Consider the following 57,671-nt stretch of genomic DNA (forward strand, 5'->3'; position numbering starts at 1 on the left):
CATATACACCTTACCTAAAAGTGCATTGGCGGCAATACTGGTTGCCCGGCCAATATCTGTTCCGGTATAACTGGCCGGCAAAACAGCGGCGGCTTCCGTTAAGTCCTTTTCTATTTGGGCATAAACGGCAGTAGCGGTTTCCCGGTTATAAGTATAGGCTTGCGCTTCAGAAGTAATTTCATTTAATACCAATGGTACGCCACCAAACATCCGAACGAGGTTGAAATACATTAATGCCCTTAAAAATTTGGCCTGACCAATGTAACCATTGCGGTTTGCAGTGCTCATTGGCGGTGTATTAACATGATCGAGTACAATATTTGCGTAGGCAATAGTGGCATAAAACCTTCCCCAAGCGCTTTGCAAATTAGTAGAAGCCGGTGTCCAGGTTAGTTTATCCTGCTCACCATACAGCACTTCACTTTCTCCATAAGTCTGACTGTTATCAGAAGGAAGTTCGCCAAAGCCATATTGTTCGTTATAAATCGGGCGAAGACTACTGTAAGCGCCTGTTAACGCAGAGCGGATATCAATCTCTGTATTATAAAATGTATTTACCGGAATAATGCCTTTTGGTGTTAACTCGACAAAAGATTTTTTACAAGAGGTAGTCGCTACGCTTAAAATTAACATAGAGATACCGCATATAATGATGTTTTTAGTTTTCATGATTTTTCAGTATTAAGGCAATTAAAATCCAAAGTTGATCCCAAAAATGATCGTACGGGCGGTTGGGTATGTTCCCTGATCTACGCCTGGTGTGGTAGGATCTCCACCCATAATATTTGCTTCGGGGTTGTAACCTGAATATTTCGTAATCAGGAATGGATTCTGTGCGGTTACATAGAATCTGGCCGATTGAAGCGAAATTTTCTTCAGCAGATTTTCGCTCAGGCGATACCCCAAAGTGATGTTTCTAACCCGCAGGTAAGAACCATTTTCAACCGCTAAACTAGACAGGGCCGGGCCGGGTAATGAACCCGTAGAAATCGGACTCGGATAAACCACATCCCGGTTTGGAAAAGCCGGATCAAAATAATTATTAAAATATTTGCTTACCGAATTCTGATTATGGTTACCCGTAATGGTTTGCCTGTTATTTCCATTAATAATATTTACCCCTTGTACCCCTTGCATTAAAATACTCAAATCAAAGTTTTTGTATTGAAAGGAATTGGTTAAACCATAAGTAAAATCAGGTAAGCCGTGCCCCAGCGCCGTCATATCGTTTACATCAATTTTACCATCACCATTCTGATCTTTAATCATTGAATCGCCAATGTTGTTCCCTGAGGTAACTCTTGGGTTATTCGCCAGATCTGCAGCATTTCTAAATACGCCTACAATTTCGTAACCATACATAATTCCCAATGGCTGCCCCACTTGTACCTGATACACATTATTCCAACCATTAATTGCCCTTACCGCTGGTAAAGCGCTCGGACCACCAAGATCTAAAACTTTCGTTTTATAGGTAGAGAAGTTTGCATTTGCATTCCACGTTACCGCACCTAGTTTGAAGTTGGTATTGGCCGTAAATTCGAACCCTTTGTTCTGTAGTTTACCTAAATTTGCCTGGTAGGTAGTGGTATACCCCACATCCAATGGCAAAGCTTTGTTCAGCAACATGCCGTTAGAATTTCTAATGAAATAATCGAAAGTCAACACGATTTTGTTTTGCAATAAACCAATATCAGTACCGATACTGGTCTGATCATTTTTCTCCCAGGTTAAATCCGGATTAGCAAAACCTGTTTGCTGGGTTCCAAAAATGCGGTTACTACCAGAAGCATAATTTCTATTTAGGGCAATGGCATTTATATAAGTAAAGCTTCCAATATTGGCATTACCTGTGCGGCCATAACCACCTCTTAGCTTAAACTCGTTGATTCCGATTTTTGCAAGCGTCTCTTTTAACAAAGGCTCTTCAGCCAAACGCCAGCCCAGTGAGAAAGATGGAAACACTGCATATTTATTATTTAAACCGAAACGGGATGAACCATCCTGACGAACCGCTGCCGTAAACAAGTATTTCTTATCATAATCATAAGTAAACCTACCCGCATAAGAAACAAAAGTATTGGCATCAAAAAGTTCAGTACCCACTGTATTTGGCGAGGCCAACGGACTTTGTACCGAAGTGGTGATAAATGTTCCCGGCAAACCTGCGGTATAATTAATTTGCGATTCGTATTTCTGTGCAGAAAACAAACCTAATACATTGAAATGGTGTTTCCCGATTTGTTTATCGTAGGTAGCCGTATTCTCCCAAACCCAGTCGAAACTATTGCGCACATTATCCGAAGCAAAAATACCAGCCAGTTGCGGACTTGCATAAGAAGCCGTTGGCGCAGAACTGTAAGCCATAGAACCTGGTACATAACCATGAATCTGCTCATTCTCTAAAGTAGCGCCGATATAGGTTTTCAACTTCAGGCCTGGAATTGGTGCATATTCTAAAAAGGCATTACTTAACGTTCTGAATGCTCTTGAACGGTTAATGGATTGACTTAAAATGCCTACCGGATTATAGAAATTCGATGCAGAAAACACCGAGGTTGGCGACAGATTATAGTTTAACTCCCGATCATAAGGCTGTGCAAAATCGCCATTGGAGCGATACACAGGCACAATCGGTTGAAATGTTAAAGCTTGGTTTAATGGACTTGGTAAGTTTAAATCTGCAAGCAAGCCGGGTACGCCGATAATGTAATCGCTCGGGTTAGCACCTGCACCACTCGCCTGTCCGGACGAAGGTTGTCTGAATTGCTCTGAATAAGATGGAGAAATCGAGAAGCCAAATTTTACATTTTTAACGATATCTGCATCCAGGTTAATCCGCGTATTATAACGGGTATATTCTGTACCGATTAGGACCCCTTTTTGTTTAAAAATTCCCGCTGAAGCACTGAAACGAACTTTCTCACTACCGCCAGAAGCATTAAATTCAAAACTGCTGATGGGAGCCGTTCTAAAAATTTCCTTCTGCCAGTCTACATCCGGCAGGTTGGAAATATCGCCATCCAAAATGCTTGGATATTGCAGGTTTTTAATCCGGCTTAATGCCTTTACCTGCTGTACATATTGATCTTTACTTAAAACATCAATGTATTTATTTACGGTTTGAATACCCGTGTAAGCTGAAACTGAAAATACGGTTTTACCTGCCTTTCCACGTTTGGTGGTTACCAGCACTACTCCATTGGCAGCTCTCGATCCATAAATCGCCGCAGAAGCCGCATCTTTCAACACTTCAATAGATTCGATATCACTTGGATTAATCAAGTTGAAATTGGAAGCGGTTTCCAGTGGATAACCATCTACTACATATAAAGGATCGTTTGATGAACTCAGTGAACTTACGCCACGAATCCTGATGGTTGGTGCTGCGCCAGGCTTACCACCCTGATCTGATTGTACCTGAACACCAGCGGCTAAACCGGCTAAGGCTTCACCAGGAGTGGATACGGGCTGGTTGCCAATGTTTTTTCCTTCTACCTTAGTAATAGAAGAAGTTACCGTTGTACGCGATTGTGTTCCATACCCCACAACCACTACGTCACCAAGTGACTGTGGTGTATCAGCCAGCACAATGTTAATTACCGTTCTATCGCCCACGCTCACTTCCTGACTCACCATCCCAATAAAAGAAAAAACCAACACCGATTTCTGATCTGGTGCCTTAATCGAGTAGTTACCGTTTACATCCGAAACTACACCCGTTTTCGTTCCTTTTATCAATACACTCACCCCAGGCAAACCAATGCCCTTATTATCGGTGATTTTTCCGGAAACTGAAATTACCTGAGCCACTGGTTGAATAACCTGAGCTCTTCTTTTAATTACAATGGTAGTATGATCGCCAAAAAGCAATTCTACAGGTTGCGTAGCAAAACAGGCTTCTAAAACCTTTTGAAGCGGTGTGTTTTTCAACTTGATCGTAACTGGCGAAAGACTGTTGATAATGTTGGCATCGCAAATAAAATTATAGCCTGTTTGTTTGGTTAACTGGCTTAAAACTTCGCGCACAGGCGCATCTTTTACATTGATGCTCACCTGCTGGGCAAAAGTGCCGGCACTCACTTGTAAAACAGCTATCATTATTAACATGATGGTAAGCCTCATAACTCGAAGAATTTTTTGCGTATAGCAAGGGATATCCCCGCACAGAAGTGCAGTAAAAATTTTATACATTTGGTTAGGATTAATTAGTTGTTTGATTGATTAATAATATCCGGATTAGCTGATTGCTAATCAATTCCGGGAGTGGTCTCAACACTTCCGGTTTTTAGATCTTTTGTTTGTAGTGTAGTTATTTTGCTATAACGGTAATCCTCCTTTCTGCCATCACAAAGCGAACCTTATCAGTAAGCGAAATATTTTTAAGTAAACTTTTCAACCCTTTAGAGCGGGAATAATTTCCCTCAAAATTGAGTGTTGTCATGTCTCCTTCATAAGTAACATCTACGTCATACCACCTGGAAATCTTCTTCATAATTGAAGTTATATTTTCATTGTTAAAAATGAACATATCATTCTTCCAGGCCATTACTTCATCCAAATCCGCCTGAACAATTCTGGGTTTAGTCTTCAGGTTATTAACCGCCATCTCCCCCGGTTTAATCAGCGTTTGAAACTTGCTGGTATTCACTTTCACAGCACCTTCTAATAAGGTGGTCGTAATATTTTGATCTTCTTCAAAAGCACTGATATTAAAATGTGTACCCAGAACTTCTACTTCCTGCTTACCGGCAACATTTACTTTAAAAGGTTTTTGCTTGTTGCTGGCTACTTCAAAATAAGCCTCACCTGTTAACATTACCTTACGGTCTGGCCCCTCAAAGGTGTTTGGAAAGCTTAATGAAGAGGAAGAGTTTAACCAAACCCGCGTTCCATCTGGCAACGTAATGTTATATTTCCCACCTCTCGGAATGGTAATTTTGTTTAAAAGTTCATTATTTGCCGGACTATCTTTTCCCAAGGCAGAAACCACCAGGCCGTTTCCTGATTTTGAAATACTGGTACTGTTTCCTGTATTAATGAGGCCATTTTTCGAACCATCAAGTTTAATGCTTTCTCCTGTAGACAATGTTAATACAGCATTGGCAGAACCAGCAATAATATCCTTTACTTCATTTAATGGTTTTACTTTTGCAGTTAAAACAGGTTTTTGTTTATAGGATGAAAATTGATGAACAGCAAGATAAATAGTAACTAAAAGTACAGCTGCAATAGGCGCAATGATTTTCCAGTTCAGCCAGACGACATTAAACTTTTTTCCGTGCTGCGCCTGCATACTTTGAGTAAGTCTACTGCTTAATGTTTCACGAAGTCTTCGAACCTCATCACCAGACAGGTTTAAATCAAATAAACCATTTTCTTTTTGATAAGCATCGAGCATATTTTCTTCTTCAGGAGAACATAAGCCTTTCAGGTACTTTTCGCAAAAGTTTAAATATTGGGTTTCTGTCATTTCCCGGGTGATTGAATATTTGGTTAGGATAGCTTGTTATAGATATAGATACAATTACGATCGGGCACACACATAAAAAAAATAAAAAAAAGCAAATAATGCATGATGCGATTCTGATGTATTTTTTATTTCAGTTTTTAAACCCTAGCTTTATTATAAATAAGCATATGCCAAACAGCGATTATAGCGATCTGGAATTACTAAACCGCATTCTTTACAATGATGAAAAGGCCTTCAATCTCCTTTTCGAACGTCATTGGTTGCGGGTGTATGCCGTCTCGTTCCGTTACGTTAAAGACGAGGAACTTGCGCTGGAAATAGCACACGATATTTTTCTGAATATCTGGAATAAGCGCCATAGCATAAAAATTTCTTCCTTTAAAAGTTATGTGATCACATCAGCCAGTTACCATGGCATTAGAAAAAACCAGCAGAAGAAAGCCATTCCTTTAAAATATGTAGAAAGCTATGAAGCCGAAGGCGATGGCTTGATGACGGATCATCCATCAGTTGCCAACGCTGGTGATGAAAAAATGCTGATTGCAGAACTGGATCAAAAAGTAAGGGTTTCGCTCGAAGAATTACCACTCCGCTGCCGCGAAATCTACCTCCTAAGTCGGCAGGAACATTTAAGTATTACTGAAATTTCAGAAAAACTTAGCATTTCCAAAAGAACCGTCGAAAATCAATTAACCATTGCACTGAAGCATTTAAGAACCATGTTGAAATACACGGGCGTGTTGCTTTTTTAGTCGGGAGTCCTTAGTCCATAGTCGCTAGTCTATTTACGCCCTGGACTCATGACTACAGACTTCCGACTGGAGACTCTAATAAGTTCTTCGTAAAAACCATGTAAAGTCCATAGCCGCTAGTTTATTTACGCCCTGGACTCATGACTACAGACTCCCGACTGGAGACTTCAAACTCAAACCCAAAGCTTCCCGTAAATCATTCTGATCATCACCTTCGAGTTGTACAATCTCACTCAGTAAATTAAAAACACCTTCTTTATCATCAGTTCTTAGCGAGAGATCCAGTAGACGAACGAGCATTTTCTTTTGATCAATACTAAGGCTGCTGAATAATTTTGGTTCTACTTCATATAAAACTTTAATCAACCCGGTTAGCTTTGGTTTAGCCATATCGCGTTCTCGCTCGGTTACATACCTCGGGAAGATGCCATCTTGCTCCAAAGTATTAATCAAGCCATCGGCATATTCTTTTAAGAAAGGCTTGCGCTTATTCTTCAGGTATTCGTTAAGTTCCTTCATCAGGAAGCGGTAGGCTGGTGCAGATTTAGCAGCGCCAAACAAAGCCACCTGACCTTCATTCTCAAAACTCTTAAAATCAAAGTCCCTGAAAAAATCGCTATCGATGTAAACACTGTGGAAATAATCATCACTTTTCTTATTCAGTGTAGTATAATCCTTGTAAATTTCTTCGCCCCCTGCCAGGAAATAATATTTAGATAACTCTTTGTGCAGCCCCTCTTTCCAGTGCACATATTTGATTTTAAACTTAAATCCGGCATCAGCATAAAGCAGTTCAAATTCTTCTAAGCTTTTAATGTTTTCAGAAAAATTTAGTGCTTTTCCATTAACAAAAACCTGCATTTTTTTATGTTTGTTCAGTTCGATAAACCAACAAAATTCATTGATCAAAAAAGGGATCACGCCTTGCTCAAAATCTATTTCACTGATGCGAAGATTGGTGAAGGTAACGGTAGTTCCGGTCTGGTTTTCTGCAGCAGGTTCTTCAACTGCTTCATAACTATTTAATCCGCCTGTATTAATTTGTATTATTCCGCGATGAAAACCCTTTTCATCCCGATAGGTGGTATTCCAGTTGGCATTGTGCGCGAAGGTGAAAAATGTAAGTCTCCCTACCCCATTCCGGCCGTGCATTTTAGAAGTATGTTTTGGAGCTACAATTTGAATAGCCTTCTCCGACTCGAAAAATGGATCAAATTTCTGCTGTAACCGCTGGAAATTAATGCCATAACCATTATCTGCAATCTTCAAATTCTCCAAACGCCCGAGTTCGTTGGCGATATAATCGATGTTGATCGTATCTGCATTAGCATCAAAACCATTCCAGATATATTCGGCTATGGCTTGCTTCTCGTTATAATTTTTAAGTACCCTTTGAATTCCTTTTGAGGTAATGTTAACTTTCTCAGACATCCTTTACTAAATTAATTAGCAAATATAACTAAACATCTGTGAATTTATAGCCTTGTGGAAAACCAATTCAATTCGCCAATTTTCATCATCTAAGGCTTGCTTAAATATTAATGAATGTCTTTTATTTTTAGGTAACCCTATTTTAACAATAATTTAGATGGATAAATACAAATGCCGATATATTTATTCTTTGAACAATCAAATTTTATAAATTATGAACAAAATTTTCGCCAATTAGGACTGCACTGTTATGCTTTTTATATTTTAATACCGAGTTTTACCAAAAATTTTCATCAATGAACATAGAGAACATTTACGGTGACAAAAAATGGACCGACTTTGGCGGGGAATCTCCATTGATTGCTGTGTTTAAATCTTTTCATGACCTGAGTCCGGAGATTAAGGATGTTATTAACGAGCAAACATTTCCGGTTAATTTTGCAAAAAATAAACATGTTGCCTCTCCACTTAAAAGGAACAAGTATATCTATTTGATTTTGAAGGGTGCGGTTCATGGTTATATCAAAGTGGGGAATAATAAGGTTACCACCTGGATTGCTGCAGAAAATGAACTTGCTGGCACCATCAGGAATCTTTGGGAGGATGTTCCCACAGACGAATATGTAGAAACCATAGAAAACGTACTGGCTATTGCAGTTCCGCATAGCATGACTAACTATTTATATGAAAATTTCCTGATTGCCAATTACGTGGGTAGAAAGATGACCGAACTTTACATTAAGGGTGCTTCAGAAAGAGCATTGCTCGCCAGGTTGCCAACCGCACAAAAACGCTATCAACGGCTTTTGCTCACTTATCCACACCTGATGAACAGGGTGCCATTAAAATACATTGCCTCTTTTATTGGAATGCGTTTAGAAACACTGAGCCGGTTAAGAAGCAAAACAGCAACTATTGAATAACCATTTACTTACCTCTAAAACAAACCAAATGAATATTATTCTAGCCTCTACTTCTACTCTTTTTGGTGGAACTTACCTGGCTTATCTCCAAAAAGAAATCACTAACCTTTTTAAAGGGGTGGAGGAAATCATATTTATTCCATTTGCCCGGCCTGGCGGGATCTCTCATGAAGAATATACCGAAAAGGTAAGACAGTTTTTTGCAGGTCTTCAAATTAAGGTTCGGGGCTTGCATGAATTTGATGATCAGGTAGCTGCGATACAGAATGCTAAGGGTTATTTTACCGGAGGCGGCAACACATTTTTGCTCGTTAAAACATTGCATGAAATTGGTTTGATGGAAGTACTTAAACAGGAAATTGTAAACGGAAAAGCTTATCTTGGTTGTAGTGCGGGCAGCAATATTGGCGGGCTGAACATGAAGACCACTAACGACATGCCGATTGTTTATCCGGCTTCATTCAACTGCATGGGTTTGGTTCCATTCAACATCAACCCCCACTATCTAGATCCGAATCCGGATTTGAAACATAATGGCGAAACCCGGGAAACCAGAATTATGGAGTTTCTCACGCAAAACGACACCAAAGTAATCGGATTAAGGGAAGGAAACTGGATTAGACGAATCGGCGACCGCATTACAATAGAAGGTTCGGAAAAAACCAGGATTTTCGAAAAGGATAAAAAACCCTATGAAGTTGAACCGGGAACAGTTTTGCAATGATTCAGATAAAGGATGGATTTCAAAAGATTTACATCAATTAATGAACTGATAATAAATAAGATAAACTTTTGCTTTTATTAGTGATTTTCTGTAAATTGACATAACCAAATATAGAAAACATGAAACTGCTCAAGAAAATTGAAAACTGGGGAGATCAGCATCACCCTCAATGGATTGATTATTTCAGAATTTTGCTAGGCATCATCCTCATCTGGAAGGGAGTTGATTTTTACATCAACATGGAAGCCTTTAATCATTTAATGCGGGGCGCCATGCTGGGTACCGCATTCAGCATCAGTTTAGCGGCACACTTAATTATATTAGTACACATTATCGGTGGCCTAGCCATTGCCATTGGTACCAATACCCGCTTTTTCTGTCTGCTAAATCTGCCCATCTTAATCGGGGCAGTATTTTTTATTAATATTTCTGGCGGCATCTTTAAGCCTTACTCCGAATTCTGGTTTTCATCACTGGTTTTAATCGGACTCATCTGCTTCATTGTGGAAGGAAATGGCGTGCTTGCCGTAGATAAAGTGCAGGCTGTACCGCAATAACCTGCTTTTTATTATAGCAGATAGAACAAAACAAGACTAAAATGCCACCAATTTCTGCAGGTTTAGATAGCTTTTTAAAAAAAAATGAAGGGCTAACTTAATGGTTCACAAGCGCTAATATTTTTTATTAAATATTAAAGTAAAAATCATTTGCAGATTACGATCAACTTTGTACTTTTGCAGCGGAGAGTTGGCAGAGTGGTCGATTGCGGCAGTCTTGAAAACTGTTGACTTGTTAAAGGGTCCGCGGGTTCGAATCCCCCACTCTCCGCATAAATAATTTAAAGCCCAACATTGTTGGGCTTTTTGTTTATTCGACTTTTTCCGGCACTTTTCTGTATCATAAATCCCCCTCGTTAAAAAACAGTACCAAGCGAAATTTTATTAAGAGAGAAAGTAAAGTATTAGTACTGCAGGAAATAATGCCAGCTTGTCAACTATAGTGCTGGCGGCGGCAAAAACTGATTTGCGCATCCCCGTTTTTCAGAAGAAGAAATAGCAAACAAATTATTAGCATTAGGTAACTGTGGCATTTACCTTGTAGTCTAAAAATGTTAATGCCACTAAGCAAGACATTAAATTCTTGTCAAGACGAAAAATTTAAATGAATTTACGTATTTTGATGCCAATTAAAAGAACGGTACAAAAAACTATCATCCTGAAAAATAAATCCAACACGTGGCAAACAACCAGCCTGGGTTTATTTAATCAAAGCTTATTGCGTAGTATTGTCTTATCTATTTTGCTTTATGTCGCACTCAAATTCATTATCAAATACTTTTATAAGGCTTTATCAGTTGCACCATTCAGCTAAACAGCCTGTTAAACAAACATCCAATGCTTTTTTTGAAAAGGAGAAAGTTTTTTTAAGCCTTTTCGGCCTTGGCCTATTTGAAACCTATGATTTTCTTTACCAAAAATGTCAGGATGCAGATGATTTTAAAAACTGGATCAAAGCGCTTAAGGGTGAAGATTTTTTTTTAAATGCAGAAAAACAATTTAATCTGTTAGATAAAAATCGAGATCCCGAGCCTTATCGGCCTGGCATTTTATCTGATGAACAGCAGTTGATTTGGGAAAAACAAGGCTATCTTCAGATTGAAAACCTGATAGATGCCGCGGACTGCGATGCGGTAGTAGATTTGATCTGTGATACTCTGGCAATCGATCTTGAAAATGAGGAAACCTGGTACCATCAACATGAAAAACTTCAAGGTTTAATGTTACAACTATATCAGGATGAGACCATAGCACGCATTAGAAATAACAGCCTGATAAAAGACGTTTTCATAGATTTATACCGAAATAAGCAGATTCTGCCAAACTGTGAGAAAGTAAGTTACAACCCACCGATCAATGCTCATTTTTCCTTCAAAGGAAGTCTGCTCCATTGGGATTTTGATGTTGCCAAAGGACCACAATATTACATTCAGGGATTGGTATACCTGAACGATGTACCCAGTGATCGTGGTGCCTTTACCGTAATTCCCGCTTTCCATCACCAGATCGAAGAATTTCGATCGGCATTTGAAACAACCGAAGCCGCATTACAAGCATTGCGTGGGAAAGGCTTAGAAAAGCCCGTGCCGGGAAAAAAGGGTGATCTTATTGTATGGTTGGAGGCTTTACCCCATGCCGCAAGCCCCAACCATTCCTGCCTACCCCGCTTTGTACAATACATTAATTTTAGTCCGGTTTTTCGAATGGCTGAACAGTGGTGATTTCGGTTTTATTACTAAAATCCTAATGCTGATTGCAAAGGACTTGTTTGCAGTTCTTAACATTTGTTTTTGTTAAGGCCATTTCCGAGATGCATAGTACGAGATAAAGATTTTATCCAAAAAACAAATTGAACATCCGTATGAGATTGGTATTGATAACATTTACTAATGAATCTTGGAAAAACATTTCCAATTTTATTTCTACTTAAAACATTCAACATTATTAATAAATGGCAAGAGTACTTTTAGTCCGATGCCTATTGGAGTCCTATCGCAGTCCTAAGGCAGGATAGTTGCATTTTAAGGGATGTGAATAGCTAGTTATTTGAACAAGGTCATCTCCTACTCCATCGGTTTCATTTATTCTTCAGAAGGATATAGACTATATGGGTAAAAAAAATGTTACCTAAGAAACTGTCGCATTCCGTGAATGAAGATCAACTTGCGAAGTTTAAACGGTCTTTTGTTGCAAGAAATACTTCGCATGTTTTATGATATTGTTATCAAAACCTGCGAAATTTTCAGCATACAGGCTTTTGATTTTTTTTAAGATGATAGTTTATCATTTTTAGACAGCTTCTAAATGTCGAAAAGAATAATTAGAAGGCATATAAAGGGACACTAAAAAGAGATTGAATTTCAGCTAAATCCTCCATCAGGTTATCAATTAATAATGAAATTCCTTATTTTTATTAAAACATTACGCTCGATGAAAACAATCAATAAATTTTGCGCACTGCTACTCAAATGTAGAATATTTAATCTAAACAGCTTTGCACAAACCAGCTGCAACCTGGCCTACTTCGTCAATTCGCTAAAACATCTTGGTGCTACAATCTCTTTTAAGGTATTTCTAAATAACGTGTATTTTGGTAAACTACCGGACATCAAAAACTTAACTTGCTATTTGCAGCAAATTACATCTGCATCTGATAGAATACTGCTAAAGAAACGGTGCAGACATAGATACCCTTCTAAATGCTAAAAAATAAATGTAATCATCCCTTACTTAATCCCTAACCCATGAAAAAAATCTTCCTAATGATCACGATGGCAATGTTCTCTTTTGCCATTTATGCACAAACTAAATCCGATATTGTACTGAAAACAAATGGAGATGAGCTAAAAGGCAAAGTCACCAAAATTTCTGCTGACGACATTACCTTCACTTATGAAGGCGAAACCTTGGAATATGTTTTAAAGAAATCAGAAATTTTAAAGATTACCCACGCCAGTGGAAGAGTAGAAGTCTTTGCAAAGGCTCTGCCAGCAGAAGACAGGCAAAAGGATGCAGTAGCCATGGCAGCCACCCCGGTAGATCACCACAATAAAATTGCCATCCTTCCCTTTACTTTCCTGATGGATAATCAGCCAGGTGCAGAACAGGTTGGACTAAAGGCACAGCAAGATGCTTTCAGTTTCTTATCTAACCATTCAGCAGGTTATACCATCCTGGATCCGAGAACTACAAATGCTACCCTGATCCAGGCAGGCGTTACCCGCGAGAAAATGATGGGCTTTACTATGAAAAACCTAAGTGATATCTTGGGCGTGGAATACATCATAGACGGTTCAGTTATTCAGGCAAAAGGTTACCAAACCAGTTCTATAAACACTAATGCAGATACAAAAGTAAAACGCGATGACGCTGAAAAGGTAAAAGGGGTATCAAGTACCAGTGCTACCTACAACAATGCGGTTCAGCGTTACGATGTAAGTGTGAGTCTGCACATTTACATGGACAATAATGCAAGTATTTACAACGAGAGCCATAAAGCTTTCTTATCAAACACAGATGGATCTTATACTGGCCCATTGGAATACCTGTTAAAAAGGTGCCCTCTATATCGTAAATAGCTGTATAAAACATCCCCTTCTCTTCCATTAAGAGCAAAAATCTAACAACGAAGTCAGATCTCATCTCTTTGGCAGAAATACGCTGCTGGATTGATTGCATAAAAACGACACGTCGATTTAAAGAATAAGAATAGCAAAACATTAATACTGCTTACCCTTAACAGTTTTCACCGCCCCAATAAACTCCCTAAAAAACAGCATGAATACCCGGCAACTTTTCTTCCTGATATTTTTATTCTGCTTAATGCCAGGTAAAGAAGCCTTAAGTCAGGCAGCAGACACTTCAAATCCTGATACAGGCAAAATAAAAACAGATTTTGTTTCTAAAATGCAATTATTCGCAAAAGCATCTGCTAAAAAAAGCCAGGATGAATTTGCAAGTGATAAAGCAGCAATTGCACAGAACAAAATTTTTGAGGAAGTTAAAAGGACCATGCAGAAATCAAAAATCTTTCTGAAAACGGGATTAGATACAATAGCAATAAAGACCCAGCTGGCAACCATAGAAAAAAATTTCCTTATCGCAGGGGATGGAGTGATTACCCATAAGGGAACAGCACAAACCTTTAGAAATTTAACCACTACGGCTAAAATCCTGACAGAACTACTCAATAAAATTAATGTAAGAAAATCAAAATTGGAGCGGGATCAAAGTCAGCTGAACCAATATCGGTATGAACTCGATTCTTTACTGAGTCGCCCGGAACTTTTTAAATTCCCTACAGATTCCATTACCTTATCTAAATATCTTCAGGAAATTGTAGTCTTAGCTTATGAAGTAACACCAATAGATAGTTCATTGAAAAAGGCTGCGCTCAATATCCAAGGCAAGTTAAACCAGGTGAACATGCAGGCTTTCAAAATTCACAGTAGCTTGGAGGAGATTGAGTATGAACAACGCAAGGTGGCAGATAATACTTTAAATAGAGACTTTGAGAATTTGTGGGGAAAGGTGGGTTTCCATCGGCCATTTAAAGATATCCTTTCACAGGCTAAGAATAAGGGAATTCTAACCCTGTTATTCTATTTGCAAAATAATAGCGGGAAGCTTTTTATAATGCTGGTACTTATAGCCGCCTCATTTATCTACCTGCGATCCTTAAGACAGATCTATATTAACCATGGCCTTATTTCTCATCAATATGAAGGGCAACTCGTTTTAAGATATCCGCTTTGTTCGGCCTTACTGATCGTAATTAGCGTATTTCAGTTTATATTCTTCTCTCCTCCATTTATCCTCAATTTTATTTTTTGGATAATAAGTGCACTTAGCTTAACACTGATGTTCAGGGGTTTTATAACCAGGTACTGGATGAATGTATGGATCTTAATGGTTTCGCTGTTCCTGTGTTCTGCGGCCGATAATCTCATTCTCCAGGCCTCGCGAATAGAGCGATGGATGATGCTGGCACTATCCGTAACAGGAAGCATTGCAGGCGTAATAATTTTACTCAAAGGAAAAAAGGAAGAACTGCGAGAAAAACTGATATTAATTGCGATTGGTTTAATGATATTCCTGGAAATAGCATCAATCTTTACCAACTTATATGGCCGGTATAACCTTTCAAAAGCACTGCTGATTAGTGGATATCTGAATGTGGTAGTAGCCATTCTTTTTTTATGGTCTATTAGATTAATTAATGAGGGATTATTCCTGGCCTTTAATGTTTACACTAGGCAGGATCCAAAACTATTTTACCTCAATTTTGAGAAGGTGGGTAAGAAAGCACCACTGGGTTTTTATTTGCTCCTGATCTTTGGCTGGATAATCCTTTTCGGTAGAAACTTTGCTGGTTTCGCAAATGCTTCGGCACCACTTAGAGATTTTTTTGCACAGGAGCGAACCATAGGCGATTATACTTTCAGCATCAACAGTTTACTCTTGTTTATACTGATCATGGGCATTTCGGTGATCACTTCTAAAATCGTTTCCTTCTTTGCATCCGATAAGCATGTCCAACAGGATGAAAAAAACAAAAGTGCGCTACAAAGTGTAGGCAGCTGGTTATTGTTAATACGCATAGCAATTTTAAGCCTGGGCCTTTTCCTCGCGGTAGCTGCAGCTGGCATTCCTGTAGATAGGATAACCATTGTATTAGGTGCTTTGGGCGTAGGTATAGGTTTTGGCTTACAGGCATTAGTAAATAACCTGGTGAGCGGACTGATTATTGCTTTTGAAAAACCGGTTAATGTAGGCGATATTATTGAAATTGATGGCCAGAGTGGCACCATGAAATCCATTGGATTTAGAAGTAGTGTAATTTCAACATGGGAAGGCGCAGATGTGATCATGCCCAATGGCGACATACTCAATTCTCACCTGGTTAACTGGTCGCTCAGTGGTAATAAAAGGAGATTATCTATCTCTGTTGGTATCTCCTATGATTCCAATCTTAAGGAGATAAAAGAAGTGCTGATGTCGATATTGGAGGAACAATCAGGCATCATGAAAAACCCGGCACCGGTTGTGCAGTTTGAAAAATTCGGTGAAAGTTCAATCGACATTAAAATCCTGTTGTGGAATAAGCATTATAAAGATGGATCAAAAACCAAAAGTGATTTAATTGAAGCAATTGATGCTGCATTTCGCGCAAAAGGAATTAAAATCCCTTTCCCACATCAGGATATTACGATAAAAAGAATTGATCAACCCTAAATTTCTTCCAGGAAGGCTATAGTATCATTCAAGCGGTTATCCTCAGCGGAAATTTGTAAAAAAAATAAAGGAGTTGGGATGGCGATTTTCAATATTAACGGCTCAAACTATTCATCATCGAATGAATATTATTAATGTATCAGGTATTTATCTGATAAGGGATAAACCATTATAATTTGAGATGTCATTTATAACGTGTGGATAGATAGGCATAAACGGCGTTTAAACAAACTTAATATCAAATTAATTGATTAGGGTGCAATTATTCGATAAAAAAAACGGGCACTGCTAAGGTGCCCGTTTCCATTTTAAATCATTTAGATATGATCTTGTCGACTACAATTTTATCCCCAGGTTAATTTCAAAACTCCCGGCGGTATAGCCACTTAATGAACCTGTTTGTGTGGTGTAACCCGTATTGATCATGTATTTATTCCGATAATGTAAACCCACGCCAAAACTAGCTGCTTTACTGGTATGGTACATCGCGGTAAACAGTACCTGTTGGTTAGCAACACCAAATTGCCCACCAATATCAACAATGTCTGATATCTCTGTAAAAGAACGGTAGGCAACTTTCGGTTGAAACACATTTTCACCCAGATTGAACAGATAGCCTGCTGAAGCATAAATTACCGGAGTGTTAATCAGTTTGAAATTATCCTTTTTAAAATAGTTTTTCAGGTTAACCAAAGCGAAATCAACATTAAAGCTGTTAGATGTCAATCCGATTCCAAAGTCGCCATCAAAATAGGTTCTATGATCCGTATTATAGGCACCAACTTGTCCGTCATTAGGGTTTCCAATAAGATCCTGCATATCTACGCGCTGATTCATAAAACCTGCCGATAAACCGAAATGGAGTTTAGCATCAGCAGTCAGCGGAAGGTGATAGGCATAACTGGCTAAAATCCGGGTTTGTCTTTGCAAACCTGCCTTATCTATGCTCATGTTCAACCCAACACCTACCCGCTCCCATCCATAGGTAGTAGTAAGATTCTGAATAATAGGTGCACCAGGAATGTCATTCCACTGTGAACGAAAAGCCAGATCGACGGTTGCGCCTTCCTTTAACCCGGCCATTGCCGGGTTAGCGAGATAAGTATTATTGAAGTATTGATTTAATAAGGGATTGGTTTGAGCTTTTACTTTCGAAACCCCTAAAAGAGCAGCCAATATCAATATTTTAGTTTTCATCGTTTTCATTTTTCTTAACGGTTTCTGATAATCGTAATAAAACCTTTTTGAACCAGTTTGTCTGGTCCGTAAGTAATAATATAGTAGTAAGTTCCTTCTGCGAGCGGAATGCCACGGAGGGTTCCATCCCAGCTATTATCGTAGCTTTTTTTACTATACATCTCCCTACCATTACGGTCAAATATCCGTACCTCATTACCTGGATACATATCGATGTTTTTCACAATCCAGGTATCATTTACACCATCACCATTTGGCGTTAAGATGTTGTTGGCTACAATTTTATAATCTTCGGCTACTTGAATAGTAATCGATTCTACGCGACTACATCCACTTGCGTTGGTAACACGAACGGTATAAACAGTAGTTTGTGAAGGCCTTACGGTAAGTGAAGCTGTATTCTGTCCGCTTATAATGCCACTGGCTGTAGACCAGCTATATGATGAACCACCACTCGCAGTCAGTATTGCAGTTTCACCTTTACTGATACTCGTGCCATTATTGCTTAGGATATTAACCTGTGGAAGCGCATTAATGACTAATGAACCATTTACATAAACAAAAGTGTAATTACCGGATCCACCATTTGAAGCAACCAATACATAAGTACCGGCAACATTGCTGTTTGCAGTAGTGCTTACTGTAGGTTTTGTACTGAGTGAATTTTCAGTATCACCAGCCTTGAAGCCATTGTAAGCAACTCCAAAATTAGGGAAGCCATCAGATTGGCACATTACCGCATTATTCGCTGAAACAGTTAAAACCGCTTTATTAATCGTGAGGTCTGCGCCTGCATAAGCCACCGTATAATTACCGCTTAAAGTAAGTGAACCTTGATTAATGGCATATGTACCAGCATTCTCGCCAGCTGCCCTGGTTAACGATCCGGTAACAACAGTTCCTGTTGGTAACGCCGGACTAAAAGTATACGTCAGTGCCGGATCAGCATCGCCATAGGTTTTGCTTTTGGCTATGGCAGTTATCGTAATCACTCTAGAAGTAATTGTTAAGTTAGCCCCATTGTAGGTTAATGTGTAATTGCGATTTAACGCCAGTGTTCCCTGAGTAATCGCATATGTTCCTACGGCTTCACCTGGTAATCTGTTAAGTGATCCGCTGAAGCTATCGCCTGTTGCTAGTGCCGGAGCAAATGTATAGGTCAGAGCCGGATCAACATCACCAAAGGTTTTGCTTTTCGCAGCGGCAGTTACGGTGATGGTTTTTGCACCGATGGTTAAGTTAGCACCTACATAAGTTAAGCTGTAATTGCCGTTAAGTGCAAGTGTTCCCTGGTTGATTGAATACGTACCAACATTTTCGCCTGGCAATCTAGTTAATGATCCTGTGAAGGCATCACCAGTTTGTAAAGCCGGAGCAAAAGTATAAGTCAATGCCGGATCAGCATCACCAAAGGTTTTGCTTTTCGCAGCGGCCGTTACTGTGATGGTTTTTGCCCCGATGGTTAAGTTAGCACCTACATAAGTTAAAGTGTAGTTATTGCTTAAAGCTAGTGTGCCCTGGTTAATGGCATACGTACCTACATTCTCGCCAACTGCTCTGGTTAATGATCCTGTGAAGGCATCGCCTGTGGCTAGTGCCGGAGCAAATGTATAGGTCAGAGCCGGATCAACATCAGCAAAGGTTTTGCTTTTCGCAGCGGCAGTTACTGTGATGATTTTTGCACCTATTGTTAAGTTAGCACCTGCATAAGTTAAAACGTAATTGCTGCTTAAAGCTAGTGTGCCTTGGTTGATGGCATACGTACCTACATTCTCGCCTGGCAATCTGGTTAATGATCCACTGAAGCTATCGCCTGTGGCTAGTGCCGGAGCAAATGTATAGGTCAGAGCCGGATCAACATCACCAAAGGTTTTGCTTTTCGCTACCGCCGTTACTGTGATGGTTTTCGCTCCGATGGTTAAGTTTGCACCTGCATAAGTTAAAACGTAATTGCTGCTTAAAGCTAGTGTTCCCTGGTTAATGCCATACGTACCTACATTCTCGCCTGGCAGTCTGGTTAATGATCCTGTGAAGGCATCGCCAGTTTGTAAAGCCGGAGCAAATGTATAGGTCAATGCCGGATCAACATCCCCAAAGGTTTTGCTTTTCGCAGCAGCCGTTACGGTGATAGTTTTTGCACCGATCGTTAAGTTAGCACCTACATAAGTTAAGCTGTAATTGCCATTAAGTGCAAGTGTACCTTGATTGATGGCATAAGTACCCACGTTTTCGCCAGGTGATCTGGTCAAGCTTCCCGTGAAAGTATCTGTTCCGGTTAATGCCGGAGCAAAGGTATAAGTCAATGCCGGATCAGCATCTCCATAGTTTTTGCTTTTCGATGCGGCCGTTACTGTGATGGTTTTTGCACTGATGGTTAAGTTAGCACCTACATAAGTTAAGCTGTAATTGCCATTAAGTGCAAGTGTACCCTGATTAATGGTATAAGTTCCCACGTTTTCACCAGGTGACCTGGTCAAACTTCCCGTGAACGTATCCGTACCTGTTAATGCAGGAGCAAAGGTATAAGTCAGTGCAGGATCTGCATCACCATAGGTTTTGCTTTTGGCTACGGCTGTTACCGTTACCGTTTTTGCACCGATCGTTAAATCAGCACCAATATAAGTTAAAGTATAGTTGCCGTTTAAAGCCAATGTACCCTGGTTGATGGCATATGTACCTACATTTTCGCCAACTGCTCTGGTCAGACTTCCGCTGAAGCTATCGCCTGTTACCAATGCAGGTGCAGAGGTATAAGTCAATGCAGGATCTGCATCACCATAGGTTTTGCTTTTCGCTGCGGCTGTTACCGTAATGGTTTTTGCGCCAATGGTTAAGTTAGCACCAACATAAGTCAAGGTATAGTTGCCGTTTAGTGCAAGTGTACCCTGATTGATGGCATATGTTCCCACATTTTCACCAGGTGACCTGGTCAAACTTCCCGTGAACGTATCCGTACCTGTTAATGCAGGAGCAAAAGTATAAGTCTGTGCAGGATCAGCATCACCGTAAGTTTTGCTTTTTGCAGCAGCGGTTACCGTAACTGTTTTTGCACCGATCGTTAAATCAGCACCAACGTAGGTTAAGGTATAGTTGCCGTTAAGTGCAAGTGTACCCTGGTTGATCGCATAAGTACCCACATTTTCGCCAGGTGAACGGGTCAAACTTCCCGTGAAGGTATCCGTACCTGCTAATGTAGGAGTGAAAGTATAAGTCAATGCTGGATCAGCATCGCCATAGGTTTTGTTTTTCGCAGCTGCCGTTACTGTAACTGTTTTCGCACCGATTGTTAAGTTAGCACCTACATAAGTTAAGCTGTAATTGCCATTAAGTGCAAGTGTACCCTGGTTGATGGCATAAGTACCCACGTTTTCGCCAGGTGACCTGCTTAAAGAACCAGTGAAAGTATCCGTACCTATTAATGTAGGAGTGAAAGTATAAGTCAGTGCCGGATCAGCATCGCCATAGGTTTTGCTTTTCGCAGCCGCCGTTACCGTGATGGCTTGAGGAGAGATCACCAAATTCCCTGTTGCTACAGTGGCAGCGTAATTGTTATTGTTTAATGTTGATGAAACTGTATAGGTGCCAGCTGCAGTTGGCGCAGTGGCCAGGCCATTATAGGTAGTGCTCAATCCGGTTAAACCTGCAGGAGTAGTTGTTACGGTTACCGATTTTTGAGTACCATCAAAAACCTGCGTCAAATTACCCAGGGTAATGGTTGCATTTGCCTTATTTACAGTTAATGTTTGTACCACATCGGGAGCAGGATCATAACCCGAACCACCAGCTTGTGAAGCAGTAATATCTGCTGTTCCAGCTCCTGTAATTGTTAATACATTACCACTTATAGTAGCTACCGATGTATTACTGGAAGCATAAACTAATGGTAAACCCGAATTAGCGGTTGCGGTAAGTGTTAATGGACTGTTTCCAAAAGTTTGCGTTGGAAGGGCTGTAAAAGTAATGGTTTGTGTACTTGAAACAGATACGATTGTAAATGCCTTTGAAGTGGTTTGGCCACAACCGCTTTCTGTTACCGTAATGGTAAAATTAAAAGTACCTGTTGCTGTTGGTGTTCCGCTGATGTTACCCGAACTACTTAAAGTTAAACCTGTTGGTAAATTTCCAGTGGTTACCCCATAGGTATAGGTTCCATTTCCACCGATAGCACTTAAGGTCTGCATATAAGGCATCGTAACCTGGGCTTGCGAGAAGCTATTAGTTGTAATACCTAATGCTGCCGGCTGCGTAATGGTAAAGCTTTGTGTTGTTTGGCAAAGATTGGCATCAGTAACCGTTACGATATAGGTGCCCGCAGCCAGACCAGTTGCTGTTGCAGCTGTTCCGCCACTTGGCGACCATGAATAAGTATATGCACCTGTTCCGCCAGTTACATTTACGGTAGCTGAACCGGTTGATCCTCCATTACAAAGCACATTTGTTTGTATACCCGCTGTGGCAACAATTGCCGCTGGTGCAGTAATCGTGAATGCACGTGTAGCTGTACAGCCATTTGCATCAGTAACCGTTACGGTATAAGTACCCGCAGCCAGGCCAGTTGCTGTTGCAGCTGTTCCGCCGCTTGGCGACCATGAGTAAGTATATGGGCCTGTTCCTCCCGTTGCTGATACAGTAGCAGAACCATTCGTTCCACCGAAACAAGCAACATTCGTTTGTGCAGAAGCAACCGTTACAATTGCTGGCGGTGCAGTAATCGTGAATGCACGTGTAGCCGTACAACCATTTGCATCAGTAACCGTTACGGTATAAGTACCCGCAGCCAGGCCAGTTGCTGTTGCAGCTGTTCCGCCACTTGGCGACCATGAATAAGTATATGGGCCTGTTCCACCTGTTGCTGATACAGTTGCAGAACCATTCGTTCCACCGAAACAAGCAATATTCGTTTGTGCAGAAGCCATAGTTGCAATTGCCGCTGGTGCAGTAATGGTGAATGAACGCGTAGCTGTACAGCCATTTGCATCAGTAACCGTTACAGTATAAGTGCCTGCAGCCAGGCCAGTTGCTGTTGCAGCTGTTCCGCCACTTGGCGACCATGAATAAGTATATGGGCCTGTTCCTCCTGTTGCTAATACTGTAGCAGAACCATTCGTTCCGCCGAAACAAGCAACATTTGTTTGGGCAGAAGCTGTCGTTACAATTGCTGCTGGTGCAGTAATGGTGAATGTGCGTGTAGCCGTACAACCATTTGCATCAGTAACCGTTACGGTATAAGTGCCAGCAGCCAGGGCAGTTGCTGTTGCAGCTGTTCCGCCACTTGGCGACCATGAATAAGTAAATGCCCCTGTTCCACCCGTTGCTGATACGGTAGCAGAACCATTTGTTCCGCCGAAACAGGAAACATTGGTTTGTGCAGAAGCCGTAGTTACAATAGCAGATGGTGCAGTAATGCTTATAGGCACTACACCTGTACAGCCATTGGCATCGGTAATGATTACCGTATAATTGCCAGCGGCTAAGCCTGTCCTGTCTTCAGTAGTAATGCCACCGCCCCAGTTAAAGGTATAAGGTACCGTACCGCCTGTTGGGGTAAGGTTTATTGATCCATTTGTACCGCCAAAACAAGCTACATTAGTCACTACCCTGGTTCCTGATACTCCGGAAGCTGGTTGAGTGACTGTAGCAGACACCGAACCTGTACATCCATTGGCATCAGTGATAATAACTGTATAAGTACCAGTCGCTAAGCCGGTTCTGTCTTCGGTGGTAATGCCACCGCCCCAATTAAAAGTGTAGGGTCCGGTACCGCCAGCTGGGGTAAGGTTAATCGAGCCATTTGTACCACCGAAACAAGCGATGTTAGTTACAACAGTAGTACCTGATATAGCTAAGGCAGGCTGGTTTATCGTAGCAGACACTACACCTGTACAACCATTAATATCGGTAATGATTACCGTATAAGTGCCAGCAGCTAAGCCGGTTCTGTCTTCGGTGGTAATGCCACCGCCCCAGTTAAAGGTATAAGGTGCAGTACCGCCTGTTGGCGTAAGGTTAATTGATCCGTTTGTACCACCGAAACAAGCAATATTAGTAATTACCCGGGTTCCTGATACTCCGGAAGCAGGTTGAGTGACTGTTGCAGATACAGAACTTGTACAACCATTGGCATCGGTAATAGTAACGGTATAAGTACCAGCCGCTAAGCCTGTTCTGTCTTCTGTGGTAATGCCACCACCCCAGTTAAAGGTATAAGGGGCCGTACCGCCTGTTGGCGTAAGGTTAATCGCTCCGTTTGAACCACCTAAGCAAGCGATGTTGGTTACAACGGTTGTACCTGATACTCCAGAGGCAGGTTGAGTGACTGTAGCAGACACCGTACCTGAACAACCATTGGCATCAGTAATAATAACGGTATAAGTGCCAGCGGCTAAACCGGTTCTGTCTTCGGTGGTTATCCCGCCGCCCCAGTTAAAGGTATATGGAGCCGTACCGCCGGTTGGGGTAAGGTTAATTGATCCGTTTGTACCACTAAAACAAGCAATGTTAGTGACAACAGTAGTACCCGATACTGCTGAAGCAGGCTGCGTTATGGTAGCAGACACTACGCCTGTACAACCATTGGCATCGGTAATGGTAACTGAATAATTACCAGCCGCTAAACCTGTTCTATCTTCGGTAGTAATGCCACCGCCCCAACTAAATGTATATGGAGCCGTACCACCCGTTGGGGTGAGGTTAATGGACCCTGTTGTACCGCCAGAGCAAGCTATGTTAGTGACAACAGTGCTACCTGATATTGCCGTAGGTTGGGTTACCGTAGCAGACACCACACCTGTACAACCATTTACATCAGTAATGGTAACCGAATAAGTACCTGGTGCTAAACCTGTCCTATCTTCGGTGGTAATACCACCGCCCCAGTTAAAAGTATACGGAGCCGTACCGCCGGTTGGCGTAAGGTTAATGCTTCCGTTTGTACCGCTGAAACAAGATACATTCGTAATTACCCTGGTTCCTGATACTCCGGAAGCAGGTTGAGTAACTGTTGCAGATACAGAACTTGTACAACCATTGGCATCGGTAATAGTAACGGTATAAGTACCAGCCGCTAAGCCTGTTCTGTCTTCTGTGGTAATGCCACCACCCCAGTTAAAGGTATAAGGGGCCGTACCGCCGGTTGGCGTAAGATTAATTGATCCGTTTGTACCACTAAAACAAGCAATGTTAGTGACAACAGTAGTACCTGATACTGCTGAAGCAGGTTGATTAATGGTAATATTTCTGGTTATTTCTGTTGATTCATTATCCCTTATCGTGCAGGTATAATTTCCCGGGCTGAGTCCACTAGCTGTAGATCCAGTTCCGCCAGCGGGCGACCATAAGTAGCTATAAGGTACAGCACCCCCTGTTATGCTTACGGTAGCTGTACCATTGGAACCACCAAAACAGGATACATCGGTTTTACTTATTGTTCCTGATAAGGCAGCATTGGTAGTAAACGTTACATCTGATCCATAACTGGTACCTACAGAATTCGTAGCAAAGGCCCTGTAATGAATAAGTGTTCCGGCTGGTAAGGATGAAACGATAGCACTAAAAATGCCTGTTCCGGTTCCGCTGCTTACTTTAGTATTAGAAATCGTTGGATTAATCGTTGTTGCCCAAACAATTCCTCTATCAGATACTGTTGGTCCACCATCGGCAGTTACATTACCCCCTAAGGTTGCTTTTACAGCACCTATTCCGGTTGCCGAACCTGTAGTAACGGTTGGCGCTACTGATACAGGGGCGTCGAATAAACGAAAGTTATCTATTGCAAATTCTTGCGTAGAACCTGCATCTGCACTAGCACTAAATCGAAGGGACATTGTTGATCCGGTTCCTGTTATTGCCCAGGTAAAGTCTGTAAAAGTTCTTGATAAAAGCGCTCCATCTCCAAAATTATCATTATCGGTATCTTCTCTTAAATATCCTGCATTTATTGCAGACCTATCTCCATAAAATCCACCAGCTTTTGTCCATGCTCCGCCGTCTATACTATACTCAACCATCAAAAAATCGTAAGCAGCTCCAAAATCCGGATTTTGCCATCCCTGACTCTGCAATGCAGCAAACAAACCTTTAAAAGACAGACCTGTTTTTCCACTTATATTGATATTAGACCAGGTAATGGTTTGTACTTTATCTGTAGTAACGTTTGAACCTGTTCGAGCTCTGTCGGTATCCTCTCCAGCCCAAAATTTAGTGCCTTGAATATTTTGATAAGAAGTATTCGTTTCCGGAGCAAAAGGTGCATTCAGGTTAAGATTGGTTCCATTAGTTCTTAAAAAATAATATGCATAAGGTACTGAAGGTCCACCAATATCAATAGAAGGCGCTCTTGTACCCGAGCTTGGTGCTCCGGTATCCTCGAAGGTATCGCTCCAAAACTGGGTTTGTGCCATTGTTCCTATTGAAAAGAAACAGAGGAGCATCGTAAAAATTAAAGTAAAGTTTTTTTTCATAATCCCTGAGTTTAGAAATTGAATTATTATTGTTAAAATCAATTGAAAATCCCTGTCTTCTCAGGGTATAATATTTTATATTGTAAGGCAGTCATTATTCCAGAATCGGTGGTGAGTACATCAACAGCAATCTGCTGATTATCAGCGCAGGCAATTTGTATACGATCATTTACCGATACAATTGTTCCTGGCATATCATCATGAGGTTCATCCAAAAGGGAAGCGATAATTATTTTAACCTGCTCACCTTGTAGTGTAGCATCTGCACCCGCATTCCAGGGGTTGCAAGCATTAATTAAGGCCATAATTTCTTCTGCACTCATTCGGTTCCAATTAATATAAGTATCCGATAATGCGGGCTTTTCATAGTAATAGGATAATGACTCGTCTTGTGGTTGGTTCGGAATACTGCTGGCAAACTGCAACATGTTCGCCATATTCAGCGCAACCTGCGCCATTCGACTACTTAATTTCACAGTAAGTTTTCCATAAGTATCTCCCGTTTCTATAGGCACCGGATCATTAAAAATAATATTTCCCCTATCAAATTCTGAATTCATAAAATGGGTACAGATAGCCGTTTCTGTTTCCTGATTCTTCAATACTTCAAAAATTGGCATCGCCCCCCTGTATTGTGGTAGGGGACCCGGATGGAAATTAATAAATCTCTCTGCCCCATAGGATAAAACCGATTCTGGAAGTAAGAAGGGAAAGGAGATACAAAATATATAATCAGGTTGGATCTGATCAATCCACAACCTCATTTCTGCAACGCTATTTTTATCCGGAAAAGACTTAAATCCAATGTGATTCTCTTCTGATTCTCTTTCCAGGGCATCTATAATGGTTTCACTGGCATTTCCTATGCCTATTCCGCACATAAATTTTTCAAAAGCAAGCAATTGCAATGTTGGAAAGGCAAATTTGCCTCCACATAATACCAATATTTTTTTTTGTATTTCCATTGTTAAATACATGTATAGCTATTATACCATGCAGACATGGCATGATCCAGTTCGTAGGTAGATAGTTCTTTAAATTGATCTGCTACATCATTTACCATGCTTTCTATACGGATTTCACATTTCCCTTCCTGATCAGGAATTATAGTGGCATTGTACAATGGTGAGATAGAAGTGTTGGTTTTGGCATCGAAATAAATTTTCCCCCTTGGGCCATTAAATTCAAACGATTGTAATCCTGCTACGATCTTTGCAGTAATATTTTTATGTTCATCAATTAATGCCAATACTTTTATGGCTATTGATGCGCTTTCCCAACTCAATAAAGAAAATAAATTAGGTGTTCTGCCAGCATTTGAGATGGTTTGAACAAAAACCTCATTATCATTAGAGGCTATTTTTTTTGACCATGCGGCAATTCCTTTGATCTGATGGCCAGGATATGCAGCATCAGACAGCATCGTTTCTTCAAAGCCAAATGGTGGCAGATAAACCGGAAGATTTTGTCCCTCAAATGAGTTTTTAAGGCTTTCAAAATACCATTGAACAAAATCACCACTAAAAATGCTGAGCAGGGCACTGTTCGGAAATTGTGCCAAATGTTCTTTTAGCGGGTCAATGGTAAATTCCTGTTGAATATATCCGGTAGCATGATTAAAAACGATATTCCCACCATTATCCTGAAATGCTTTAGAGATACCATAGGTATGCAAATATCCTCCATCATAATATCCGGTTACCATGCCTGCTGATTTAAAACCATCGTTTTTAGCCTGTTTTGCTGCAAGCGAAGCACCTAAGGCATTATGAAGGGAATGATAAAAAACATTAGGGCAGGCAGGCCATTCATTAGGTAAATTGGCGCCAGCGTCTAATACAATCAGCATTTTATTGGCAGCAAGAAAAAGTGGCCTGAGCAGTTGTGCCGTACGGTGCCCGATGTAGGCAATAACCACAGAAACGTTTTCTTCAAGCAAAAGCTTTTCTGCGCTTCGGTAGCATTGCTGCTTTTCGGCACCAAAGCCGATATTCTCAGTAATTATCTTAATATCACTTCTCCCCAAATGCCTTAATCCAGATCGCAATCCTTCAAAAAGATCAAAACCAATGGTTTGGTAATATGTTGATCTGGGTAATAAAATCCCTATTGTTTGCATACAGTTGCAGAGTGTTTAAAAGGGGTAATCTAAAAGACTCCCCCTTTAATGATTTTTTTAGTTTCTACTTGGAAATATTCCTTGAGTAGCAATAGAATAATTAATTACCAGGTAAGGATTCATGATTGAAACTGGCAAACCAGATCCGGTAATGTCTGTCGTACCTGAAACCTCTACACCACCGGTATAAATTCCTGTAGTTGCAGCAGATCCATACATAGCAGTTACCGCTGTTGCAGGAAAGGTACCATCAGGAGATAATTCATCTGCAGCATTAGAAGAAGCTTGTTGCCTTATCTTAAGCGCATTAACTGTGTGAATGTGTGCAGGTATGTTTGCTGTTAATAACGTTACATTTGGCACACCTGCAACCTCACCTATAGTATAAGCAGGTAAACCTGGTCCTTGCCCTTGTCCAATAGGCATACGCCCCTGCAAATTCGGCAATCCAAAAGTCGTTTGTCCGTTGCCTCCATAGTAAGTTCCTAATAATGAAAATAAGGCCGTGTTTTGCGCAATAGACAATATCTGACCTGCACAGGTCATATATCCTCTTGGAGCAAAGTTGAAACTTAAAATTTTAATCTCTCCAATAAATGGTTCTGTAGACATAGTTTTAATTATATGGTTAAATAATAAATTGATTGATATCTAATTAATGGATGTATTCTAGCTATTGAAGGGATTTTGCAGAATTCGTGTACGAAAACCTCAGATAGCCTTTTGATATGTATTCTAGTTTAAAAAAAATAATGTGCAGAATGACCAGTTGCTCGGATGACTATAATTTTAAATTGTTCTCTGCTATCTAAGTTGTAATCTGAAATTATTGATTCCTTTTTTCTGAAATTCCGAAATTCCGGAATGACAGTTATAGATTTGTGAATCAGAAAATATATAGGAAGGCACGTGTAAGAATAGTACTATTTTTTGTTTAAGCTTTTCTGGATGGTAATCCAACGTATACTGATTCAGCTTACTTATTCTTCTGATCATAAAAAGCTGACCCAAGCAATGTTTCGTAAAATATTTGGCAACAACAGTTTTAAACCCGTTAAATACAGGTGATACAATATTTAAATGATATTTGTTTGTTGTTAATTTGGCTTCTGTATGCCGTAAACTATCATTTTTTGTACAGGATTCTGATTCTGCTAATGTATAAGTAGATATGGCCCGGGGATGGCCAATAAAGAATAATAATACATTCTTTAAAGATGAGCGTCTTTCAAGATTCATGGGAGTTGAATATAGATGATTTAGAATGTAAATATCTGACAAAAAAATGATATAAAGCAATCACTATATTTAAGTATTTTGCAACAGACAAGAAAATTTTAAACAAATACTTCATTTGTCGTACTAGAAAGGCTTTTTGAAGCTGTTTTTTTCTTATTGACAATTGTCAACAACTTTCACTTAAACATCAGGAATATCTAAAATAAATTATTCTGACTCCTAAAAAATAGGTATGACTAACCGATAGAAACGGTATTACCTGAAAGAATCACCCACATACTCCGATTTATTTTAGATCAATAATTCTTCCGAAGTATCTGAGGTTTATAACAATTGATGCTTTTTTGAAAGTGCATCAATTAAAAGTTGATAGGCCAGATGAGTATCGGGATATGCAGAAATATCAACTTCATCTTCAACACGATAGCGTTGATCAGGATATTTACTATGAAAGCTTAACCGCTTTTCCATTTCATTTCCCTTCGCAATTTCCTTACCTATAGCAGCAAAAAAATGTGTAATCAGGTTATTCATCCCCCAGCCATAATCGTAAAAATGATCGAGCGGATGATTCGCATAAACTATCTCACAAATTTCCTTATAATAGGCTTCCAATACCTGGGCGGTGAAGAAATTAAAATCGCGGTAATGCTGATCATGTAATTTGACCTTCAGCAAATCTGCCTCGATATGTCCGGGTATACTGTGCAGTCCGCGCCGTTTATCATGGGAAGCGATAACCGCATCAGGTTTCCTGCTAAGAAAGTAAAAAGGCGTATTGGGATACCATTTCCTTAATAGCGGGTAAAAATGAATGTGCCAGCTATCAAGCTTTATAATTAACATTTGATGCTGGTTGTTTCGCTGCTGACCCATCATTTTAAGCGCAGCCTTAAACCAGCTTTCCATTTCCATTTCCGTTAGATTTTTGTCGTGCAGAGAAGCCCTCAAAATTTCATCAAGTAAGGGCGGTTCTGCATACACAATGTTTCCCGGATCAGTAGACAGTGCTTGCGTTAACAGCGTTGAACCACAACGCGATACATGAAAAACAAAGCATGTTGGTGCTATAGTGTTTATACCAAAAGATGATTCGACCAGAAAATCGGTATTGCTTAAAGTGTGATAAGGAGAACGCTCTCGCATCCTAGCTAAACCAATACTAATGGTTTCATCAAAAAAAGGCTCAGCAATATGATGAGCAAAAAGATCCATCCAACGCAGTTGCCAGGCCCCCGCATCGTTCTCTAATTTGTAAGGTATCCAGTTACGCAAGTCTTCCATCACCTACCTTTCCTGAGGTCTTCAATCAATTGTTTTGCTGCCGGAACATCCAATCTTTCTAACGCTGCTATCACCATTAACGTCTGATCTTCGTTCATTTGTTGCCCTTGCTTTTCTGATGCCAAATCATAACCGTGAGCTGTAAAAAACGCATCAGTCCAATCATTACGGATACAATCTATTACCAAATGAACCCTAACCGACTTTCCATTATTTTTAATGGTATGAATTTCGTCGAAATCAATATACCAGCTGGTACCTTCTTCCAATACCAGAAATTCATCACTTACCTTAAACTGAACTGCCTGATTGGTTTGAATGGGTATGTGGATCCTGCAAACTCCATTAACATAGTTACAACCCCGATCACGGTGCGGTTTAATTTCGGCCCCGGGATGTAATGCCAATAATCTGATTGCTTCTTTCGGGCAATCCCATGAATCCAATATTGATTTAATGTACGGGAGCTTCTTTAACAAGGCCGTTTCCTTGTAGTGAGTTACACCATAATTAGCCAAAATATCATCTTCCCTTCCACTGGCCGATTGTAATGAAATGCTTTGCCAGCTTCCATTGTAGTCTTTTTTATTAAAATGATCTGGCCAGTTTAATGCCATAGCTGTAGCAAGCTCGCTTTTAAGCAACGGAACATTGTATTGCTGGTTGAATTTGATATATCTGGACAATTGAGCGTTTTTTTTTGTAATATTAGGCATTGTTTATTAATCTTCAAATTTATAATCCGGATTTGTAGCCACACATTTTTAATTTCATGTTTAGACAACCAATCGTCTACATTTTTAGACGATGCTATTAATAATAACAGTTTTTATAGATAAAAAAAGTAAATAGTATCCAGAACCTACAAAATATGGAACATCATATTAGCCTTATACTTTCTTTTTTAGAAAAAATTGGCATCAACTATCGCCTCGAACCCATTACTAACGAAACCTTTTTACCAGGACTTAAATTGCATATGGGAACATTGATTATTGATATGGAAAAATTACTTTATCCTGGTGATATTTTGCATGAGGCCGGACATTTGGCTTGCATGCCGCCTGCTATTAGACACACCATGAGCGATAACCTTTTAAGTGGCGATTTACATGAGGGCGGTGAAATGATGGCTATTGCATGGTCATACGCGGCATCCGTTCACCTGAGCCTTGATCCGCACATTGTGTTTCACGCAGAAGGCTACAAAGGTGGAAGCCAAAACCTGATTGAGAACTTTAGCCAGGGCAGGTATTTAGGTGTTCCTTTATTGCAATGGCTTGGAATGACTTATGATGAAAAACAGGCACATACCAACGGTTTAAATCCCTATCCTGCGATGCAAAAGTGGCTCTGTACGGAAAGACCAGAATAGCTGGCTTATTAGAAATTGTACAAAGCTGAATTCATAAATTATTGAGGCCTTGCACCTCGATTTACGACCAACAAACCCTAGCGAAACTAAGACTCATCAAGCTGTAAAAGAATAAAATTTAACAGCAAACTTCCGGCAGCATCTAGGGTTAGCAGGTCTGTATTGAGGTATAAATCTGGCTGAGCAGGCTTTTCATAAACATCATTAACGCCGGTGAGGTTCATTATTTTTTCCGGATGGCCTGGCGGAAGTAATGCCTTTCGGTAAAGCCCCTTTGTATCCCTTTCAATAAGCGTATCCATCTGGCAATCTATCCATACTGTTTTGGCATGGTACAGCGATTTCAATTCCTGCCGGGCGGCCTCGAAAGGATTGATTGCGGCAATAATGGCAATGGTACCTTGTTGAGCATGATCGTAACCCACAGCTCCCAAACGCCTGATATTTTCCAATCGGTCAGCATGAGAAAAACCAAGGTCTTTGCAAAGGGTTTTCCGATAACTATCGCCATCTATGACGATGCAGGAATGACCCATTTTGATCAATTGGTAGCTAACCCATTGTGCTAGCGTGGTTTTGCCAACGCCAGAAAGGCCCGTGATTTGTAATAAGAGCATTAATTGTAAATTTCAATAAATATATATCAAAACCCAGAATTTTATCTAAAAATAGTGAAGATCAATTTGCATATGCTCTTTATTGAAAAATACAACCGCCACCTACAAAATCTCAATCTCCTTCTCCTCAAACGTTTCAAATATCTGAGCATTAATAATGCTTCTCGTAAGGTCAGCCTTAGAAATATCTTTACACCAGAAATAAATATTGATATTACTGTTCAGCTTACTCACTGGACTTATCAAAATAATAGGCTCCTTACTCACAAATACATTATTGTTTTCTATAATTATTTCCCTGATCAGGCTCACCACTTCTGTTGAATTAAATGGTTTCGCTATCGACAATGAGAGATCCACCCGCATCTGGTTGTTGCTCAAAGTCCAGTTGATAATGTTGTTGGATAAAATAGAGCCATTCGGAATGATAATCTCAGCGCCTTCATCACTTAGTAAAGTACTAGCACGAACGCCAATTTCTTTCACCCGGCCTTTCTTGTTGCTGAGTTCAACAATGTCACCAATCCGGATGGTCTTATCAAAAATAAGAATGATCCCCGAAACGAAATTACTTACTATATTCTGCAAACCAAGCCCGATACCAACCCCTAGTGCACCCAGGATAACCGTAATTTTATCGATAGGAAGACCAGAAGCTGCAACAGCAATTAAAAAGCCGCCAATAAGCAATACCAACCTGGTAACCAACAACTTGGATCGCTCCCCTTTATTATCTTCAAAAGTATCATCACCCGTGTCTCCGAAGAAATAAGCAATATATTTTTGCAGAAAGTTAGCCACCCATACAATCCCTAGAAAAAGAACAATCCCCCCAAAAGTAAAAGAGAAGCTTCCTATGGTTCTTTTTTGTGTAAGCACTTCCATTACCGATTCGTAAAGGCCATTAAAAACATTGAGGTTAGTGGTAAAGATCACAAACCAAATTAGGGTAGCTCCTATGCCGGTAAGTCTTTTCAGGCCAGCAATTACAGGCTGCCATTCGAAATATTCCGGGTACCCTTTCCTGATTCTGCTACTTTTCATTTGCAATAGAAAAGCCTCTACCAGTACTTTTGCTAAAATGGTGAGTGAAATGGCATTTAACAACGAACTCACACCCGTTGAATAAAAAATCTGCGCAAGGGTAAACCGACCAAATAAATTACAGAAAGTGGCCACGATGGCAAATATAGTATACACAAAACCAGTAACGAGAATCATTTTATACTTTTTCACTTTTTCATCGAGCATTTTCCACACCATTATACCATATGCTATAGAACTTAAACTCAAAAATAAGAGAAGCCAGCGTTGATATCGTGGCGGCATGCCTAAAAGACGTAAAAAAACAGGCGCAAGAAGAAGTACCACAAAGATGCACCAATAGTAAAATGATTTTTTACTCAGTTTTTTTCTTAAGTAGACCGAAAGCAAAATGGCCAGTATCACTTGTACCCCTTCTATATAAAGTGCAGGTGCCCTGAGATCAAAAATTGGCGCGAGGGCAAAAAGCATAATAAAGGTAATTAAATAGGGCTGCGGACTAATCAATGTGAAATCATCGAGTGTTTCTAAACGACCGCGCTGTTTTACACTTTGAAAATTGAAGAATACCCAGAAGAAAAATACAGTGCAGATAAAAAGAAGTACCATCCGGCTACTCCTGGTATACACAAAATAATAACCTGATATTTCTTGTTCTCCCCTAATAAATTTGCGGAAGCCCACACTTTTATTAGCCCGCACGTTAACCGATTCCCAAAGGTACCGACGCTCTTTTCCGAAGGCTTTTATACTTACCGCATCAAGCTGACTATCCGTAAGGTACATCAGTTCCTTAATATTGATCAGGTTAGATGAAGTTCTTGCATGAAGAACATTAATGGATGCTGTAGCGCTTTTTATTAGGCTGTCTGTAACGATGCGTTTCTTTTTCAGTTCGGCAAACTGATCTTTAAACATGATCCGCATACCGGGCTGGGTAAATACTTTTATGAGTACCGTATCTTTACGCAGGTTAAGAATCTGGGTTTTCAATGCCCTTAACTCTTTCTCATATTCATCGAGATCCATTAAACAATCTCTGTTATTGCTTTGCAGTTCTTCCAGCAGCGTCTGGTCCATTTGCAAATTATGAAGATTCAAATTCCGGTCTGATTGTGTAAGCCTGCTTTTTAGTAGTGCGAGTGCTGCTTCATCCTGCGTTAGGTGTGCCTCCATAGACTTTAGCTTTTTAAACGAGCCTACAGTTACCGGAACTTTGTTTATGGCTTCAAATACTTTTTCCAAATGCATCAGGTAATCGCCCTTGGTCAAAGTAGCAGAATCTGAAAGAATAGACACATCCTGGTTATCTGAATGTTTCTCTTTTTGCGCAAAAACATCGGCCGAAAAGAAAATAGACAGCAGTATAGCGAGGTTTCTAACCGCTATAAAAAAAATATTTTTTGTTACCATTGAAGTTTAGAAGTGGGGAACCTGTTGCTTAGCAACATAGCTGCAAAAATAGTGAATACAATTGATTTATAAACGATGGGAAACTCATTTTGATCTATTCGCATTTAGTTCCTTTTTCCCACCCTCAATACCACTTTGTTCACGGCGTTTTGTTACGCCTTAAACCTGATATACTCGCTAAAGCAGTGATAGTCAAAGTAAATGCTGCTGATTGGCAGACATAATCAGTTCGGCAACATTTCTAACCTGAAATTTCTGAAGGAGATTTTTTCGGTGGGTATCAATGGTTAACGGACTCAGAAATAGTTCTTCGCCAATAGTTTGGCTTGTTTTGCCCTGGGCGATTAATTCGAGAATCTGTTTTTCCCGTTTGGTTAACCGAGGGGCTGCAAGTAATTCATTCCTTGATGGGCGACTGAGAATCTCCATTACTTCCTTGCTGTAGCAAATGCTTCCTTTTACTGCTTCTGTGATACAGCGCCTGAGTTCATCAAGCGAGCTGTTTTTAAGCAAATAACCGCTTGCTCCATTCTGAATTGTCTGTACCACAATGCTACGTTCCGTTCTGTTGCTCAAAATCAACACGATAACAGATCTGTACTTCTTTTTGATTTCTAAACACAGTTCCATTCCATTTATATCAGGAAGGCTAATATCCAGCAAAACCAAATCAACTTTTTCGTTTTCCAGGTAAGATAAAATCTCTGCTCCATTTTGAAAGCCACCGATAACTTCAATATTAGCCTCGTTTTTGAGCATATTTTTTAAACCTTCGATCACAATTGGATGATCATCAACTATGGCGGTAAGCAGCTTATCTTTTTGCATCTATCTTCAATTCAATATTTATGGTTGTCCCCTCACCTACTTCAGACTGAATTTCCAGGTTGCCGTTAAAAAAATTCACCCGGTTTCTGATACTTTTCAGTCCCATTCCTTTATGCTGTACTTGTTTGTCGTAATCAAAACCAATGCCGTTATCTTCAAAAGTAATTAAGAAAATAGTGCTATCCTGGCTACATTGCAAGATAATTCTTGATGCATTGGCGTGTTTAATGGCATTAGAAATCAATTCTTGTGCAATCCGGTAAATGTGAAGCTGCACAGCGATTGGAATATCTGCTTTAATATTAAATGCTTCGAAGTTAATTTGCAAATCTTCGCGCATGTAAAACTCGCAAAGGTCTTTCAAAGCTACTTCCAGTCCGAAATCCAGCAGTGTTTCGGGCACCATATTACGTGCAATTCTCCGCAGCTCAGTTACAGAAGAATCTAATTGCCCAATTACCCGAAGCAACTCATGGTCGTTTGACACTTCAGGGGTGTTATTTTTCCATCCGGAGAGTCCGATTTTAACACCAGCTAACATTCCACCTAACCCATCATGAAGATCCCGGGCCACCCGTTCGCGTTCATGCTCCTCTCCATCAAGCATGGCTTCTGTTACTTTAAGTTTCTCTCGTTGCTCCATTTCTTCCAGTTTCTGAGCGAAGTTAATCTCGCGCTGATGAAAAAGCTTCCGTTTATACCTGGAATAAATTAATAAAGACACCAGTATAATGATCACCAGCAGGCACCCTAAGCCTAAAAGCCACGTCATTAATTTTCCGTTTCTGGCCTCTAGTAACGCTTGCTTTGCCTGGTTTTGCAGTGCTGCAATTCTACGTCTGTCTTCAGCCTTTCTAAAACGGGCTTCCAACTCGTTAATTTTGAGCTTCGTTTGATTTCCGTTGATGCTATCTGTGATCAACTTCGACTTTTTGAGCCATTGATAAGCGTCTTCATAGTTTTTCAACGATCCGTTAATCGTAGCCAATTCATTGTATATAGTAGCTCTGTCATTAATGTCGGCCACGAGCGTACCTTCGGCAATTACACCCAGCAGTAAACTTTTAGCTTTCTGATATGCTTTTTGTTGTTTAAAAATATCGTATTTCCTGAAGATGAACTGTTGATAAAGCTGCGTTTGTTTAAGTCTTTTCGCCATTCCAATTCCTTTATCAACGCTGGCGAGTGCCGTTGGATAGGATTCTATAGTGGTATAATAAAGCGCCTCATTATAATAATAAAGCGGGTAATTTACAGATGCCGGAAATGGCAGGAGCAAATTTTGTGCTTTATCGAGCAGTTTTTTAGCCTTTACAGATTGCACACTATAGCAGTAAATACTTACACCATTAAGGTAAGCGATTACCAGTGCAGAAGATTTTGGAGCATGCTTTTCCAGAATAGCAATCGCCTGCTCGTCGTATTCCGTTGCTTTGGTAAATTGTGCATTATTCATTAGCAAAGTCGATAACTGGCTATAGTAATGGGCAATATTTTCAATATCTCCGGATTTCTTAGCCAGTGGAATCACTTTATCTAGTGTTATTTTGGTTATAAATTCATAACCTTTCGTATTAACTTCCGCCAAGGCATAATAAAACCAGGCAGATGCTCTTTTAGCATAAGCTGGTTTGCTGTGAATTGATGCAAAGGCTTCCTCAGCTTTTTTGAAAAAAACGGCGGCTTTTTTCGGATTTCGGGCTGAATAATATTGACCTTCATAGAAAATTGAAGATGCTTTGAGGTATGCCGAATTACCCACAAGCCTTTTACCGATGGACAAATAAGTTTGGCTTTTTACAGTATCGCGTACCTTCCAGTAATAAACCAATGTGAAACTTGCTTCGGCTTTTAAACTATCATCTTTACTGCTGTTGATTATATTTTGAAGGCTATCTAGGTATCGGTCTTCATTAAGCGGCAATTGCTGCTGCGCCATTGCTACCAGGCCAACCAACAGCAGAATAGGTAAAAGGAGTAATTTCTTCATTAGCTAAAATCGGCCTTGCTTAATAAGGGCCACTATTATTTTTTTTTCTTACGGATAGTAAATATCTGCCAAAAATCTACAAATGGTGAAAAACCGGGATCAACTAGTCAAAATTACCTAAAAACCAGTAGAAATAAATCGGCTAAAGATGGTATTTATTATTCCGAATATTGGGAATAGTTTTGCTGCTTACCTATTTACATGAAAAATGAAAAAATTAAGCTGGTTCATTTACAGAAATCATCCCCTTAACGAAAAAGACGCAGATCGTAATTACCCTTTAACAAAATTATCCCGCTTTTTTTTAGCCGTTCTATCTGTTTTTTTTCTCATTTCGCTGGGCGGATGTAAAAAAGATAGCGATGGCGGAGCTGAAGAAGCTAAAGACTATTTTTTTAAAGCAACGGTAGGTGGAAAAGAAATTAACTATTATTCCGTAAACTTTCAGGGTGGTGGAAATGACGACCGCTGGGAACATATTGTTATTGGCGGATCAGAAAGTAGCCTGCTTAATAACCCTAAGCAACTTCCTCCAAGCCTAGATTTTGAAATCTGGAAACAAGGTGGAAATATAGGTGTTGGTACTTACAGCACTCCGTCCGAACCTTTAATGATAGCACGTTATGTTGTTCAAACCGATCAGGGATCACTAATCTGGAACACATCCTGGGCTGATGATGTTTTTACCGTAAAAATAGAGGCCATTAGCAAACAAGGCATAAAAGGAACTTTTTCCGGAACAGTAAGAAACCAAGCCGGACAGGCGGTTAGTATTACCAACGGTTCCTTCAACCTGCCCTATAAAGACTTGGTGAATCCTTAAATATACTCACAAAATCTTCTTTTAAATTTGAATTATTGGGTTAAAACGCCTATAAAATAACCATAGCCGTAGCATTTTGTGATAAAATCTGACATGTGTTAGCTTTAAATAAATAGAAGATCAGTGAAAGATGCTAACCATTGATCTTCTATTTATTTTTAAAATCCGCGAGATTAAAAACATACTTTAATATACGAAATGATTCGTATTAAATATAAAATTTATTAATTTGCTGGCATTGAATAACCTTTAAAATTTCACAATTATGTTAAAAAAAATCCTTTCTATCCTTCTGCTGTTCCTTGCGTTTAATCTATCTTATGCACAAGATTTACCTTGTAATGATAGTCTTGCTATCAAACAAAAACTAAAAACAATCCGGGAAGCTGATCAGGAGATCAGGACAAAATTAATTAAAGAGATGGCCACGAAAGATCCGGAAGCTATGAAAAAAATTGCTTTGGAAATGAAAGCCAGTGATCGGCAGAATCAGCTTTATATTGCATCGCTTCTGGATCAGTGTGGCTGGCCAAAAGGACTTAATGCGGTTGAAAACAATACCATCTTTCTGGTTATCGACCATGCAGATACAGCTTTTATGTCTAAATATTTTCCTGTTTTAAAAGCCCAGGCAGGTATGGGTATTGTTGCAAAAACCGATCTGGCAACACTGCAAGACAGAATGCAACTCAGGAAGGGAAAAAAACAAACATTTGGAACGCAAACCCTCAAAACAGGAAACATTGTTACGATCTGGCCAATAGATAATCCCGATGATTTAGATACACGTAGAAAACAAATGGGATTAATGCCTATGAGCGAGTACATCAATCTTTTGAAAAAAAACTATCAATCTGAAGTGATTTGGGATAAGGACTTATCGATAGCAGCCGCTCAGGAAATGATGCTAAAAAAGAATTAAGGATGATGTATCCTACGGCCCTGATCAATCGAAGGCTATTTTTGCCACGGAAACACAGAAAGCACGGAAGATGATGTTCATAACTCGTTTGTTCGGTTTGGTCATAGTCTCGCTACTCCCCTAAACAATCGAATGCTATTTTTGCCACGGAAACACAGAAGGCACGGAAGATGATGTTCATAAACTCATTTGTTAGATCTTGTTTTAGTCTTTCTACACCCCTAAACAATCGAAGGCTATTTTTGCCACGGAAACACAGAAAGCACGGAAGATGATGTTCATAACTCGTTTGTTCGGTTTGGTCATAGTCTATCTACTCACCTAATCAATCGAACTATTTTGCCACGGAAACACAGAAGGCACGGAATATGATGCTCATAAACTCATTTGTTCAGTCTTGTTTTAATCTCCCTAATCCCCTAATCAATCGAACGCTATTTTGCCACGGAAACACAGAAGGCACGAAATATGATGTTCATAAACTCAAGTGTTCAGTTTGTTCCTAGTCTAGTTACGATCCTAATCAATTTAAAGCTTTAAAGCTAAATCAATTCAGGCTTTAAGAAAATATATTAAAATTTACGGCTATTAAACAATCGCTATGTGCATCATTTTTCGCATATAAACGCCAAAAAAAGACTAAACCTGCCAATTATTATTATTATTTAGAATAATTAAATATAAGTCTTTCTAATCTCGTTTTAATTTCTTTCTTTTGCGCCAACTAAGAATTAATCTAAATAAGATGTGCAAAAAATTTACCCAGGTTTTTAATTTAACGATTCTCTTTATCCTACTCACTGGCGCAGCATTTGCGCAATCAAAAAATGGATCGGTATCCGGAACCATTAAAACAAGTGATGGAAATCCAGCTTCTTTCGTTAGCGTTGGTTTGAAAAACACTAACAAAACCACTAAAACGGATGACAAAGGAAACTTCAATCTAAAAAATGTAGTTCCCGGGAACTATACAATTAAGATTTCTGCTGTTGGTGTTTCAACTCAGGAAAAGAATGTTTCTGTTGTGTCAGGCGCAGATGCACAGGTATCATTTGCTATCGCAGAATCTTCCTCAGAATTAGATGAGGTTGCTATCAAGGGATACAGAACGCCAAATACAAAACCGGTTAATCTGGGCAAAATCGCCATTGCTCCTAAAGATCTTCCACAGTCCGTTCAGATCATTAATACTCAGGTGATCAGAGACCAGCAGGCAAACACCTTAGGCGATGTAATGAAGAATGTTAATGGAGTGGCTCTTGGAGCTAATAGAGGCTCGGTTGGTGAGAACTTTTTTGCCAGAGGTTATAGTTTAGGTGGTAACAATGTTTTCAAAAACGGCGCCAGAACAACCATTGGAGGAAGTCCCGAAGCAAGTACTTTAGAGTCTGTTGAAGTGCTAAAAGGAAGTGCCGCACTACTGTATGGAGGTGTTAGTGGCGGTGCTGTCGTTAACATGGTTACTAAAAAGCCAAAGTTTGAATACGGAGGAGAAATATCTATGCGCGTGGGCTCATATGATTTATATAAGCCAATCGTGGATTTATATGGTCCAATATCAAAAAAAATCGCATTCAGAGTAATTGGAAGTTATGAAAAAGCCGGAAGCTATAGAGATAATGTATCTTCAAAAAGGTTTTATGTAAATCCGTCATTACTTTATAAGATCAGTGACAAAACAGAAATTATTGTTCAGGGAGATTATTTGAAAAGCAATTTCACACCTGATTTCGGAATAGGAACGATAGGCAACCAACTTTCTCCATTGGGAAGAAATGTATTTGTAAATACGGACTGGGCTTACAATAAAACCAATACCGCTACAGCTCAAGCAGTTTTAAATCATAAATTTAATGATGACTGGAAATTAAACGTGAGCGCGTCACTCCAATCATACAACAGGGATTATTTCTCGGCAGAACGCCCGGCTGCTAACGCTGCAGGTATATGGAACCGTGCCTTAACACGTTCCGATATCGAAGAATTCACATTTAATCAACAAGTGAACTTAAACGGTAATTTCAATACTGGCGCTATAAAACATACTTTGTTAGTCGGCGTAGATGCAGATCAAGCCAACACAACGACCGGAGGTTTCGCCTCAACAAATCGGCTACCAATTGTAACTCCAACTTATTATGATACTGTTAATTTACTAGATCCAACAACCTTTAATCAGCCGACCAATTTCAATATGCCAATGACAACCCTATTGACAAATACAGATGCTTCAGTATTTAGGATGGGCGGCTTTGCGCAAGATCTGGTTAGTTTAACGCCACAGTTTAAAGTTTTAGCTGGGATACGGTGGTCGTTCCAGAAAACACCGACCACCGACATTACTACCATCGCAACCAGTGCAGAAACTAAAGGAACTGCTATCGATAAGGTTGATAAAGCATTTTCGCCCAAGTTTGGATTAATTTATGAGCCATTAAAGACCACCTCAATTTATTTGAGCTATTCTAATAACTTTACCTCAAACACAGGGATTGATATCGCCACCAACGGCCCGATGGAGCCATCAATTATTGATCAATACGAAGCAGGTATCAAGAACGATTTCTTCGACGGAAAGCTTTCTGCTAACTTAACAGTATACAAAATCAAAAACGACAAATTTGCACAGGCTGCTTTGGCAGATCCAACAAAACGTGAATTTTCTGGCGCAACAGCTAGTGATGGTCTTGAAATTGACTTCTCTGGAACGATAGTAAACGGCCTAAATTTTATTGCTGGTTACAGTTATAACTACATGCGTTATACATCAACATTGCCAACCAGTGGTATCGTTGAAGGTGAACGCGTTGTGGGCACCACTAAAAACACCGCCAATGGAACTTTATTTTACACCTTTCAGGATGGCGCAGTAAAAGGTTTGAAATTTGGTGCATCAGCATTCTACACAGGTGATCGAAATGGTGGTAGAAATACAACTAAAAATAACTCTTCTTCAGGTATCATCCCATTAACCGGATTTACCACTGTCGATTTTTCTGCAGGTTACAGCTGGAAAAAACTTTCATTGCTGGCTAAAATTGCAAACATCACCAACGAGTTAAATTATTTCGTTCATGAAAACTATAGTGTGAACCCAATCCCACCACGTCAATTCATGACTACCTTATCATATAAATTCTAAAAATAGCTCTTCAGAATTAAGGCCCTAAAGTAACTTATCTTACTTTGGGGCCTTTTTTATTGGCTGTTATTAACAAGCTTTCGCAATTGCTTTCTTAAATTTGGATATTGATTACCAAAAGAAATTACCTTGAAAATTAAGCTGATTATCCTTTTCCTACTGCTCAGTACAACCACCTTCGCCCAGGTTTTGCGCAAAAGGACTACCCTGTTAATGGGAAGTAAATTTGAAATCACCATTGTTGCGAAAGATGCTCAAACAGCTGAAAACAATATTGATACGGTAATTAATGAAATTAGCAGAATTGAATTTTTAATCTCTGATTGGAAACCCACTTCTCAAATTTCTCAAGTGAACAGTAATGCGGGCATTAAACCAGTAAAAGTTGACAAGGAAGTATTTGAGTTGACTAAACGAGCACTCTACTTATCTAAAATTACCGGAGGTGCTTTCGATATCAGCTTCGCTGCAATGGATAGAATCTGGAAGTTTAATGGATCCATGACCGAAATGCCAACTGCTGATGCCATTAAAAAATCTGTTGAGAAGGTAGGCTATAAAAACATCATGCTGGATAGCGTAAACTCCACTATCTTCCTAAAATTAAAAGGCATGAAGATTGGTTTTGGCGCGCTTGGAGAAGGTTATGCTGCCGATCAGTGCCGGAATATCATGCTGAAAAAAGGGATCAAAGCAGGAATAGTAAATGGCTCGGGCGACATGAGTACCTGGGGCAAACATCCAAAGGGTAATCATTGGACCATTGGCATCACCCACCCATTTCATAAGGATAGCCTTTATGCAGTGGTGCCATTAAAAAATAGTGCAGTGGTAACATCTGGAAATTATGAAAAGTTCGTGGTATTTAATGGAAAGAGATATTCACACATTATTAATCCGGTTACGGGTTATCCTGCAACCGGATTAACCAGTGTAACGGTCTTCGGCCCAGATGCAGAGCTGGCCAATGGTTTCAGCACTTCTATCATGGTTTTAGGAAAAGAAGCCGGACTGAAATTTATCAACCAGTTTCCACAATTTAGCTGTGTGATGTTTAGTGATGATGGTCAGGTTTACCACTCTAAAAATTTGAGTCAGAAAACAATTAACCAGTGGAAAAAGGGGACTTAACCTTTTAATGGCTATTGCTAACTAACTTAAAATATAGCTTGTACTCCTGCCCCCTGCGGCTTCCTTCTTCAAAACGCCACGATTCAATAAATCATTAATATCGCGGCCAGCAGTATCTTGAGAACACTTTGCAATTTTTGCCCATTTAGAAGAGTTTAGTTTGCCATCAAAGCCATCTAAAAGTTTATTAAGCATTAGCTTTTGCCTGTTATTGATATCAAAGATTGCTGAATTTTCCCAAAACCGGGCTTTCTGCTCCACTCTTGTAAGCGTATCATTCGTATTGGAAAGCGCAGCATTATAACAGGCAAGAAACCATTCCAGCCATGCTGTTACCTCCAATGATCCACGCTGGGTTTTCTCTAAAATGCTGTAATAGGCAGTTCGTTCCAATCTAATCTGCGCCGAAAGGCTGTAAAACCTTTGAGTAGTTTCATCAGCACGTGCCAGTTGCATATCCGTTATCGCCCTGGCAATCCTACCATTTCCATCATCAAACGGGTGAATGGTAACAAACCATAAATGTGCTAAGGCTGCCTTAATTATAGGGTCAGTTTTATCGTCGTGATTAAACCAATCTGTAAATTGAAGCATTTCCTTATTTAACACCACTGAATCAGGTGCCTGAAAGTGAACTTTTTCTTTTCCTAATGCACCAGACACCACCTGCATAGGGTCATCTTTCGTATTGTTACGCCAATTGCCAACTATAATTTTATACATGCCGCTTCTTCCTGTCGGGAACAATGAATTGTGCCATCCGAATAAACGTTCAGTATCTAATTTGGCCTGATAGCGCTGTGTGGCATCCAGCATCATTTCAACAACGCCGTCAACATTTCTATCTGACGGTATCATTCCCGCTATCTCCATTCCCAATCTGCGGGCAATAGAAGACCTCACTTCATCGCGGTTGAGCATCTCTCCTTCAATTTCACTAGATTTCAATACGTCCTGAATGAGGTTTTCAAGCGTTGCCTTCTCCTGTAAGTCAAATCCAAATCCTTCCATCTTGCCAAGAAGCTTGCCTTGTTTATACCGGATATTAGCTAGAGACCCGGAAATTAATTCCTGATCCCAGGTAAAATTTGGCCAGTTCTTTTGCTGATAGATATACATTTGATTTCCCGTTGAAACCAAAGTTAATTATAATCTCCGCATATTTCAAATTAATCTCCGCAAAAATGCGGAGATTAGACAATATATTCTCCGCATTATCGAGTGTTATGCAAATTGTGAACCCTTGAATAACCTTACTTCAACATAGAATTTGGATCGCTATGGTAATAGATTTATGTCTTCCCTAATAGCAATCCATTAAAATCTGGCCGCGGGATTGGTAATAACTTACATCTTGCGCATTAAGTTGCGCACATACATCTTCCAGCCAGGCAATAACATCTTTCTGCATACTCAGTGAGCCACAAAGCATGATTACGCCTCCATTGTTTAGCGCCTCACCAATAAAGGAGGCATCTTTTACCAACAAATCTTTCACATATTGCTTATCTCCTTCTCTCGAGTAGGCAACGTTTAATTTGGTCAGCTTGGAAAGTTCTGTTATTAACGCATTTTCATAAAGCGAAAAAGAATCTTTATTCTTAAAGCCACAATAGAGGTGAATATTCCGCCCTTTGCTATGTTGGTTTAACATTCCTAAAAATGGTGCAATTCCGGTACCATTGGAAATCATGACTACGGTTTTGGCTTTCTCAGGAAAATGAAAATGTTCATTTTTTAAAATGACTGCATTTAATTGCTGTCCGATTGCGAGGTTATGCAAAAACCCGGAGCCCAATCCACCTTCGTGCAGTTTAACGCTTAACTGAACATCTTTATCTATTTTACCAATAGAATATTGCCGCTCGCGATGATCGTTAGCCGGGTAAATGGCCAGCAAATCTCCTGAAGTAAACTTTTTCCTTCTCTGCTGTCGCAAACGGATAATAAATGAAGTTTCCGCGTGCGTAGAAACCGTTTTTGAGATCACTTCAAAAGATTGTGTTTTTATAGGCTTTGCCTCCAATAATTTAGATAATGAACTTAGCTCCATTTCTGAATGTTGTGCCCAAAGTGTTGCCCACTTAGTAAATTCTTCAGGTGACCGATCATTTACCGTATGAATTTCAACTAATGGCCTCGCCCATTCCTGGTTCGATAGTGCATTGTTTACCTCATAACCAAACTTACAGAAATCCGGGTAGGCATGTGAACCGAAGGCCACCACCGCAAAATCTACCGTATGATTTTGAGGATACTTCTCTAGTATTGATCTAAATTTCCGGGCATTGGTTGGCGCCTCGCCCTGACCATAAGTTGCCGTAAAAACAAGAAGTTGTTTTGCGTTCGGAAAAATTTTAAAATTGTTCAACTCCGTTAGGAAAGAAATTTTTCCGTTCTTTAAGAGTTGCTCGTGTATGGCCCCGGCAAAACGAAAAGTAGTTCCATTTTCAGAACCTACTAAAATAACAAACTCCGCCTGATCTGATTTATACTTATTCCTGATTTTGTTTCGGCTGCGTTTCCACCAGATGACAAAACCCGAGTAAATAAAAAATAAAATGTTTGCAGAGGCAATGGCCAGAACAGCCGCCCAGATGGCACTGCCCCTACCGGTATGCAAATCCAAACTTAAATTATTGAACAATGTCGCTTTGGAATAAGCCTCTTCGGTTAGTATTTCACCCGTGATCTGGTTGACCGTAATTTCTTTATCATAGAGCTTCAGGGTAAAATAATCTTCTACATCTTCAGAAAATGGAAATTCAATAGACTGAACTTTACCAATGGGAATATTTTTGAACACCTCGAAATCAGCAATCTTTTTTCCAGGTGCTGTTTTGAGGGCATCAAAATCAACCTGGTGCGTAATCTTTTGCGCTTTGATAAAGCCGAACCTTTGCAGTGATAAAAAGGTTCCACTTAATGAGATGATAATGATTGGAATCAGCAACAATCTGCCCAATACTACATGGTAATATTGTGCAAAACCATCTCTTACAATTTTTCCGAAAAATTTTCTGAAACTCCTTTGGCGTTGAATAATCAACACGGTACCTGATGTAGCAATTAAAAATAACAGGAAGGCTGTTATTCCAATGAAAATCCTTCCGGTTTCGTGCAAAAACAACGAACGGTGAAGCGTAGTTACCCACCTGAAGAATTCATTCTCCTTACCTACTTTACCTAATGATTTTCCTGTTGAAGGATCTACGTAGAAATTTCCAGAGTTATCCTGAAGATCTGTACCATTTACAGCTACAAACTGGTTCACATCTACCGTAACCTCACCGATATCGGTATAAGATTTTTTTAGGTGAGGAATAACCTCAGCAACCGTAAGCTGATCGAAGTTTTTAGCTTTGAAAGATTGTGTTTTCTCCGTAATGGGCTTAAAAGACAGGATTATCCCTGTTACGGAAGCAAGGGTTATAAAAAGAAAAGAAGATACCGCCAGTGCTAAGTGGCTGTATCTCCAGAATGAAATGGTCATTGATTAAGCTTTTTTAGTTTGCGCTTAAGCGTACGTATCTAATGTATCCCGTACCTTCGGTTTTAGCAGCTAAACCTTCGGTAGTTAAAGGAATCTCCAGATCTTTTAAATAGTACTTATTATCTTCTACAGCAGTTTCGAAACGCAATTTGTAACCTTTATTTATTTTATCGGTATCAATATCCAAAACCGTTACACTGCGGTCGCCACCAGTAACTGATGCACCAGTAATGGCACTAATATTAGTCGGCTTTTTCTTGTAAGCTTTATTCCATTCTTTTAAATCGGGGTACCATTTTTTATCAGAACCCATTACATAAAGTGTTTTTTCATAAGCACCTTTAGCATCGATTAACGATACCGCGATATAGGCACCCTCACCAACATAATTGGTCATTTGCACCATGCATTTATACTTTGCTATTTTTTGAGCAGAACTGAACGATGGGATTGCCAAAACAAGTGCAAATGCCAGGCACAGTTTAAAAAAGTTATTCATTTTATTATTTTAAGAAATCGATTGATACTTTGTTCTTGGTTAAAAATTCATTTTCCGATGCTAAATCATAAGGTGTTTCTTTGAAATCTGTAGCCACATCTTTCTTCGCACCAACAGCAATTAAATACTGCAATAGCTCCACATCTTTGGCTGTCATAGCTGCTTTGTGCAGTGCCGTATAACCTTCTTTATTTTTTAAGTTTACGTCTACTTTGTAATCAGCAACAAGTTTTGCCAAAGCCAGATCATTTTTAGCCACCGCTAAATGATATAGGGAATTTCCATTCGGTTGAACGGCACCTACATTAAATCCTTTATCAGTCAATACTTTTAGTTTTGCATTAAAGTCTTCCATTCCACGCGGACCATACCCCTGAAAAAGGTAATAAGCCAGGTTGTTTCCTTCTTTATCGGCCACATTAAGATCTGCACCTTTATCTAAAAGAAATTTAACCACTTCGCCCGTATTGCTTCGAACAGCCATAGCCAAAGCAGAAACACCTTTTGCATTTACCTGGTTAATGTTCTTAACATTTTTAGAAAGCAACTCAAGTGTGCCTAAATCCCTGGTGAAGCCAGCAGCATTAATAAAGGCAGTATTACCTTCTTTATCTGCCTGGTTTACATCTACACCTTTTGAAAGGAAATAACGAATTACTTCTTCTTGCTTAGGCTTTCTGGCGATGTAAAACAAAGCGTTTTCGCCATTGCTTCCGGTAACTGTTGGTTTCAATTTTAAGCCTTCAAGGTATTGAAAAACAGCTAATCCGTTAGCAGACCCTCTTCCACCCTGAGCAGCCATGATGATGGCATTATCGTTATATTTTACGCCTTTCGCAATCAGCTTATTCATCAATTCGATGTTTCCACTTCTGGCTACATAATTAAAAGCAGTATTTCCATTCGCATCCACACTGTTTAAACTCAAGCCTTTCGACACAAAATAATCCGTTAAGGCAAAGTTTTTATCGTTTGCAATGGCAATTAAAAGTGCATTTGCACCATCGTGATTTAAATCTTTTTTAACGTCAGCGCCGTTTGCAATCAATAAATCGTAAACTTTGGTATCTGCCTGGCCGCCAACGGCTGCGAAGGTTAATGGCGTAAAACCATGACTATCCTGCATATCTACTTTAGCACCATTCTTTAAAAGGTATTCCATTACCGGAACATTGCCCTTTGATGCTGCCCAGAATAAATAAGTTCTGCTATCGTGGGTTAATTTATTTACATCGTTCCCTTTTTGCGCCAGCAGATATAAGATTGACTCTTGAGAAGCACCATTATTTATGGCTAAAACAGATGCATCAAACGACATTTGGTTCAATTGAGATGGACTGTTTCCTTTTTCAATTTCCGATTTAATGGTAGCCAAATCTGTATTTCCTTTCCAGAAGGATTGCTCAAGAAAAGTATTTTTCTGTGCCTGGGCATGAAGGGCAGCCATTGCAAGAATAGCTAAGAATGTTTTTTTCATTTTGACGTGAATAGTTGTGACTTTGTTCATCCTGTCTGATGGTTAAGCCAGATAGAATTTTCGCTAAGTTAACAAGAATCGTTCTAAATAATAGCGTCTATAATCGATTTATTTAAATTAATTAAAGATTAGAGTTCTTGTAAATATAAAAGGGATTGTATCATCCATTCGAAAAGCCATAATAAGGCTGTTGAAGGCGATTGCTGAAAGAGGGAATTACGATCGCTATAGCTAATTAGCAAGGCCTAACCATTGTTTCTTGGTACCGGCACGGTCAATTCTTCGGGATGGCAATGTCCAAGCTTACCCACTAACTTTCACAGCAATTGCGAGCCGAACTGTTTCTCTTCTTTGGTTACCCAAAGAAGAGAAACAGTTCGGCTAGGACAAAATAAATCGAAGCTGTAGCACCTGCGATGCAAGGTGATACAGCCTTTTAATATTTATGAAAATTAATTATCCCACCAAACTTTATCTACAGTTACCTGGTCGCCACCCTGTCTGGTAGCCTCCGCATTATTGGTCTGTCTTTCTGATTCTGGATACATCAGGCGCAATGGCCGGGCTGTGGCCGAAGGAGCCTGTAATGAATTAGGAATAAGTGGCAGCCCTAATCTTCTGTAATCGCTCCAGGCCTCAATTCCGTTAGTACCATTCATGGCCAGCCATTTCTGGGTGATAATGGCACTGATTTTATCTGCTGCCAGATCAAAATTAACCGTAGCCTGTGCATTATATGCTACAAAACCAGTAGCCGGAACTTCGTTGTAAGCAAAAGATGATTGAATGCCCTGTTCGTACAATGTTTTCGCATTTCCTGCCATCCACCCTCTTTGTGCAGCTTCTGCCTGCAAGAAAAGGCTTTCAAAAGCACCCATTAAAAGCAACGGCTGTAAGGCACTTTTTAGTAATCCTGCGGCGGCATTACCATTTTCTTGCGGACCACGAAGCGCTGAAGTTACTGCCCTATTGTACTCTGCCGAAGCATTCGGGTTACCAAAAAGCACTCCTTTATAATCTCCTGAAACGGCCTGATAAATTTTCGCCATACGCGGATCATTCCGTTGTTTATATTGATCTATTAAAAATGTCGTTGGCCTTAAGTTATCATAAGCAGCAGTAGTTGCACCCTGAACGTTACGGTAATAAGTTTCCCAAAACGGGTTCAGCTTACCTGCCGTGTTTTCATAACCGGGCTTAAGCGTTACATTTTGGTTTAGCTCAAGGTAACCACTTCCTTCTGCCTGTATTTTTTGAATTTCCGCAGCAATGTAAGCCTGATTATTTTTTTCGCTCTGCCGAACCAGCGCTCTTAATTTAATGGTATTGCCAAATTTCGCCCACAATGGTTTAGACCCATTAAATATAATGTCTGCCCTTGCAATACCAGGATCAGCTGCTGCACTTTTTATCTCATTAATACCTTCTGTAATTAAGTTGATTGATTTTTGATAAACCACCTGACCAGTTTCATAGCGAGGCGTTGGAAACCGGGTGCCCTGTAAGGCATCATCAAACGGAATATTATTGTAAATATCAACCAGCCTTAAAAAGTGCCACCCCTGCATAATTTTAGAGATGCCGGCATAATAACCTGCACCTTCTGCCAGACTTTGTTCTTTAATTAACTGATAATACAGCAAATTCTGAAAACCATTTTCCCAGATTGGAATCCCATCCCGCTGGTGCCTGATAGACGGCCCATCGTAACTTTTTTCTTTAAAATACTGATTAATTCCTTCACTGTTTGTTCCCCAGTAACCACCCCAGAAAGCGCCAAGTTGATTCAGTTGAATGGCTTCCTGATTTACAGTGCTTAAAAGCGCAGCAGGCAATTTTGCACTTAAAGGCAAATTCTCATTAACCGGATTATTTGGATCATCATTAACATCCAAAAACTTTTCACAAGAACTAAAACCAATCATGATTAGCGCTGTGAACAGATATATATTTAAATTTCTTTTCATTGTTTTTAAATTAAAATACCACGTTAACATTAAAACCGAACGTTCTATATGGAGGAACCTGGCGGAAACTGATGTAACCATCTGTATCATTGTATAAATATTCCGGATCCCCATAAGTATTATCTTTGTGCCTGATCAGGAACAAATTGTTCGCAATAAAGCTTAGCCTTGCCTCTTTAATTACGTTTTGTTTAGCCAATAATTTCGCTGGGAAGTTATAGGTTACGTTTAGCTCACGCATTTTGAAGAAATCTGATTTTGCTGCAGTATTGCTTTGTACCGCACCTTGTGCCTGCCAGAAAGCTTTATCACCTCTCGATAGTACAGTGGTATTTGGAGCAAAAACACCTGGTGAAGTTTCGATTACTGAATTTGGATAAATAAAAGGCTGACGGTTAAATTCTACTGTTGCAGGGTGTGTTCCGGCTGTATACATTCGAGGTACAATCTCCGAATATAACCATCCGCCCATTCTCCAGTCAAACTGTGCGCCTAAACTGATATTTTTATATGTAACCATGGTATTTAATCCCATCTGGTGTGGCGGAACCATGGTACCTAAGTGTACCGGATCGGTAGCTACCACAGGGTTTCCATTTGCTGCATTGATGACTACATGTCCGTTGGGATCTCTTTTATAATCACTTACCTGCAAACTTGGGTAAGCCTGACCAATATTGGCATAAGATTGACGGAAGATATTGAAAGACTGTAAGCCCTCGAAAAGTTCTTCCACCTGATTATTAATGTAAGTATAATTAAAGCCTAAATTCCATTTGAAATTCGCATTGCGGATGATATCTCCATTTAAATTTAACTCGATCACACTGTTGGTTAATCGCCCAGCGTTTACCCTTGCACTTGCATAACCCGTAGCACGTGATGTAGTTGCATTAAAAATTTGCCCTTTAGAATCTGAAAACACATAAGCACCTTCAAAATTCAGGCGGTTATTGAATAATCCCAACTGGATGCCTGCCTCGTAAGAAGTAACGAATTCTGGCTCTATATCCTGATTGGGAAAAGTAGATCCCGGAAGGAAACCTACAAGGTTGCCAAAAGGAAAGCCATTTGCCTGGCTGTAAGGATTATTTAATGAATATGGGTTTAAGGTATTATTTCCTGTTTTATTATAAGATGCGTAAACTTTACCAAATGAAAGTGTTTTGTTGTCTTTTAAAGAGTTGATCGCTTCAGAAAACACGAACGAAGTGCTCACACCCGGATAGAAATAAGAGCGGTTTTCTTTACTCAACGTAGACACCCAGTCGTTTCTTCCGGTTAAGGTAAGGAACAAGTAATTATTGTACCCTGCTGTAAATTCTCCATAGGTAGCCAAAGAACGGAATTTGGTTATGGTACTTCTTCCAGCCACTTGTCCAAGTGCGCTTCCCTGGTTAAATAAATCCGGGAATAATAGATTAGCCGAACTCAAAGTTTGTGATTTAGTGTAATCACTTCTTAAATTCTGACCAATTAATAAACGGGTGGTGAATTTTCCGAAGTCTTTATTAAAGTTAAGGATCAGGTCATTGTTCATCTTCCTGAAATTATCAGAACCATCATTTACAGAACCATTCACATTTCTTTGTCCTATGCCTTCAAATTTCCCTACCGTACTTCTGGTTTCGGCAACGGTAGAATAATAACCGAAACGGTAAAGTGCTTTAAACCATGGCGTAAACTGGTAATCCAGTTCTACTTTTCCATTTAAAGTTTGCTGCTTGGTATCATCACGATAATTGTCGATCTGGAAATACGGATTTTTCTGCTGATCGGTAAAGAAATTTGCCGGGTTAGCACTGGATGTTCTGTCTTGCCAGTTTCTCATGCTGGTTAAATCGAAATTTGCAGGCAATTGATAGGCCGTGATCCAAGGTCCATCTGGCGTAGTGTTCTTATTAAAGAGTACATAATTCACATTGTAGGAGGTATTCAACTTACCAAACTTTCTGGTTCCATTAAATCTGGCTCCCGTTCTTCTACTTTCATCTTCAGGAATAATACCTTTAATTTTCACATCCTGGGCAGATAAAAAGAAAGTTGATTTATCATCTCCACCAGAAAAGGAAACATCATTCTGCAGATTCAAACCCGTATCAAAAAGATCTAGCCTGTTATCTTTACCCGGTGCTGCATACCGTGCTTGCGGCTGTGTTCCATCAGGTAAAACTGTACCAACATTTTTCATGGTGCCATCAAATGCAGGGCCCCAGCTTTCATATTGGGTTGGTACATAGGCACCGTTTACGCCCTGACCAAAAGTATTCTGAGCAGGCGGTAACATCATCACTTTAGAAAATGTGGTGGTATTGGAGAAAGTTACCCTTCCACGTCCCTTTGCACCCTGTTTAGTGGTAATCATAATAGCACCATTTACTCCTTCAGAGCCGTATAAAGCCGCGGCATTTGCGCCTTTTAATACCGTAATCTCTTCAATATCATTTGGATTAATTCTGCCAATGGTTGGAACCGGAACCCCATCCAACACGTATAACGGTTCATTTTTAGTTCTGTTTAAAGACCTCGAGCCACGCATTACAATCTGAATCTGCGGATCTACCTTACTATCAAACACATTTACTCTTAAACCCGAAACCTTGCTGGTTAAGCCATTTAAGGGATTAATGGTTTTACCTTGATTAAGGTAGTCATCTTTAATAGTTTGCGTACTGGTACCTAGTTCTCTTGCCGATCTCTTAATCCCTAAAGCACCTGTTACCACTAAATCAGCCAGTTGGTTTTCTTCACTTTCTAAAACAATGCGCAGGTTATTACTTGCACTGGTTAATAAGATTGTTTGCCTTTTGAAACCGATATAGGCAATTGATAATTTATCTCCACTATTTGCAGCAATAGAGAACGTTCCGTCCTGATTCGTAAAAACGCTTTCATTTTTACCGGCAACAAATACACTTGCGCCTACAAGTGGTTTCTGATCTGCATCAGTTACTGTTCCGGTAATTGTTATTCGCTGTGCATGCGCATATAAGGAAAGCGTAATGGCACAGAAAAAAATAAGTAAACTTTTTTTCATATGATTAACCTATTAATGATTTTGTTGAGCTCTATTTATATATAGTCTAAATAAATAGTAACTTTGGGCAAAAGTATAATTAACTCGAACCTCAAAATGCCAGATAAAGGAAATTTTATAGCCGGAAACGGAAATAATCAGAACCATATTTATAATTCATTTCCAATGCATAAAATGAGCATTAAATCTAAAAGTTCAGAACTTAAATTTGATGGTGCCTTGTTGAGGAAAGTGCAAATTAATGCTGGCGGTTTTTATCTGCATAGCCTAAGGATTATCCCTGAAGAATTTTATATTATTTTCAGCAATTCGGCAACTGTTAAAGTAGATGGCGAAAACCATAAAATATTACTCCTGCCTAATCAGTATTTAATCCTGAATGAAGGTTTAGAAAGCAATTATCGCTTCTTTATCAATTATTTAGAGCAGCCTGATGATATTTACTTTGCCCGGTTAAGCTGCGATAAATTTAAGTCGTTTAAAGAATCTATAGCTTTAAATAAGCAAATGCACATGGATTTGGATATGATTAATATATTGGGAAATATGTTTGATTGTGATTATCCGTTAGCACTCAAATCGACTTATTTATCTGCCAAAACGATAGAACTGCTATGCCACATCGAAAATCAGATTAAGGCTGTAAGCCATAATATAGAAACTTTCGAAGTTCCGGCGCACATGCTTAATGCTATCAAAATGGCCAGAGAAATTCTGATTGATAATTTAAAAACACCCGTTTCTTTAACCACTCTGGCCCGAAAAGTAGGCACTAATGAAAATTACCTTAAGAAATATTTTAAACTGGTTTTTGGTCAAACAGTTTTTGGCTTCCTGAATGAGCATAAAATGAAGGTGGCTAAGAAAATGCTGACGAAAGAAAAATTACCTGTGAGCCAGGTCGCTGCTGATCTCGGCTATAAGAGTGCTTCGAATTTCAGTGCTAACTTTTTTAAGCATTATGGTTTCTTACCTAAAAAATTAAAATCTGCCAAACTTTATCTCCTCCTTTTTACCGAAGATATTTATTTAATGCTGCAAGAGATTGCAATTAGCTTTGGGTATTAAGCCAGCGCCTGTAACTAAGTATGTTTACAATTATTACTTCTTAAAAGATGACCCATTTAATGAGGAATACCAATTGATTGGATGTGACTTTAAACTCATCCCGTCGCTATCAATATGATAAAGAATGATTGGATTGCTAAAATCAACAAAACGTTCTATTTTTATTGCAAGTGTGCTTAAAAATTCCCCGCTAGAAATACCTTTTTTTAAATAAACGTAAATTACCGAGGCTGTTTTAAATTCAAAACGTTCTACAAACCCAGGCCATTCTGTTTTTATTCTATTCAAGAATGCCTTAACCTTTATATCGTTTAGATCTCCCATATGCTTTACAATTTAAGTATCTAATTTACACAAATATTCAATAAACAAATAATTGTAACAGAGAGTATACACAAGCCAAACCTTATTTATCACACACGCCCAGTACAGTTAAGCTTACGTTCATAAAACTGGTTAAATTTACAACTTCTTATTTATCGTTCAATAAATCCTTCAACACTACCCAGACATTATCAGCCAGAATTTTATCACCTTCTGCTGTAGGATGGATCCCATCTTCCTGGTTAAGTTTTGGAACCCCGCCAACTTTATCTAATAAAAACGGAACCAATGCCATATTATTCTTCTTCGCCAGCTGAGGAAAGATATTTTTAAAATCTTCAGCATACTTAGTACCCATGTTGGGTGGTACCTGCATGCCAGCCATCACCATTTTTACATCAGGGTATTTTATTTTTACGCTATCGATAATATGCTGCAAATTTTTGGTAGTCTGAGCAACTGGCAGTCCGCGTAAACCATCATTGGCTCCTAGCTCCAATACAAATATATCAATGGGTTGTTTTAGCAACCAGGAAATTCTGCTTTTGCCTGCGGCAGATGTTTCACCGCTTAATCCACCATTAATTACTTTATATGGCATTTTCAAAGAATCAATTCGGTTCTGAATCAGCGCTGGATAAGCTTCTGTCGGATCAAGACCATAACCAGCGGTTAAACTGGTTCCGAAAAAAAGTATATTCTTAAGCTGCTTGCCGTTCTTTTTAATCGTTTGGTCAGCTGAATCTAAAGTTTGATTATTATCTTCTCTGCTTTGTTTATTTCCACAGGCGGCAAACAGTAAAGCCGAAACAAATAAGACTATTAAGCGTTTTCGTAACATATAATGTTGTTAATTCTCTAAATAAAAACCACTACCTTAACAGATCAGAGGCGGTTATGTTTGGTCTAATATCCGTATACAAATTCTAAAAAATAAACGATTGGAAAGTATTTTAAATATTCGAAACGTAAATAAAATTTATCAAAGTGCCGGGCGGGAGCTTAACGTGCTTAACAATATCAATTTCGCCATCCAAAGTGCGTCTACGGTAGCCATTACCGGTCCTTCCGGAAGTGGCAAAACTACCTTATTGGGTTTATGTGCAGGGCTTGATCGTGCAACCAGTGGCACTGTAGAATTAAATGGCATCGCACTAGAGAAACTCAATGAAGATGAACGCGCAGCAGTTCGTAATCAATATGTAGGCTTCATTTTTCAGAATTTTCAGCTTTTGCCAACATTAACGGCGCTAGAAAATGTAATGGTTCCTTTAGAGTTGCGTGGCGCGAAAAACATTAAAGCACAAGCGCTGGATTTGCTTGACAAAGTTGGCTTGGCTGATCGTTCTGATCATTACCCGGTTCAGTTATCAGGTGGAGAACAGCAAAGGGTTTCTTTGGCCAGGGCTTTTTCTAATCAGCCCGCAATTCTATTTGCTGATGAACCTACCGGAAACCTGGATGCAGAAACGAGCGAGAAGGTGATTAAGTTATTGTTTGATCTGAATAAAGATGCAGGCACTACGCTGATAATTGTAACGCACGACCTGGAACTGGCTGCCAGAACCAGCAGAACCATAAAAATTAAAGGTGGTGCAATTGTTTCTGATGAAAACCATGGTTATGCAGAATAAGCTCCCAAAGCAAAGCATCAAATTATCCTGGCTGTTTACAATGGCCTGGCGGGATAGCCGGAAAAACCGATCGCGTTTGTTGCTTTTTATATCTTCCATTGTATTGGGAATCGCGGCTTTGGTTGCAGTATATTCTTTTAAAGATAATTTACAACATGATATTGATGCTCAGGCAAAAGAACTTACCGGAGCTGATTTGATTTTAGATAGCAGAAAGGGAGTGACCAAGGCCACGCAGAAAATGCTCGATACCTTGGGGAACGATCGTTCGCAGGAGAAAACATTTGCTTCCATGATCTATTTCAAAAAAGGTGGCGGAAGCAGGTTGGTGCAAATGAAAGCATTGAAAGGCAACTATCCTTATTACGGAACGCTTGAAACGATTCCAATAGAAGCCGGAAAAAATTTTCAGTCTGGCCAGGATGCATTGGTAGATCAAACCCTCATGTTGCAATTTGGTGCCCAGGTGGGTGATTCACTCAAGGTTGGCGACAT

The 57,671-nt window shown here is 39.6% G+C and carries 38 protein-coding genes and 1 tRNA gene (2 of these 39 running past the window's edge); 16 read left to right on the forward strand and 23 right to left on the reverse strand.

What is annotated here, in order from left to right:
- The 3 genes from SOM16_RS15710 to SOM16_RS15720 all read right to left on the reverse strand — a co-directional run.
- On the reverse strand, positions 1-669 hold the 5' portion of the coding sequence (locus SOM16_RS15710) for a RagB/SusD family nutrient uptake outer membrane protein (RefSeq protein ID WP_320464949.1). The gene continues 765 nt to the left of window position 1, outside the view; 669 of the gene's 1,434 nt are visible here — the first part of the coding sequence; its start codon is at positions 667-669; its stop codon lies beyond the left edge, outside the window.
- A gap of 21 nt (positions 670-690) precedes the next feature.
- On the reverse strand, positions 691-4,194 hold the full coding sequence (locus tag SOM16_RS15715; RefSeq protein ID WP_414692263.1) for a SusC/RagA family TonB-linked outer membrane protein: 3,504 nt from the start codon (positions 4,192-4,194) through the stop codon (positions 691-693).
- 118 nt (positions 4,195-4,312) lie between these two features.
- Entirely contained in the window at positions 4,313-5,473 is a 1,161-nt protein-coding gene (locus SOM16_RS15720; RefSeq protein ID WP_320464951.1) for a FecR family protein, read from the reverse strand.
- Between the two features lie 167 nt (positions 5,474-5,640).
- On the opposite strand from SOM16_RS15720, the gene SOM16_RS15725 reads away from it, so the two are divergent.
- The gene (locus tag SOM16_RS15725) at positions 5,641-6,225 is read left to right on the forward strand and encodes an RNA polymerase sigma factor (RefSeq protein WP_320464952.1); all 585 of its coding nucleotides are present in this window, start codon (positions 5,641-5,643) and stop codon (positions 6,223-6,225) included.
- A 144-nt stretch (positions 6,226-6,369) separates the two neighbouring features.
- Here the strand turns inward: SOM16_RS15725 and SOM16_RS15730 are convergent, their stop codons facing one another.
- Positions 6,370-7,656, reverse strand: a complete 1,287-nt coding sequence (locus tag SOM16_RS15730; RefSeq protein ID WP_320464953.1) for an ATP-binding protein — start codon at positions 7,654-7,656, stop codon at positions 6,370-6,372.
- Between the two features lie 296 nt (positions 7,657-7,952).
- Here SOM16_RS15730 and SOM16_RS15735 point away from each other — a divergent pair, with 296 nt between their 5' ends.
- The 7 genes from SOM16_RS15735 to SOM16_RS15765 all read left to right on the forward strand — a co-directional run bounded on the left by SOM16_RS15735 (position 7,953) and on the right by SOM16_RS15765 (position 16,094).
- Entirely contained in the window at positions 7,953-8,579 is a 627-nt protein-coding gene (locus SOM16_RS15735; RefSeq protein WP_320464954.1) for a Crp/Fnr family transcriptional regulator, read from the forward strand.
- Positions 8,580-8,607: 28 nt separating this feature from the next.
- Entirely contained in the window at positions 8,608-9,303 is a 696-nt protein-coding gene (pepE, locus tag SOM16_RS15740; RefSeq protein ID WP_320464955.1) for a dipeptidase PepE, read from the forward strand.
- A 119-nt stretch (positions 9,304-9,422) separates the two neighbouring features.
- A complete protein-coding gene (locus tag SOM16_RS15745) occupies positions 9,423-9,860 on the forward strand; it encodes a DoxX family protein (RefSeq protein ID WP_320464956.1) in 438 nt (145 codons plus the stop codon).
- Positions 9,861-10,044: 184 nt separating this feature from the next.
- Positions 10,045-10,131, forward strand: a tRNA-Ser gene (locus SOM16_RS15750).
- A 478-nt stretch (positions 10,132-10,609) separates the two neighbouring features.
- Positions 10,610-11,581 (forward strand): phytanoyl-CoA dioxygenase family protein, encoded by a 972-nt coding sequence (locus SOM16_RS15755; protein WP_320464957.1) that lies wholly within the window; start codon positions 10,610-10,612, stop codon positions 11,579-11,581.
- Positions 11,582-12,604: 1,023 nt separating this feature from the next.
- Positions 12,605-13,438: a hypothetical protein gene (locus tag SOM16_RS15760; RefSeq protein ID WP_320464958.1), complete on the forward strand. Its 834-nt coding sequence runs from the start codon at positions 12,605-12,607 to the stop codon at positions 13,436-13,438.
- Between the two features lie 244 nt (positions 13,439-13,682).
- Positions 13,683-16,094, forward strand: a complete 2,412-nt coding sequence (locus tag SOM16_RS15765) for a mechanosensitive ion channel family protein (RefSeq protein WP_320464959.1) — start codon at positions 13,683-13,685, stop codon at positions 16,092-16,094.
- Positions 16,095-16,430: 336 nt separating this feature from the next.
- On the opposite strand, the gene SOM16_RS15770 is transcribed toward SOM16_RS15765, so the two are convergent.
- The 7 genes from SOM16_RS15770 to SOM16_RS15800 form a co-directional block, all read right to left on the reverse strand.
- Complete coding sequence (locus SOM16_RS15770) at positions 16,431-17,291, reverse strand: PorP/SprF family type IX secretion system membrane protein (protein WP_320464960.1); 861 nt, start codon at positions 17,289-17,291, stop codon at positions 16,431-16,433.
- Positions 17,292-17,305: 14 nt separating this feature from the next.
- Positions 17,306-25,750, reverse strand: coding sequence for an MBG domain-containing protein (locus SOM16_RS15775; RefSeq protein ID WP_320464961.1), 8,445 nt, complete (start codon positions 25,748-25,750; stop codon positions 17,306-17,308).
- Positions 25,751-25,788: 38 nt separating this feature from the next.
- On the reverse strand, positions 25,789-26,715 hold the full coding sequence (locus tag SOM16_RS15780; RefSeq protein ID WP_320464962.1) for a methionyl-tRNA formyltransferase: 927 nt from the start codon (positions 26,713-26,715) through the stop codon (positions 25,789-25,791).
- Positions 26,716-26,717: 2 nt separating this feature from the next.
- A complete protein-coding gene (locus SOM16_RS15785) occupies positions 26,718-27,869 on the reverse strand; it encodes an ABC transporter substrate-binding protein (RefSeq protein ID WP_320464963.1) in 1,152 nt (383 codons plus the stop codon).
- A 57-nt stretch (positions 27,870-27,926) separates the two neighbouring features.
- A complete protein-coding gene (locus SOM16_RS15790; RefSeq protein ID WP_320464964.1) occupies positions 27,927-28,481 on the reverse strand; it encodes a phage tail protein in 555 nt (184 codons plus the stop codon).
- Positions 28,482-29,432: 951 nt separating this feature from the next.
- The gene (locus SOM16_RS15795) at positions 29,433-30,392 is read right to left on the reverse strand and encodes a hypothetical protein (protein ID WP_320464965.1); all 960 of its coding nucleotides are present in this window, start codon (positions 30,390-30,392) and stop codon (positions 29,433-29,435) included.
- Positions 30,392-31,108, reverse strand: a complete 717-nt coding sequence (locus tag SOM16_RS15800; protein WP_320464966.1) for an aspartyl/asparaginyl beta-hydroxylase domain-containing protein — start codon at positions 31,106-31,108, stop codon at positions 30,392-30,394. The genes SOM16_RS15795 and SOM16_RS15800 overlap by 1 nt, the downstream gene beginning before the upstream one ends.
- 155 nt (positions 31,109-31,263) lie before the next feature.
- Here SOM16_RS15800 and SOM16_RS15805 point away from each other — a divergent pair, with 155 nt between their 5' ends.
- Positions 31,264-31,767: a hypothetical protein gene (locus SOM16_RS15805; protein WP_320464967.1), complete on the forward strand. Its 504-nt coding sequence runs from the start codon at positions 31,264-31,266 to the stop codon at positions 31,765-31,767.
- Between the two features lie 86 nt (positions 31,768-31,853).
- Here SOM16_RS15805 and cysC read toward each other — a convergent pair whose 3' ends face one another.
- The 4 genes from cysC to SOM16_RS15825 form a co-directional block, all read right to left on the reverse strand.
- The gene (gene cysC / locus SOM16_RS15810; RefSeq protein ID WP_320464968.1) at positions 31,854-32,384 is read right to left on the reverse strand and encodes an adenylyl-sulfate kinase; all 531 of its coding nucleotides are present in this window, start codon (positions 32,382-32,384) and stop codon (positions 31,854-31,856) included.
- A gap of 102 nt (positions 32,385-32,486) precedes the next feature.
- The gene (locus SOM16_RS15815) at positions 32,487-34,841 is read right to left on the reverse strand and encodes a mechanosensitive ion channel family protein (RefSeq protein ID WP_320464969.1); all 2,355 of its coding nucleotides are present in this window, start codon (positions 34,839-34,841) and stop codon (positions 32,487-32,489) included.
- A gap of 192 nt (positions 34,842-35,033) precedes the next feature.
- Entirely contained in the window at positions 35,034-35,669 is a 636-nt protein-coding gene (locus SOM16_RS15820; RefSeq protein ID WP_320464970.1) for a response regulator transcription factor, read from the reverse strand.
- Positions 35,656-37,659, reverse strand: a complete 2,004-nt coding sequence (locus tag SOM16_RS15825; RefSeq protein WP_320464971.1) for a sensor histidine kinase — start codon at positions 37,657-37,659, stop codon at positions 35,656-35,658. The genes SOM16_RS15820 and SOM16_RS15825 overlap by 14 nt, the downstream gene beginning before the upstream one ends.
- 208 nt (positions 37,660-37,867) lie before the next feature.
- Here SOM16_RS15825 and SOM16_RS15830 point away from each other — a divergent pair, with 208 nt between their 5' ends.
- The 4 genes from SOM16_RS15830 to SOM16_RS15845 all read left to right on the forward strand — a co-directional run bounded on the left by SOM16_RS15830 (position 37,868) and on the right by SOM16_RS15845 (position 43,677).
- Positions 37,868-38,482, forward strand: a complete 615-nt coding sequence (locus tag SOM16_RS15830) for a hypothetical protein (protein WP_320464972.1) — start codon at positions 37,868-37,870, stop codon at positions 38,480-38,482.
- 265 nt (positions 38,483-38,747) lie between these two features.
- Entirely contained in the window at positions 38,748-39,404 is a 657-nt protein-coding gene (locus SOM16_RS15835) for a DUF6624 domain-containing protein (RefSeq protein WP_320464973.1), read from the forward strand.
- A gap of 745 nt (positions 39,405-40,149) precedes the next feature.
- Entirely contained in the window at positions 40,150-42,546 is a 2,397-nt protein-coding gene (locus tag SOM16_RS15840) for a TonB-dependent receptor (protein ID WP_320464974.1), read from the forward strand.
- Between the two features lie 129 nt (positions 42,547-42,675).
- Positions 42,676-43,677, forward strand: coding sequence for an FAD:protein FMN transferase (locus SOM16_RS15845; protein WP_320464975.1), 1,002 nt, complete (start codon positions 42,676-42,678; stop codon positions 43,675-43,677).
- A gap of 21 nt (positions 43,678-43,698) precedes the next feature.
- Here the strand turns inward: SOM16_RS15845 and SOM16_RS15850 are convergent, their stop codons facing one another.
- The 6 genes from SOM16_RS15850 to SOM16_RS15875 all read right to left on the reverse strand — a co-directional run bounded on the left by SOM16_RS15850 (position 43,699) and on the right by SOM16_RS15875 (position 54,150).
- Entirely contained in the window at positions 43,699-44,796 is a 1,098-nt protein-coding gene (locus tag SOM16_RS15850; RefSeq protein ID WP_320464976.1) for a Fic family protein, read from the reverse strand.
- A gap of 184 nt (positions 44,797-44,980) precedes the next feature.
- Complete coding sequence (locus tag SOM16_RS15855; protein WP_320464977.1) at positions 44,981-47,170, reverse strand: PepSY domain-containing protein; 2,190 nt, start codon at positions 47,168-47,170, stop codon at positions 44,981-44,983.
- Positions 47,171-47,183: 13 nt separating this feature from the next.
- A complete protein-coding gene (locus tag SOM16_RS15860) occupies positions 47,184-47,669 on the reverse strand; it encodes a DUF2271 domain-containing protein (RefSeq protein ID WP_320464978.1) in 486 nt (161 codons plus the stop codon).
- A 4-nt stretch (positions 47,670-47,673) separates the two neighbouring features.
- Positions 47,674-49,146 (reverse strand): ankyrin repeat domain-containing protein, encoded by a 1,473-nt coding sequence (locus tag SOM16_RS15865; protein ID WP_320464979.1) that lies wholly within the window; start codon positions 49,144-49,146, stop codon positions 47,674-47,676.
- Between the two features lie 452 nt (positions 49,147-49,598).
- Positions 49,599-51,113, reverse strand: a complete 1,515-nt coding sequence (locus tag SOM16_RS15870; RefSeq protein ID WP_320464980.1) for a SusD/RagB family nutrient-binding outer membrane lipoprotein — start codon at positions 51,111-51,113, stop codon at positions 49,599-49,601.
- Between the two features lie 10 nt (positions 51,114-51,123).
- Positions 51,124-54,150, reverse strand: coding sequence for a SusC/RagA family TonB-linked outer membrane protein (locus SOM16_RS15875; RefSeq protein ID WP_320464981.1), 3,027 nt, complete (start codon positions 54,148-54,150; stop codon positions 51,124-51,126).
- A 96-nt stretch (positions 54,151-54,246) separates the two neighbouring features.
- On the opposite strand from SOM16_RS15875, the gene SOM16_RS15880 reads away from it, so the two are divergent.
- Positions 54,247-55,218 carry an AraC family transcriptional regulator gene (locus SOM16_RS15880; protein WP_320464982.1) on the forward strand — a complete coding sequence of 324 codons (972 nt, stop codon included), beginning with the start codon at positions 54,247-54,249 and terminating at the stop codon, positions 55,216-55,218.
- 33 nt (positions 55,219-55,251) lie between these two features.
- On the opposite strand, the gene SOM16_RS15885 is transcribed toward SOM16_RS15880, so the two are convergent.
- On the reverse strand, positions 55,252-55,542 hold the full coding sequence (locus SOM16_RS15885; protein WP_320464983.1) for a hypothetical protein: 291 nt from the start codon (positions 55,540-55,542) through the stop codon (positions 55,252-55,254).
- 148 nt (positions 55,543-55,690) lie between these two features.
- Positions 55,691-56,383, reverse strand: coding sequence for an arylesterase (locus tag SOM16_RS15890; RefSeq protein ID WP_320464984.1), 693 nt, complete (start codon positions 56,381-56,383; stop codon positions 55,691-55,693).
- Between the two features lie 100 nt (positions 56,384-56,483).
- Here SOM16_RS15890 and SOM16_RS15895 point away from each other — a divergent pair, with 100 nt between their 5' ends.
- On the forward strand, positions 56,484-57,176 hold the full coding sequence (locus tag SOM16_RS15895; RefSeq protein WP_320464985.1) for an ABC transporter ATP-binding protein: 693 nt from the start codon (positions 56,484-56,486) through the stop codon (positions 57,174-57,176).
- A protein-coding gene (locus SOM16_RS15900) for an ABC transporter permease (RefSeq protein ID WP_320464986.1) crosses the window boundary here: on the forward strand, positions 57,166-57,671 show its 5' portion. Its footprint extends 2,029 nt past the window's final position; 506 of the gene's 2,535 nt are visible here — the first part of the coding sequence; it begins with the start codon at positions 57,166-57,168; its stop codon lies beyond the right edge, outside the window. Before SOM16_RS15895 ends, SOM16_RS15900 begins: the two co-directional genes overlap by 11 nt.

It is taken from the genome of Pedobacter sp. CFBP9032 (assembly GCF_034045265.1).
Classification (GTDB): Bacteria; Bacteroidota; Bacteroidia; order Sphingobacteriales; family Sphingobacteriaceae; genus Pedobacter.

Excerpts from the sequence above, each read along its gene's own strand:
- SOM16_RS15855 (WP_320464977.1), bottom strand. The coding sequence starts at position 47,170 with ATGACCATTTCATTCTGGAGATACAGCCACTTAGCACTGGCGGTATCT.
- SOM16_RS15790 (WP_320464964.1), bottom strand. The coding sequence starts at position 28,481 with ATGTCTACAGAACCATTTATTGGAGAGATTAAAATTTTAAGTTTCAAC.
- SOM16_RS15815 (WP_320464969.1), bottom strand. The coding sequence starts at position 34,841 with ATGGTAACAAAAAATATTTTTTTTATAGCGGTTAGAAACCTCGCTATA.
- SOM16_RS15850 (WP_320464976.1), bottom strand. The coding sequence starts at position 44,796 with ATGTATATCTATCAGCAAAAGAACTGGCCAAATTTTACCTGGGATCAG.
- SOM16_RS15865 (WP_320464979.1), bottom strand. The coding sequence starts at position 49,146 with ATGAAAAAAACATTCTTAGCTATTCTTGCAATGGCTGCCCTTCATGCC.
- SOM16_RS15765 (WP_320464959.1), top strand. The coding sequence starts at position 13,683 with ATGCCAGGTAAAGAAGCCTTAAGTCAGGCAGCAGACACTTCAAATCCT.
- SOM16_RS15755 (WP_320464957.1), top strand. The coding sequence starts at position 10,610 with ATGTCGCACTCAAATTCATTATCAAATACTTTTATAAGGCTTTATCAG.
- SOM16_RS15725 (WP_320464952.1), top strand. The coding sequence starts at position 5,641 with ATGCCAAACAGCGATTATAGCGATCTGGAATTACTAAACCGCATTCTT.
- SOM16_RS15745 (WP_320464956.1), top strand. The coding sequence starts at position 9,423 with ATGAAACTGCTCAAGAAAATTGAAAACTGGGGAGATCAGCATCACCCT.
- SOM16_RS15875 (WP_320464981.1), bottom strand. The coding sequence starts at position 54,150 with ATGAAAAAAAGTTTACTTATTTTTTTCTGTGCCATTACGCTTTCCTTA.
- SOM16_RS15835 (WP_320464973.1), top strand. The coding sequence starts at position 38,748 with ATGTTAAAAAAAATCCTTTCTATCCTTCTGCTGTTCCTTGCGTTTAAT.
- SOM16_RS15760 (WP_320464958.1), top strand. The coding sequence starts at position 12,605 with ATGAAAAAAATCTTCCTAATGATCACGATGGCAATGTTCTCTTTTGCC.
- SOM16_RS15800 (WP_320464966.1), bottom strand. The coding sequence starts at position 31,108 with ATGCCTAATATTACAAAAAAAAACGCTCAATTGTCCAGATATATCAAA.
- SOM16_RS15785 (WP_320464963.1), bottom strand. The coding sequence starts at position 27,869 with ATGCAAACAATAGGGATTTTATTACCCAGATCAACATATTACCAAACC.
- SOM16_RS15825 (WP_320464971.1), bottom strand. The coding sequence starts at position 37,659 with ATGAAGAAATTACTCCTTTTACCTATTCTGCTGTTGGTTGGCCTGGTA.
- SOM16_RS15870 (WP_320464980.1), bottom strand. The coding sequence starts at position 51,113 with ATGAAAAGAAATTTAAATATATATCTGTTCACAGCGCTAATCATGATT.
- SOM16_RS15805 (WP_320464967.1), top strand. The coding sequence starts at position 31,264 with ATGGAACATCATATTAGCCTTATACTTTCTTTTTTAGAAAAAATTGGC.
- SOM16_RS15720 (WP_320464951.1), bottom strand. The coding sequence starts at position 5,473 with ATGACAGAAACCCAATATTTAAACTTTTGCGAAAAGTACCTGAAAGGC.
- SOM16_RS15795 (WP_320464965.1), bottom strand. The coding sequence starts at position 30,392 with ATGGAAGACTTGCGTAACTGGATACCTTACAAATTAGAGAACGATGCG.
- SOM16_RS15820 (WP_320464970.1), bottom strand. The coding sequence starts at position 35,669 with ATGCAAAAAGATAAGCTGCTTACCGCCATAGTTGATGATCATCCAATT.
- SOM16_RS15780 (WP_320464962.1), bottom strand. The coding sequence starts at position 26,715 with ATGGAAATACAAAAAAAAATATTGGTATTATGTGGAGGCAAATTTGCC.
- SOM16_RS15840 (WP_320464974.1), top strand. The coding sequence starts at position 40,150 with ATGTGCAAAAAATTTACCCAGGTTTTTAATTTAACGATTCTCTTTATC.
- SOM16_RS15860 (WP_320464978.1), bottom strand. The coding sequence starts at position 47,669 with ATGAATAACTTTTTTAAACTGTGCCTGGCATTTGCACTTGTTTTGGCA.
- SOM16_RS15830 (WP_320464972.1), top strand. The coding sequence starts at position 37,868 with ATGAAAAAATTAAGCTGGTTCATTTACAGAAATCATCCCCTTAACGAA.
- SOM16_RS15885 (WP_320464983.1), bottom strand. The coding sequence starts at position 55,542 with ATGGGAGATCTAAACGATATAAAGGTTAAGGCATTCTTGAATAGAATA.
- pepE (WP_320464955.1), top strand. The coding sequence starts at position 8,608 with ATGAATATTATTCTAGCCTCTACTTCTACTCTTTTTGGTGGAACTTAC.
- SOM16_RS15775 (WP_320464961.1), bottom strand. The coding sequence starts at position 25,750 with ATGAAAAAAAACTTTACTTTAATTTTTACGATGCTCCTCTGTTTCTTT.
- SOM16_RS15735 (WP_320464954.1), top strand. The coding sequence starts at position 7,953 with ATGAACATAGAGAACATTTACGGTGACAAAAAATGGACCGACTTTGGC.
- SOM16_RS15730 (WP_320464953.1), bottom strand. The coding sequence starts at position 7,656 with ATGTCTGAGAAAGTTAACATTACCTCAAAAGGAATTCAAAGGGTACTT.
- SOM16_RS15890 (WP_320464984.1), bottom strand. The coding sequence starts at position 56,383 with ATGTTACGAAAACGCTTAATAGTCTTATTTGTTTCGGCTTTACTGTTT.
- SOM16_RS15880 (WP_320464982.1), top strand. The coding sequence starts at position 54,247 with ATGCCAGATAAAGGAAATTTTATAGCCGGAAACGGAAATAATCAGAAC.
- SOM16_RS15715 (WP_414692263.1), bottom strand. The coding sequence starts at position 4,194 with ATGTATAAAATTTTTACTGCACTTCTGTGCGGGGATATCCCTTGCTAT.
- SOM16_RS15770 (WP_320464960.1), bottom strand. The coding sequence starts at position 17,291 with ATGAAAACTAAAATATTGATATTGGCTGCTCTTTTAGGGGTTTCGAAA.
- cysC (WP_320464968.1), bottom strand. The coding sequence starts at position 32,384 with ATGCTCTTATTACAAATCACGGGCCTTTCTGGCGTTGGCAAAACCACG.